The organism is Kitasatospora sp. Xyl93, from assembly GCF_055383135.1.
Window position 1 is genome coordinate 3,464,021 of record NZ_AP029185.1, and the last position, 57,141, is coordinate 3,521,161.

The following is a 57,141-nucleotide window of genomic DNA, read 5'->3' on the forward strand; positions in this document are numbered from 1 at the left end:
GGGCCGGCCGCTGCTCACATCGGCGCCCCGGAGGGACCCGCTGCACATACGGCCGTACCACATCGGCTTCGTTACTTGGCCTTCTCGAGGATCTCGACGACGCGCCAGCGCTTCGTCGCGGACAGCGGGCGGGTCTCCGCGAGGAGGACCCGGTCGCCGATGCCGCAGGCGTTCGCCTCGTCGTGCGCCTTCAGCTTGTTCGTACGGCGGATGACCTTGCCGTACAGAGCGTGCTTGACGCGGTCCTCGACGGCGACGACGACGGTCTTGTCCATCTTGTCGCTGACGACGAGACCCTCACGGGTCTTGCGGAAACCGCGCGTCTCGTTGGTGTTCTCAGTCATCAGGCGTTCTCCACCGTCTCGATGCCCAGCTCGCGCTCGCGCATCAGGGTGTAGATCCGCGCGATGTCCTTACGGACCAGCTTGAGCCGGCCGTGGTTGTCGAGCTGCCCGGTCGCCGCCTGGAAGCGGAGGTTGAACAGCTCCTCCTTGGCCTCGCGGAGCTTGGCAACGAGACCCTCGTTGTCCAGCTGACGAAGCTCAGCAGCCTTGGTAGCGGCCGACATCAGCTCTCACCGTCCTCGCGCCGGACGATCCGGCACTTCATCGGCAGCTTGTGCGCGGCGCGGGTGAGCGCCTCGCGAGCAACCTTCTCGTTCGGGTACGACAGCTCGAACATGACCCGACCCGGGTGCACGTTCGCGATCCACCACTCCGGCGAACCCTTACCGGAACCCATGCGGGTCTCGGCCGGCTTCTTGGTGAGCGGACGGTCCGGGTAGATGTTGATCCAGACCTTGCCGCCACGGCGGATGTGACGGGTGATCGCGATACGAGCGGACTCGATCTGACGGTTCGTCACGTAGGCCGGGGTGACGGCCTGGATGCCGAACTGGCCGAACGCCAGCTCGGTGCCACCCTTGGCAGCGCCACGGCGCTTCGGGTGGTGCTGCTTGCGGTGCTTGACCCGACGGGGGATCAGCATTTGGGTCAGGCCTCCGTTCCGGTGTTCTCGGCAGCCGGAGCCTCGACGGCCGGGGCCGCGGGGGCCTCGGCAGCGGCGGGACGACGGCCACGGCCACCGCGCTCGCCACCGCGACGGTCGCCACCGCGGGCGGGACGACCACCCTCGGGACGGGCCGGGCGGTTGCCGGAGCGGGCAGCGGCGTTCTCAGCGCGGACCTCGGCGATGTTCTTGACGTCGCCCTTGTAGATCCAGACCTTCACGCCGATGCGGCCGAAGGTGGTCTTGGCCTCGAAGAAGCCGTAGTCGACGTTCGCACGCAGGGTGTGCAGCGGCACGCGACCCTCGCGGTAGAACTCCGAACGGCTCATCTCGGCGCCGCCGAGACGACCGGAGCACTGGACCTTGATGCCCTTGGCGCCGGACTTCATGGTGCCCTGCATCGACTTGCGCATGGCACGGCGGAAGGAGACGCGGGAGGACAGCTGCTCCGCGACGCCCTGAGCCACGAGCTGGGCGTCCAGCTCGGGGTTCTTGACCTCGAGGATGTTCAGCTGGACCTGCTTGCCGGTCAGCTTCTCGAGGTCGCCGCGGATGCGGTCGGCCTCGGTGCCACGGCGACCGATGACGATGCCGGGGCGGGCGGTGTGGATGTCGACGCGGACGCGGTCGCGGGTGCGCTCGATCTCGACCTTGGAGATGCCGGCGCGCTCCATGCCCTTCGTCATCATGCGACGAATGGCGACGTCTTCCTTGACGTAGTCCTTGTACAGCTTGTCGGCGTACCAGCGGGACTTGAAGTCCGTGCTGATGCCGAGGCGGAACCCGTGCGGGTTAACCTTCTGGCCCATTACCGGGTCCCTTCCTTGCTGCTGACGACCACGGTGATGTGGCTGGTCCGCTTGCGGATCCGGTAGGCGCGGCCCTGGGCACGCGGACGGAACCGCTTCAGGGTCGGGCCCTCGTCAACGTACGCCTCGGAGATGTAGAGGTCGTCCACGTTGGAGTGGTTGTAGTTGTGCGCGGCGTTGGCGATGGCGCTGTCGAGCACCTTGCCAACCGGCACGGTGGCGGCCTGCGGAGCGAAACGCAGGACGGCCTGGGCCTCCGTGGCATTCATGCCACGGATGAGGTCCACCACGCGGCGGGCCTTCATGGGCGTCACGCGGATGTACCGCGCCTGTGCCCTGGCTTCCATGGTTGTCCCCTTAATGGAGTAAGTCATTGAGTCTTTTTGGCGCGCAAGCTCAGCCCGTGGCCAGTGGCCACAGATGGGCCTTCTAGCGACGCTTCGACTTCCGGTCTTCCTTCACGTGGCCACGGAAGGTGCGGGTCGGAGCGAACTCGCCGAGCTTGTGGCCGACCATCGACTCGGTGACGAACACCGGGACGTGCTTACGGCCATCGTGAACCGCGATCGTGTGGCCGAGCATGCTCGGGGAGATCACGGAACGACGGGACCAGGTCTTGATGACGTTCTGGGTACCCGCCTCGTTCTGAGCGTCCACCTTCTTGATGAGGTGGCCGTCGATGAAGGGGCCCTTCTTAAGACTGCGCGGCATCTGACCTGCTCCTAGCGCTTCTTGTTGGTCTTGCGGCGGCGCACGATGAGCTTGTCCGACGCCTTGTTCGGGCGACGGGTACGGCCCTCGGGCTTACCCCACGGCGAGACCGGGTGGCGACCACCGGAGGTCTTACCCTCACCACCACCGTGCGGGTGGTCGATCGGGTTCATGGCGACACCACGCACGGTCGGGCGGACGCCCTTCCAGCGCATGCGGCCGGCCTTGCCCCAGTTGATGTTCGACTGCTCGGCGTTGCCGACCTCGCCGACGGTGGCGCGGCAGCGCGCGTCGACCAGGCGGATCTCACCGGAGGGCATGCGCAGGTGCGCCATCTTGCCCTCACGCGCCAGCAGCTGGATGCCGGAACCGGCCGAGCGGGCCAGCTTGGCACCGCCACCGGGACGCAGCTCCACCGCGTGGATGGTGGTACCGACCGGGATGTTGCGCAGCGGCAGGTTGTTGCCCGGCTTGATGTCGGCGCCAGCGCCGTTCTCGATCCGGTCACCCTGCGCGATGCCGCGCGGCGCGATGATGTAGCGCTTCTCGCCGTCCGCGTAGTGCAGGAGCGCGATGCGCGCGGTGCGGTTCGGGTCGTACTCGATGTGCGCGACCTTGGCCGGCACGCCGTCCTTGTCGTGACGACGGAAGTCGATCACGCGGTAGGCGCGCTTGTGACCGCCACCCTGGTGGCGAGCGGTGACACGACCGGCGTTGTTACGGCCGCCCTTGCTGTGCAGCGGGCGAACCAGCGACTTCTCCGGAGTGGACCGCGTGATTTCTACGAAGTCGGCCACGCTGGAGCCACGACGGCCCGGCGTAGTCGGCTTGTACTTGCGGATGCCCATTTGGCTCTCTCGTCCTCGTCCTAATCGACGATCACGATCTCCCTATTCAGGAGACCGGACCACCGAAGATGTCGATGCGGTTGCCCTCGGCCAGCGTCACGATGGCGCGCTTGGTGTCCTTGCGCTTGCCAAAGCCCGTCTTGGAGCGCTTGCGCTTGCCCTGACGGTTGATCGTGTTGACAGCCTCGACCTTGACCGAGAAGACCGCCTCGACGGCCTGCTTGATCTGGGTCTTGTTGGCGCCCGGCGACACGATGAACGTGTACTTGTTCTCGTCGAGAAGGCTGTAGCTCTTCTCGGAGATGACCGGCTTCACCAGGACGTCACGGGGGTCCGTGAACGTCTTGCTCGTAACGTCGCTCATCAGGCGGCGCTCCCTTCGAGCTCGCCCTCAGCGGCAACGGCCTTGGCGGACGCGGCCGGACCGGCCACGAAACGCTCGAAGGCGGCCTGGGTGAAGACCACATCGTCGGAGACGAGCACGTCGTAGGTGTTCAGCTGACCGGCGTCCAGGATGTGCACGTGCGGCAGGTTGCGAGCGGACTTCAGGCCCAGCTCGTCCTCGCGCTCGACGACCAGGAGGACGTTCTTGCGCTCGGTGATCTTGCCGAACAGGCTCTTGGCGGCCTTGGTCGACGGCGCCTCGGTCGCGGTCACGCCGGTGACGACGTGAATGCGGTTGTGGCGGGCCCGGTCGGTGAGCGCACCGCGCAGGGCGGCGGCGATCATCTTCTTCGGGGTCCGCTGCGAGTAGTCGCGCGGCACGGGACCGTGCACGACGCCACCGCCGGCGAACTGCGGCGCACGGGTCGAGCCCTGACGGGCGCGGCCGGTGCCCTTCTGGCGGTACGGCTTCTTGCCGCCGCCGCGGACCTCGCCACGAGTCTTGGTCTTGTGGGTGCCCTGACGGGCCGCAGCGAGCTGCGCCACGACGACCTGGTGCATCAGCGGAACGCTGACCTTCGCGTCGAAGATCTCGGCCGGCAGCTCGATGCTGCCGGTCTTGTCGCCAGCCGGCGACAGGATGTCAATGGTGCTCATATCCTTCACAGCCCCTTCGCCGCGGTGCGGACGAGGACGAGGCCGCCGTTCGGGCCCGGGACGGCGCCCTTGATGAGCAGCAGACCCTTCTCCGCGTCGACCGCGTGCACGGTCAGGTTCTGGGTGGTCACACGCTCGTGGCCCATCCGACCAGCCATGCGCAGGCCCTTGAACACACGGCCCGGGGTGGCGCAGCCACCGATGGAACCGGGCGAGCGGTGCTTGCGCTGGGTGCCGTGACCGGCGCCGAGACCACGGAAGTTGTGGCGCTTCATGACACCGGCGAAGCCCTTGCCCTTGGAGGTGCCGGTCACGTCGACCTTGACACCCGCCTCGAACAGCTCGGCGGTGATCTCCTGGCCCAGGGTGTACTCGGACGCGTCCGAGGTACGGAGCTCGACCAGGTGACGGCGCGGGGTGACACCGGCCTTGGCGAAGTGGCCCGCGAGGGGCTTGTTCACCTTGCGGGGGTCGATCTCGCCGAAGCCGATCTGGACGGCGTCGTAGCCGGCCGGGCTGTCGGCGGTGTGGACCTGGGTCACGACATTCGGCCCAGCCTTGACGACGGTCACCGGAACGACCCGGTTGTTCTCGTCCCAGACCTGGGTCATGCCGAGCTTCTCGCCCAGGATGCCCTTAATCTGCTTAGCCATCTTCGGTGCGCCTCTCAGAGCTTGATCTCGATGTCGACGCCCGCCGGCAGGTCGAGACGCATCAGCGAGTCAACCGTCTTCGGCGTGGGGTCGAGGATGTCGATCAGACGCTTGTGAGTACGCATCTCGAAGTGCTCGCGCGAGTCCTTGTACTTGTGCGGCGAGCGGATGACGCAGTACACGTTCTTCTCAGTGGGCAGCGGCACCGGGCCTGCGACCTGCGCACCAGTACGGATCACCGTCTCGACGATCTTCTTCGCCGAGGAGTCGATGACCTCGTGGTCGTAGGCCTTGAGCCGGATGCGGATCTTCTGTCCCGCCATGGCTACTCAGTAGTCCTTTGTCCTTAGTTACTTCACGACTGCCCCTCCGACCCCCGCGCTCGGGCGTGTCGCACTCGCGCTTGCAAAAAACCGGCGAAGTACTTCGTCGGTTTCAAACTTTCGGGGTGGGGGGTGCCGGGTCGAGACCCCGCACACGCTTCCCGGAAGATTCCCGTACTTTCGCCCCGCAGCTGCCGTGGCGTAGAACTCACGCTTGACGGCCATCACGGGAACGACGAGTACATGGGACTCGCTTCCGGTCCTCCCGGCGGGAGGCGCGCAGCATCGGCACTCAACCGAGCAACTTGGACATACTGCCACATGGAGCAGCCCGGATGCCAATCGGGGCCGGTGAGGTGTTCCCCACCGGCCCCGATCGGGTGAAGCCCTGGTCAGCCCTTGCGCCAGAGCACCCAGCCGCGCTCCTTGTTGTGCTTCGCGATGTGCCAGCCCGGCTTCGGCTCCGGCCAGCTGGCCTCCGGCGGGGCGTCCTTGCGGGAGGACGTCGCCGCCAGGTACGCGGTGGCCTTCTCCGGCGGGGTGGAGCCGTCCTTCAGGTCGTCCGACCAGACCCGGCCCCAGTAGACCTCGTAGGCCATCGCCATCCGGGTGTCCCAGTCGAGGTCCAGGTCCAGGACGACGTTGTCGCCCTTGCGCAGCCCGGCCTCCTTGGCCACGCCGACCGCCTGGTACTTGCGCTCCTTGGCGTGCGGCTCGGAGACGTTGTCGGTGACGGCGATGGTCGCGTAGGCGGCGAACAGCGTCACGCAGGCCACCACCGCGGCGACCACCCGGCGCCCGCCGGCCACCCGCAGCAGCAGGCACGCGCCCAGCACCGCCAGCGCGCCGAAGCTCGTCCGGGCCATGTGCAGGCCGTCCCAGGTCGACGCCAGGAACATCGCGTCCGGCACGGTCCACGGGCTGACCCAGAGCTTGAGCACGGCGCCCGCGTACGCGCCCACGGACAGCTGGATGATCCCGATCACCACCGTGCCGGCCAGCGCCAGCCACAGCAGCGCACGCACCCCGGCCCGCCACAGCGCGGCCAGGCCGACCACCAGGAACATCGGCACCAGCACCGCGCAGTACCGGGCGTACACCCAGTTGTCGGTCCGACCGCTGTCCGCCAGGGCGGCCGCGGAGGCCAGCGCGGTGCCGAACAGCAGGGCCAGCATGGTGAAGGCCACCACCCGCTCGGGCACCGAGTACCGGCGGCGGAACACCACCACCACGCACAGCACGAAGGCGACCGCCCCGAAGCCGTACGTGGAGACCATGAAGTACCACAGCTGCCCGAAGGTGCGGGCGACGATCGTGCCGAGGTAGTCGCTGTTCTCGAGGTTCTCGAAGACCTTGTTGCCGACGGTGCTCGGCGGCACGTCCTTGAACCGGCTCTCGACGAAGCCCGCCAGCAGCTTGGCGCCCAGGTACGACGCCCCAAGCGTGCCGACGCCGGCCAGCGAGGCGAGCCGCGGCGCCCAGCCGACGGCCAGCGCCACCACCAGCGCCAGCGCGGTCAGCGCCACGACCACGCCGCCGCGGTCGTGGGTGGCCATGGTGTAGCCGGCCGCCAGGCCCATCCCCGCCGCGTACAGCGCCCGGCGGCGCGCCGACCCGGGCGACAGCCAGCCGTGCATCGCGAGCAGCCAGGCCAGCAGCAGCACCGGGAGCACGGTGTCCGACATGACGAACTGGGAATAGAAGACCACCGGCGGCACCAGCGCCACGGCGGTGCCCACCAGGTACGCCTGCGGCCGGGACAGGCCCACCCGGCGCGCCGCCGCCACGGCGAGCGGGAACACCAGCGCGTTGAGCAGCGCGTTGATGCCCATCACCAGGTGGTACGCGGTGGCCGGGTTGTCGGCGATCCGCAGCGCCGGCGCGATCAGCAGCGGGTACCCGCCGGGGATCACCACGCCGACCGGCATCTCGGTGGGCGGCCGGCCGGCCAGCACCCGCGCGATCACCAGGTAGGAGTCCTCGTCGGCGTGCACCGACGGGAAGTAGTTGTGGACGGACAGCAGCAGGCGGAACGCCACCTGCCCGCCGTACCCGAGCAGCAGCGCCACCGGCCAGAACCAGCGGTGGGCGGCCAGCGCCCGCAGCCGGGGCGGCAGGGCCGGGGCCCAGGTGTCCGGCGCGCTCCTGCCGCCGTCCTCACCCCGGCCCGGCCCGTCGGACGTGTGGGCAGAGTCGATCAGCGGCTGCACCGAGACACTTCCCTACTTGTGTGAGTGGACGATCCCGCCATGGGGCTCCGGACGGGCGCGCCACGGTTCCTGTCCACCGCTCGTCGAAGCGCATCGGCAGTGTGCCACGCGGTGATCGGCCGGAGCCAACGCGCTCCTTTCCCTGCGGACGACAACGACCGGCTCGGGAACGGCGGTTCAGCCCCTGCGGATCCGCCGACCGGGGTGCTGGCAGAATCGCAGTGTCCGGCCACCGAAACACACACCGCCTCCGCACCGGATCGCTGCGGAAGAGCAGAAGGACCGAACAGTGACGACGAGCGTGCAGCCCGCCTCCACCCCGGGCATGCAGCAGGACATACCGTCCAGCCGAAAGAGACGGGCAGCCGCTCTGCGCCTCTCCGCCGTCCTCTGGACGGCGGAGATCCTGACCGCGGTCGCGGCGGCCCTGCTGATGACGGGCCTGGCGACGTCCATCGAGCTGAACCCGATGTCAAGGATCGGCCAGGTCAGCGGCCTCGCGGCGCTCCAGCTCCGGCTCCTGCTGCTGCTCGGCGTCGTCGTCCTGGTCCTGGTGCCGGCGATGCGCCGCTGGGCGGACACCCCGGTCCGGTTCGCCGCCGCGGCGGTCGCGGGCCTGTCCTCCGGCGTCCTGGCGGCCGGCGTCTCGCTCGCCCTGCGCGACACCAACTGGCCGCTGTACGCCCAGTCGGGTGACTCCGGCAGCCTCCAGGCCTGGGTCAACGCCCTGATGGAGGGCAAGCCCCTCGACGGCGCCTACCCGCCCATGTTCCCGCACATCGTCGCCTTCGTCGCCGAGCACGTCACCCACGGGGACATCGGCTATGCGCTCAAGCTCGCCGACCTGCTGTTCGTCGCGCTGCTCGGCCCGCTCGCCTACCTGTCCTGGCGGCTGCTGCTGCCGCCGCTGTGGGCGCTCGGCATCGGCGTCACCGCCGCGCTGCCGATGGCACAGCCGTACAAGCCGTACACCACCTTCGTGCTCGTCGCCTTCCTCCCCGTGCTGGCGAAGCTGATGCAGCTCCTCCAGCGCGCCCCGGAGCTCCCGCGCCGCACCGCCGCCGTCCGCGGGGCCGTGCTCGGCCTCGGGATCGGGCTGCTGTTCCTCCTCTACTCCGGCTGGTTCGTGTGGTCCGCGGCCGGCGTGGTGGTGCTCACCGTGGTACTGCTGCTGCGTGCGCGCCGCGCCGGCGGGACGTCCGGCCTGCTCAACGCCCTGTCCGCGATCGGCGCCGCCGCCGGGGTCTTCCTGGCCGTCTCCTCCCTCTACCTGGTCCGACTGCTCGGGTCCGCGGGTAGCACGGTCGACCGCTACTGCTACTTCGACACCTACACCGAGCCGACCTACTTCACGATGTGGCGCGACGACCTCCCCGGCACCGACGGCCAGAGCACCTGGCCGGTCCCCGGCGAGCTCGGCGGGGTCGGCCTCTTCACGATCCTGCTGCTGGTGGGTCTGGGCGTGGCGCTGGCCCTCGGGATCGGCCGGGCCGTCGTCCTGACCGCCGCCGCCTGCACCGCGAGCGCCCTGCTGATGCGCTACTGGTACGCCTCCCACATGGAGCGCGACCAGGCGGTCATGCTCTATCCGCGCACCAGCGCGCAACTGTTCTACTGCCTGCTGGTGCTGGTCGGCCTGGCGTGCTACCTGATCGCCCGCCGCCGGAACGCCGTCCCGGCCCCCGCCGCCGAGCCGGCCGAGGAGTCCGGCCGCCGCCTCCCGCTGCGCCTCAACCCGCGCGCAGTGGCCATCGGCGCCGTCTGCGCCCTGGGCCTGCTCTTCGGCATGGCCGGCTCCGCCACCGCCAGCAAGTACATGCCCGACCCGCACGAGGGCACCGGCATGCTGGCCTGGATCTCGCAGACCACCGCCGACACCAAGGGGCACTGCTCCCGCTACGCGCCCAAGTGCGTCGACGCCCCGGGACTTCTGAACCCTTCGGACCCGAAGGTCGACCTCGGGAAACTGATCTGCCCGAAGGTCAACCCCTACCCGCGCAAGAACGGACTGCTCCCCGGGTTCTCCGCGGACCTGCCCGAGTGATCCTCGCCGAACCACGAACGGCACTGGGCCGGTAGTCCGAGTTCGGACTACCGGCCCAGTGCCGTATCAGGACTTCCGAGCGGTCAGTGCCGCTCTCCCCCGGTCAGCGCGTGGCGGACCAGGACCTTGGCGCCGGCCCGCTGGCCGCGCTTCAGCGCGCCCGGCAGCATGGTCAGCGCGTGCAGGCGGGAGGCGCTGCGGAACCGGGCCGCACGGGCGGCCTTCGGCCAGCCGCGGGCGTCCATCCGCTCGGCCACCGCGTTGAAGTACCGCTCCGCCTCGGTGAACCGGGTACCGGAGAAGGCCTGCACCGAGGACTCGCTGACGGCGTGCCGGCGGTACTGGAAGACGACGGTGGTGTTGTCCACCATCATCTGCTCGCCGCGCTCCAGCAGGTCGACCACCAGGGCCAGGTCCTGGATCACCGAGTACTCGTCGCGGAAGTTGACCGCGCGCAGCGCCTCGCCCCGCCAGCAGATCGACGGGAAGTAGAGCCAGTTGCCGCGCAGCACGCTCGCGGCCAGCTCCTCGCCGCCCATCAGCCGCCGGCCCTTGACGGTCGGCGCGTAGATCTTCTCCTTGACGTTGTCCGCCAGGCCGGACCGGCTGACCTCGCCGTTGCCGTCGATGACCTCGACGCCCGGCTGCACCATGCCCAGGTCCGGGTTGTCCTTGACGATCGCCCGGACGGTCTCCAGGTAGTGCGGGTGCAGCAGGTCGTCGCAGCCCATGATGACCACGTGGTCGGCCGTCGACAGCTCCACGCACTTCTGGAAGTTCTTGGTGATGCCGAGGTTCCGCTCGTTGCGCAGGTAGCTCACCCGGTCGTCGCCGAGCTCGGCGAACCAGCCCGGGACGTCCGGCTCCTTGCCGTCGTCGATGACGGTCAGCCGGAAGTCCCGGTCGGTCTGCGCGAGGATGCTCCGCACCGCGGCCTGCATCAGTGCCACGTCGCCGTAGTACGGCAGCATGAACTCGAAGGTCGCCACGGGATCAGGCCTTGCTGCGGTCGACCGGCGCCGAGACCGGCAGGTCCAGGTCGAAGCGCTCCTCGTTCAGGCGGGCGCCCTCGTTGATCGCCACGGTGCGCGCCAGGTCGGTGAGCTTCTTCTCCAGCGAGCGGAAGCGCAGGAAGGTGTTCAGGGTCAGGAAGCCCATCGCCAGCACCATCACGTACAGCACCAGGTCGGTGCCGCGGCCGACGCCGAGCTGGTGGGCCAGCCAGGTCACGTCGGTGGGACGCAGCACCGCGTAGATGTTCACGAGCACGAAGACCGAGAACGCGATGCGCTTCCAGGCGCGGGTGTTGGCACGGTCCCAACGCCGGATGAACATGAAGGCGAGAGTGACCGAGCCGAGAATGAGAACCAGCTGGATCCAGAAGAATTTCATCGGCGGCTACGCTCCCGCAGCGAGATGTCGAAGATGATGTTGACGCCGTTGATCAGGGACTGACCCTTGGCGCGTGAGTAGTCGGTGTACAGGATGTCCACCGGGAGTTCGGCGACCCGGAGGTCCGAGCCGGCGAGGTAGCTGACGATCTCCGACGCGTGCGCCATGCCGTTCATGGTGATCCGCAGCCGGGCCGCGGCCTCGCGGTTCAGCACCCGCAGGCCGTTGTGGGCGTCGGTCAGCTTGAGCTTGCGAGCGGTCGGGCTGACGGTCGCCGCGGTGCGCAGGACGACCCGCTTGATCCACGGCACCTGCCCGTTCTGCTCGATGAAGCGCGAGCCCAGGACCACGTCCACGTCGCCCTCCCGCAGCAGGGCGACCATCTTCTCGACGTCGGCGGTCTGGTGCTGACCGTCCGCGTCGAAGGTGGCGAAGTACTTGGCGCCCGGCTGGGCCAGGGCGTAGGCGAGGCCGGTCTGGAGGGCGGCACCCTGGCCGAGGTTGACCGGGTGGCGCACCAGGTGCGCGCCCGTCTCCATGATGTGCTTGGCCGAGTCGTCGCCGCTGCCGTCATCGACCACCACGATGTTCGGGAACGTCTTTCGCGCCCCCTCCACAACGTCGGCGATCACCTGGCCCTCGTTGTAGGCCGGGATCACCAGCCAAACATCGTCGTACTGGGACACGGAGGCTCCATGAATGGGGTCTGGCCCGCGCTGCTGCGCGGCGATCTGAAGATGAGGGGCGGACACGGTCAGTCACCGGCCGTCCGGCTGCTCAACACCGCGGCGTCCGGGTCCCCCGACTGCTGGAGGGGGCCCGCGGAAATCGTCGCCGAACGGGCGAAACTCTGCCTCAGGACCGCCAGCATACCGAGGACGGTGGCCACGGAACCCGCCGTGTACGCAAGGATCACGCGGGTGGACACCTCGCCGGGCAGGAAGGTCACCCCGGCGAGGACCGCGGTGCCGACCGCCCAGCAGAGCAGCTGCAGGTTGTGCCGCTTGAATACCATCAGCGCCTGGCCGAGCACCATCGCGAACATGTACGCCACGGTTCCGGCGGACAGCCAGAAGAAGTCGAGGCAGCCGAGCACCGGCTTGGCGCCGAACAGTACCTGGATCAGCCACGGGCCGAGGGCGACCGCCGGGATCCCGCCGAGCAGGCCCAGCGCGCCCACCACGGCGCCGATCTTCTTGAGCATCCCGGTGAAGGCGGCCCGGTCCCCGACCGCGATCGCGGCGGAGAGGCCGTTGAGCAGCGAGGCCTGGAGCGAACCGAAGACGAACAGCGGCACCCGGGCCAGGACCAGCGCGTTGAGCAGGGCGGCGATCAGCGCGGAGTCGGAGGGCGCGAGCAGCTTGGTGCTCACCACGGCCGCGTTCACCACGACCTGCGAGAGCAGCGTCGAGCAGATCAACAGGCCCAGCCCGGAGCAGAGTTCGGACCAGCCGACCTGCTCGCCGGGCTTCACCGCGCGCAGCAGCGGCGGCAGGGTGACGATCGTGGCGAGGATCGGCGAGACGGCCAGGATCAGGCTGAACGCGAGCGCCGAGTGCACCCCGGCCACGCCGAAGGCGAAGGCCAGGCCGATCCGCAGGCCGCCGTCCAGGCCGAGCTGGGTACCGTACGCGCCGAAGCGGCCGAGGCCGGCCAGCACGCCGCGGGTGAGGTAGCAGACGGCCATGCCGGTGAAGGCCCCGCCGAGGGCCAGCACCAGCGAGCGGTCGCCGTGGAACATCGACCGGGCGATCGGGCCGGAGGCGGCGCCGAGGACGGCCAGGGTCGCCGCGAGGATCCCGCCGGTGAGCAGGGTCGCCCGGCGCAGCACCGGCGCGGCGCCGTGGCCGAGCGCGGCGCGGGCGGCGACGATCCGGGTGAGCTCCTGCTCGATCGGGAAGAAGACGCCGATGCCGACGGACATCACGATCGTCCACAGCAGGGAGACGTTCGCCATGTCGTCGACGGACAGGCTGTGGCCCGCCACCCCGAGGTGGATGTAGGAGGCGGCGCCCAGGACGACGGTGCCGCCGGCCACCGCCAGGGTTCCCGGCGGTAGCGCGGCAGCCACCTTCGTCAGTGCTTTCTTCACTGAGGTCTGTCGCTCTCGGTGCTCCGGGCCGTGGCGGCCAGTTCGGCGAAGACGGGCCGGGCGAGGGCCTCGGCCAGCATGGCCCGCCACTCGGGCAGCGGCGCCAGTCCGGCGGCGGCCCAGCGGTCGTGGGCCAGCACGCTGAAGGCCGGACGGGCGGCCGGGCGGACGAAGGCCTCCGACGTGGTCGGGCGGATCCGCTCCGGGTCCAGCCCGCTCAGCGCGTAGCTCTCGCGGGCCAGTCCGCACCAGGTGGTGCGGCCGCTCGCGGTGCCGTGGTAGACCCCGGCCGGGGCCCGCCCGGCGAGCGCGGCCCGGCCGAGCTCGACCAGGCGGCCGGCCAGCGCGTACGACCAGGTCGGCTGGCCGTGCTGGTCGTCCACCACGTCCAGGGTGTCCCGCTGGGCGGCGAGCTTGAGCATGGTGGCCACGAAGTTCGGGCCGTGCTCGCCGTACAGCCAGGCGGTGCGCACGACGTAGCCGTGCTCGGGGAGCAGTTCGGCGACCGCCCGCTCCCCCACCAGCTTGCCGCGGCCGTACGCGTTCACCGGCGCGGTCGGGGCGTCCTCCGGGCAGGGCTCGGTGGCGTCGCCCGGCAGGACGTAGTCGGTGGAGACGTGCAGCAGCCGTGCGCCGCTCTTGGCGCAGGCCGCGGCCAGGTGGCGCACACCGGTGCCGTTGACGGCGGTGGCGGCGTCCTCCTCGGTCTCCGCCGCGTCGACGTTCGTCCACGCGGCGCAGTTGACCACGATGTCGTGGCCCTCGACGGCGGCCTGGACGGCCGCCGCGTCGGTGATGTCGAGGTCCGCCCGGCGCAGCGCGGTGACCTCGGCGGTCGCGTCGGCGCCCAGCACCGACAGCAGGTCCCGACCGAGCATCCCGGCCGCGCCGGTGACCAGCCAGCGCACGGGCGCGGCGGCGTTCGCGGTCACTTGGCCAGGGCCGCCTTCTGCTTCAGCGGCTCCCACCAGGCGCGGTTCTCGCGGTACCACGCGATGGTCGCGGCGAGGCCGTCCTCGAAGCGGACCTGCGGCTCGTAGCCGAGCTCCTCACGGATCTTGCTGATGTCGATCGAGTAGCGGAGGTCGTGGCCCTTGCGGTCCTCGACGTGCTCGACCATGTCCCAGCCGGCGCCGGCGGCCTCGAGCAGCAGGCCGGTCAGCTCCTTGTTGGTGGCCTCGGTGCCGCCGCCGATGTTGTAGACCTCGCCGGCCCGGCCGCCGCGCATGACCAGCTCGATGCCCCGGCAGTGGTCCGAGACGTGCAGCCAGTCGCGGATGTTGCCACCGTCGCCGTACAGCGGCACCTTCTTGCCGTCGATCAGGTTGGTGGTGAACAGCGGGATGACCTTCTCCGGGAACTGGTAGTGCCCGTAGTTGTTGGAGCAGCGGGTCACCACGACGTCCATGCCGTGGGTGCGGTGGTAGGCCAGCGCCAGCAGGTCGGAGGAGGCCTTGGAGGCCGAGTACGGGGAGTTCGGCTCCAGCGGCCAGGTCTCGGTCCAGGAGCCCTCGTTGATCGAGCCGTACACCTCGTCGGTGGAGATGTGCACGAAGCGGCCGACGCCGTGCTTGCGGGCCGCGTCGAGCAGCACCTGGGTGCCCACGACGTTGGTCAGCACGAACGGGCCCGCACCGGCGATCGACCGGTCCACGTGGGACTCGGCGGCGAAGTGCACCACCACGTCGTGGCCGGGCATGACCTGGTCGACGGCGTCCGCGTCGCAGATGTCGCCCTGGACGAAGGCGTAGCCCTTGTGGTCTGCCACCGGGGCCAGGTTCTCCAGGACACCCGAGTAGGTGAGCTTGTCAAAGACCGTGATCCGGGCGTTCTCGTCAGCTCCCAGGAGCTGACGGACGAACTCCGAACCGATGAATCCGGCGCCGCCGGTCACGAGGATGCGCATAATGCGCGTAGTCTACCGCCGCCCGAACGCCCTCCCGACCCGGCCCCTCCCGCGTTCACGGTTCTCGAATAAGGTGCACCCATGCGTGGAATCCTCCTGGCCGGCGGCACCGGCTCGCGGCTGTGGCCCCTGACCCGTGCGGTGTCGAAGCAGCTCCTCCCGGTCTTCGACAAGCCGATGATCTACTACCCCCTCTCGACCCTGGTGATGGCCGGGATAAGCGAAATCCTGATCATCACCACCCCGAACGACCGGGACCAGTTCGAACGGCTGCTGGGCGACGGTTCCCAGTTCGGCCTGAAGCTCCAGTACGCCGTCCAGGAGAAGCCCGAGGGCATCGCCCAGGCCTTCGTGCTCGGCGCGGACTTCATCGGCGACGAGCCGGTGGCCCTGATCCTCGGCGACAACATCTTCCACGGCACCGGCCTGGGCACCGCGCTCACCGAGCACTCCGACATCAAGGGCGGCCGGGTCTTCGCGTACCCGGTGGCCGACCCGACCGCGTACGGCGTGGTCGAGTTCGACGGGAACGGCCAGGTCCTCTCCATCGAGGAGAAGCCGGCCGAGCCCAAGTCCCGTTACGCCGTCCCCGGCCTGTACTTCTACGACAACCGGGTCGTCGAGATCGCCCGCAACCTGCAGCCGAGCGCCCGCGGCGAGCTGGAGATCACCGCCGTCAACGACGCCTACCTGCAGACCGGCGACCTGCACGTGACGATCCTCGACCGCGGCACCGCCTGGCTGGACACCGGCACGTTCGTGTCGATGGTCCAGGCCTCGGAGTTCGTCCGGGTCATCGAGGAGCGCCAGGGCTTCAAGATCGGCTGCATCGAGGAGGCCGTCTGGCGGGCCGGGCTGATCGACGACGTCCAGCTGCGCGAGCTCGCCGAGCCGCTGCTGAAGAGCGGCTACGGCCAGTACCTGCTGGGCCTGCTCGAAGAGGAGGCCGCCCGGTGAAGTTCCGCGAGCTCTCCATCGAGGGCGCCTTCGAGATCACCCCGCAGGTGCACGGCGACGCCCGGGGCCACTTCACCGAGTGGTACCGCTTCGACCGCCTCGCCGAGGTCGTCGGCCACCCGCTGAACCTGGCCCAGGCGAACCTGTCGCTCTCCGCCAAGGACGTCGTCCGCGGCATCCACTTCGCCGACGTCCCGCCCGGCCAGGCCAAGTACGTGGCCTGCACCCGCGGCGCGGTGCTGGACGTCATCGTCGACCTGCGGGTCGGCTCGCCGAACTTCGGCAAGTGGGAGTTCGTCCGGCTGGACGACACCGAGCGCAAGGCCGTCTACATCCCCGAGGGCCTCGGCCACGGCTTCTGCGCCCTGACCGACGACGCCACGCTGACCTACCTCTGCTCGGCGACGTACAACCCGACCGGCGAGCACGGCGTGCACCCGCTGGACCCGGAGCTCGGGATCGAGTGGCCGACCGACGCCCCGCAGCTGTCGGCCCGCGACGCGGTCGCGCCCTCCCTCGCGGAGGCGCTCGCCGACGGCCTGCTGCCGGACTACCAGGCCTGCAAGGCCTACACGGACTCGCTCAAGCAGTAGCAGCGCGGCCCGGTCGGCCGAGGGGGCGAGCGCAGGCGAATCCGTCCCCTCGGCCGTTCTCCCTGCCCCCATCACAGGCCCATTCCCAGGCCGCTCCCCAGCCGGCCGGAACGGACGGACCATGACCCACCATGCGGGACGCTCACACGGCATACGCGAGGGCGTCGACATCCGACGCCCTGCGTGGCTGAGGGGAGGCAGTCTGTCCGGCCGGGTGAACAGCTTCGGCGCGATCCGGACGACCCTCGCGGTAGCCGTCGTCTACTCGCACGCCTACCCGCTCGGATTCGGCCGGCCCGCTCCGCTCTCCCACTTCAGCGGTGGCCAGATCGACCTCGGGCGGCTCGCGGTGGTCGGCTTCTTCGCGCTGTCCGGGTTCATGATCACCGGAAGTGCCCTGCGCAGCACGGCCGGCCGGTACTCCTGGCACCGCGCCCTGCGCATCCTGCCCGGGCTCTGGGCCTCCCTCCTGGTCTGCGTCCTGCTGGTGGCGCCCGCCCTGTACTACCGGACCCACGACTCGCTCACCGGCTACTGGTCGCACCCGCACGGGCCGCTGAACTACCTGGCGGGCGCCTGGAACGCCTCGCTCTCGACCGGGTTCGACATCTCGAACGTCATCGACGACGGCATGCGGGCCGGCACCAACCACGACCCCGGGATCAACGGCTCCCTCTGGTCGCTCGACTACGAGATGCTCTGCTACGTCATGATGGGCCTGCTGGCCGCCGGCGGTGTGCTGCTGCGCGCGAGGAAGACGGTGCCGCTGCTGGCCCTGGTCGGCTGGATCCTGATCTTCGAGGACTGGCGGACGACCCCCGGCTTCGTCAACAACCCGCACAGCATGGGCTTCTACCTCCACGTGCCGGTCTTCGGCCAGGTCTACACGCAGTACTTCGTCTACTTGTCGTTCGTCTTCCTGCTCGGCGCCACGGTGCAGCTGTACAAGGAGCGGATCCCGATCAACGCCGGGCTCGCGCTGCTGTCGGTCGTCGTGCTGGTCGCCAGCATGCGCTACGGCGGTCTGTTCGCGTTCGGCTACCCGGCCTTCGCGTACCTGCTCTTCTGGCTGGCGGTCCGGCTGCCCGGGCCGTTCCAACGGATCGGCGTCAAGCGGGACTTCTCCTACGGCATCTACGTGTACGGCTTCACCGTGGAGCAGGCCGTCGCCGCACTCGGCGGCAACGCGTACGGCATGAAGGTCTACCTCCTGCTGTCCCTCGCCGGGACGGTCGTCCTCGCCGCGCTCTCCTGGTACCTGGTCGAGAAGCCCGCGCTGAAGGCGAAGGACTGGACGCCGCGGCCGGTGCGCGCGCTGGCCGCACGCCGGGCCTCCAAGGTCGTCGTCCCGACCTCGGCCGAGCAGGCCGCGGAATCCGTCCGGGCCGCGGTCCCCGCGCCCTGACCCCGCACGGACGTCAGGCCCAGGTGGCCCGGTTCGCCCTCAAGGGGTCCTGAAGACCCACACCTTGAGGAGGACGAACCGGGCCACCGTCGCGAGGCCGTTCGCCACGACCAGGCCGGCGACCTCGACCATCCGCGAGGCGTGCGGCGCGAAGTGGGCCAGCAGCGCGAGCGCGCCGCTGCTCAGGCCCAGGCCGATCATGAACGCGACGGCGCCCTGGAGCTGCTGGCGCACCGCGCCCTGCGAGCCGGTGATGCCGAAGGTGAAGCGCCGGTTGGCCGTGGTGTTGGCGACCGCGCTCACCGCCATGGCGATCAGGTTGGCCGCCTGCGGGTCGACGACATGGCGGGCCACCACGTACAGGCCGAGGCAGAAGAGCGTGCTGAGCACGCCGATGACCATGAACGACGGCAGCTGCCGCTTGGTGGTGCCGGCCGTCGCGGCCTTCGGGCCGTCGGGTGCCGGCGCCGGCGCGTTGTCGGTGGAGATCATGGTCCGCTGCTTCGTTCGTCGGGTCAGGAGAGCTCGTACACAGCCACCCGGTCATTGTCGAACACCGGCTTGGCGAGGTTCTTCAGCTGTGGCGACTCGGCGCCCGCCATCCGCTGGACCACGAGGTAGCGGACCTTGTGCTCACGGTGCAGCCGGTTCAGGACGTCCGGCGTCGGCGCGTAGAACGCGGCTTCGTTGAGCTGGAACAACTCAGTGTCCCAGAACGGCGAACCGGAGGCCGACGACCCGTTCGAGCTGGACATCAGTCTCGGTGCGTACGCCCAGCCCTCGATGAGGACCGAGCGCTCCGAGTAGGCGCCGAGCCAGTGCGAACGGTAGTTGGCGCACGGCAGACCGTCCGCGTAGTCCTCGTACTGCCAGCAGTGGCTGTTCGTCGCCAGGATGTCCGAGGGCGCGCTGTGCGAGCGAATCCAGCGCGCGGCGTTCACCTGGCTCGCGGGCATCACCCAACTGCCGTCCCACGGGGACTCGTGGGCCTGGATGGCGTCGAGGGCGAGGCCCGGGGTGCCGAGCGTCAGTCCGGCGGTGAGCAGGACGATCCCGCCCCGGCGCCGCAGGCCGCGCGCCGCCCTGGAGAACAGGCGCCAGAGCAGCCCCAGGAGCACCGCCAGTACCGCGAACGCGGCCGCCACGCTCAGCGCCGGCAGCAGCGGCGTGTACGACTCGGTGCCGGTGCCGTCCCCGGTGTGCTCGCGCAGGAAGGCCTCCCAGTCCGCCGAGTACCGGTACGAGAGCCACGTGAACAGCCCGGTCAGGGCCACCGCGCCGACGGCCAGGGCGGACTTGGCGGCCCTGGGCAGCGTGGCCCGTTCGAAGGCCTCACAGTACCCCCAGGCGGACAGCACCGCCCCGAAGGGCATCGCGGAGATGGTGAAGTAGCTGGCGTTGTAGCCGTTGACCATCAGGTAGGCCGCCGGACCGGCGACCACCGCGCCGATCAGGAACCACTGCTCCGCGTTCAGCCGGAGCCTGCGCCGCCACAGCAGCGGCACCGCGCCCAGCAGCTTGATCTGGTGGTTCAGGAAGAAGGCGATCAGGACGAGCGCGACCAGACCGCTCTGAAGCAGCACCGGCCGCCCTTCCAGGGGTTCGGTCCAGTACTTCTGGATGTTGCCGAAGGGGAGGACCTCGAGGCCGTAACTCTCGAAGTCGAAGATCACCGCCGTCGCGAACAGCTGGGCCCCCGCGATGACCGCACCCAGCCCGACGACCGTCCAGGGGATGCGCCGGGTCCTGATCAGGACCGCCAGGCCGGCGACGGCCAGGCCCGCGAGTGCCACCGGGAGGGTGCTCGCCTTGGCCGCGCTGGAGGCGGTCGCGAACATCGCCGTCAGGACGAAGGCTCCCCGCCCGAACTCCGGGGCGCTGGACGGCCCGTCCGCGTCGCCCGGACCGACCCTGCGGAGCCTGTCGGCGACCACGCCGACCAGCGCGATCAGCAGTGGCTGGCTGTACGTCAGCGACATGCTCGACCAGGACATCAACCGGATGGCCGGCGCGCCGAAGGTCCAGCTCATCACGGTGTTCGGGTAGACCGCGGTGAACTCCCCGACCGCGAAGAGCAGCAGCGCGGCGAGCGGACCGGCCCACGCCCGACCGGTGATCCGCTGGGCCACCACGGCCGTCATCAGCGCGCCGAGCGCGACGAACGCGGGGACGAGCAGCCTGGTCTCGACCACCGGCAGGTCGATGTGGCCGACCATGTCGGTCATCGCCATGTGCGCGAACGTGAACCAGTGGTAGTGGAGCGGTTCCCCCGCCACCTGCGGCAAGGTCAGCGGCACGTGCTGCTTTGCGTTGGCCGCCAGCGACAGCATGTACGGCATGTCACCGAACAGCCGTGACTTCTCGTCCGTCGCCAGGACCGGGAACTTCGACAGGAAGACCAGGTAGTAGTACAGGCTGGTGAGGCCCACCAGCCCGGCCATCGACCAGGAGAGGCCGAGGGACTGCCGCCGGTAACCGCCGACGCGCCAGTGCCGGCGCAGGGCCGGGACGAGCGCGAACGGGACGACCACGGCGAGCGGCCACCCGACCGCCACCGACTGGAGGCCCGCGCCGACGAGGACCGCCCACGCCGCCAGCTCCAGCACCAGCCCGGTCACCGCGCCGAAGACGAGGTCCTCCAGCAGGGTGTGCGGACGCCTGCGCAGGGCCCGGAAGACCAGGGTGCCCGGAAGCACCACGCCCCAGCCCGCGTAGAAGGTGTACCGGGCGACGTCGCCGATCCTGGTGTCCGCGGCCAGCAGCAGTCCCACCAGGAACAGGTACGCGCAGACTGCGGGGAGGAACCGCCAGAAGGCGCGGGCCCCGGGTCCCCCGTCCGCCGCGCCGCCGGACGGCGCCGGGACACCCGGACGTTCTCCGGTGGCCGGCGCTCCAGTCGCAGTGCTGTTCGTATGCATGGTGTCCGTTCTCTCGTCCAAGCTCACAGCCCGCGGCACGGCCCGGAGGCCGGCGGCGGTCTGTCGACCGGCGGCGGAACGACTCCGGTCAGCCCGTGCAGGACGCGCTGCGACGAGCCGTCGCGGGGTCGGGCCCCTCCGCCGAGTCGTAGCCGACGAAGTAGGCCGGCCTGGCCTGGGCCGCCGAGTAGATGCGGCCGACGTACTCGCCCAGGAGGCCCATGCAGACGAGCTGCACCGCGCCGAGGAACAGCATGCCCATGAACAGTGAAGACCAGCCGGGGACGGTCTTGTCCAATGCGTACATGACCACGGTGTAGACGCCGAGGGCGAAGCAGAGCAGGAAGCTCAGCAGCCCGAGCCAGGTGGCGAGCCGCAGCGGACTCGCGGAGAAGTTGGTGACGCTGTCGACGGCGAGGCGGACCATCTTGGACAGCGGGTAGTGGGTCGCGCCCGCGACCCGCTCCTCGCGCACGTAGACGACCTCGCCGCTCGGGAAGCCGAGCCACGGTACCAGCAACCGGTAGACCGGCTGGTGCTCGGGCATCGCCTTGAGGGCGTTCACCGCCGCACGGCTGAGCAACCGGAAGTCGCCGGCCTGGTTGGGCATCTTCTTGCCGACGAGCTTGCGCATCAGCCAGTAGTAGGCGCCGGCGGTGCGGCGCTTGAAGATCGTGTCGGTGCCGCGGTCGCCGCGCACGCCGTAGACGATGTCGAGGTCCCGCTCCCGCGCGAGCGAGAGCATCTCGGGGATCTTCTCCGGCGGGTCCTGGAGGTCGGCGTCGATGGAGACGACGTAGTCGCCGAAGGCGCGGTGGATGCCGGCGGTGAGGGCGGCCTGGTGCCCGGAGTTGCGGGCGAACCGGACGATCCGGAACTCCGGCCAGTCCTGGTGGATCTTCTGCATCAGCACCGGGGTGGCGTCCGTGCTGCCGTCGTCGATGCCGACCACTTCGTACGTGATCCCGAGGCCGTCGAGGATCGGGCGCAGGCGCCGCACGGTCAGCGGCAGCGCCTCCTGCTCGTTGTAGATCGGCATGACGACCGACAACAGCGGCGCCGGCTCCCCGGTCCGCCCGACTCCCTGCTCCACTGCGTTGAGCATCCTTTTCGCCTGTCCCCATGTAATCCGAAAGCGGTTGGGAGGCATGGACCGCCGGGTCGTCCCACCGGCCGGAATCCTTCCCCCTCCGTACCCTGAGCATCGCGGACGGCGGCGGGGGAGAGCCAATGAGCGGCAGGATAGCAGCCCATTCTAAGGGCACTCTCAACGGACCTAGTACCTGATCTCCGTCGATTCGATACCCTGACACGCCGCAGGGCCTCGCGCACCAGGAGTGCGCGGGGCCCTGCGGACTGAGCCTGTACGAGGCAGGCAGGTCAGAACGTCAGATTACTTGACGATCTTGGTGACCTGGCCGGCGCCGACGGTGCGGCCACCCTCACGGATGGCGAACTTGAGGCCCTCCTCCATGGCGACGGGCTGGATCAGCGCGACGGTCATGGCGGTGTTGTCGCCCGGCATGACCATCTCGGTGCCCTCGGGGAGGGTCACGACGCCGGTCACGTCCGTGGTACGGAAGTAGAACTGCGGGCGGTAGTTGTTGAAGAACGGGGTGTGGCGGCCACCCTCGTCCTTCGACAGGATGTAGGCCTGGGCCTCGAAGTCGGTGTGCGGGGTAACCGAACCCGGCTTGATGATGACCTGGCCGCGCTCGACGTCCTCGCGCTTGATGCCGCGGAGCAGCAGACCGACGTTCTCACCGGCCTGGCCCTCGTCGAGCAGCTTGCGGAACATCTCGATGCCGGTGACCGTGGTGGTGGTCTTGGTCTCCTTGATGCCGATGATGTCGACAGTCTCGTTGACCTTGAGGATGCCACGCTCGATACGACCGGTGACGACGGTGCCACGACCGGTGATCGTGAAGACGTCCTCGATCGGCATCAGGAACGGCTGGTCGACGGCGCGGGCCGGGGTCGGGATGGCCTCGTCGACGGCGTGCATCAGGCCGAGGAGCTTCTCGCCCCACTCCTTGTCGCCCTCCAGCGCCTTCAGCGCGGAGACGCGGACGACCGGCAGGTCGTCGCCCGGGAACTCGTACTCGGAGAGCAGCTCGCGGACCTCGAGCTCGACGAGCTCCAGGATCTCCTCGTCGTCCACCATGTCGGCCTTGTTCAGGGCGACGACGATGTAGGGGACGCCGACCTGGCGGGCCAGGAGGACGTGCTCCTTGGTCTGCGGCATCGGGCCGTCGGTGGCGGCGACCACCAGGATGGCGCCGTCCATCTGGGCGGCACCGGTGATCATGTTCTTGATGTAGTCGGCGTGACCCGGGCAGTCGACGTGGGCGTAGTGGCGCGCCTCGGTCTGGTACTCGACGTGCGCGATGGAGATGGTGATACCGCGCTGCCGCTCCTCCGGCGCCTTGTCGATCTGGTCGAACGGCGTGAAGGGGTTGATCTCCGGGTACGCGTCGTGCAGCACCTTGGTGATGGCCGCGGTCAGCGTGGTCTTACCGTGGTCGATGTGACCGATGGTGCCGATGTTGACGTGGGGCTTCGTCCGCTCGAACTTCGCCTTCGCCACTGAGTCCTCCTGAGGACAGTTCCTGTACGCCGTGCTGACGTCAGTTGGTCTGAAATCGGTTTTGGTGCGGGTTGTCCGGAGGACATCCCGTGCCGTCCCGCTGGTGGGGGGGCCGGAGGCCCCGGGAGGATCCGACCGGATCCTCCCGGGTTGCCTCCTAATAGCCTAAGGCTTCGTTATCGTCCCGATTATCGGGACGTCACTCGCCCTTGGCCTTGGCGATGATGTCGTCCGCCACGTTCTTCGGAACCTCGGCGTACGAGTCGAACTGCATCGAGTAGCTCGCGCGACCAGAGGTCTTGCTGCGCAGGTCACCGACGTAGCCGAACATCTCGGAGAGGGGCACCAGCGCCGAGACGACGCGGGCACCGTGACGCTCGTCCATGGACCGGATCTGGCCACGGCGAGAGTTGATGTCGCCGATCACGTCGCCCATGTAGTCCTCGGGCGTGGTGACCTCGACGGCCATCATCGGCTCGAGGAGGACCGGCTTGGCCTTCTTCGCGCCTTCCTTGAAGGCCATCGAACCGGCGATCTTGAACGCGAGCTCGGAGGAGTCGACGTCGTGCGCCTGGCCGTCCAGCAGCTTCACGCGGACACCCTGCAGCGGGTAGCCGGCGAGGATGCCGAACTCCATGGCCTCCTGGCAACCGGCGTCGACCGACGGGATGTACTCGCGCGGAACGCGGCCACCGGTGACCTGGTTGACGAACTCGTAGCCCTCGGCCTGCTCGAGCGGCTCGATCGCGATCTGCACCTTGGCGAACTGACCGGAACCACCGGTCTGCTTCTTGTGGGTGTAGTCGATGCGCTCGACCGCCTGGCGGATGGTCTCGCGGTACGCGACCTGCGGCTTGCCGACGTTGGCCTCGACCTTGAACTCACGGCGCATACGGTCGACCAGCACCTCGAGGTGCAGCTCGCCCATACCCGCGATGATGGTCTGGCCGGTCTCCTCGTCCGTGTTGACCTGGAAGGACGGGTCCTCCTCGGCGAGACGCTGGATGGCGACACCCAGCTTCTCCTGGTCACCCTTGGACTTGGGCTCGATCGCGACGCGGATGACCGGGGCCGGGAAGTCCATGGACTCCAGGATGACCGGGTTCTTCTCGTCGGACAGCGTCTCACCGGTGGTGGTCTGCTTCAGGCCCATGACGGCGATGATGTCGCCGGCGCCCACCGAGTCGATCTCCTCACGCTTGTTCGCGTGCATGCGGTAGATCTTGCCGATGCGCTCCTTCTTGCCCTTCACGGCGTTCAGCACCGAGGTGCCGGACTCCAGGCGGCCCGAGTAGACCCGGACGAAGGTGAGCTTGCCGAGGTGCGGGTCCGACATGATCTTGAACGCGAGCGCGGCGAGCGGCTCGTCGTCCGAGGCCTTGCGGGAGATCTTGACGGTGTCGTCGCCCGGCTTGGTGCCCTCGATGGACTCGATGTCCAGCGGGGACGGCAGGTACTTGACGACCGCGTCGAGCAGGGGCTGGACGCCCTTGTTCTTGAAGGCGGTACCGCAGAAGATCGGGGTGAAGTCCGAGTTCAGGGTGCCCTTGCGGATCGCGTCCTGCAGCAGCTCGACCGGGATCTCCTCGCCCTCGAGGGCGAGCTCCATGATCTCGTCGCTGACGTTCGAGACCGTGTCGATGAGCGCCTCGCGGTACTCGTCGGCCTGCTCCTGCAGGTCGGCCGGGATGTCGACGACGTCGTACATCTCGCCCTTGGCGGCCTCGGCGGACCAGACCAGAGCCTTCATGCGGACCAGGTCGACAACGCCCTGGAAGTCCGACTCGGCACCGATCGGGAGCTGCATGACCAGCGGGGTGGCGCCGAGGCGGTCCACGATGGTCTGGACGCAGAAGAAGAAGTTCGCGCCCGTGCGGTCCAGCTTGTTGATGAAGCAGATGCGCGGGACGCCGTAGCGGTCAGCCTGCCGCCACACGGTCTCGGACTGGGGCTCGACACCGGCGACACCGTCGAACACCGTCACGGCACCGTCGAGGACGCGCAGCGAACGCTCCACCTCGACGGTGAAGTCGACGTGACCCGGGGTGTCGATGATGTTGATGGTGTTGTCGACGCCGTCGACGGTCCAGTGACAGGTCGTCGCGGCCGACGTGATCGTGATGCCGCGCTCCTGCTCCTGCTCCATCCAGTCCATGGTGGCAGCGCCATCGTGGACCTCACCGATCTTGTACGAGACACCGGTGTAGAACAGGATCCGCTCGGTGGTGGTGGTCTTGCCCGCGTCGATGTGCGCCATGATCCCGATGTTGCGGACCCTGGCGAGGTCAAGGGAGGTTGCAGCCATGGTGGCTCGTTCTCTCTCTGTCTAGTGACGGGGTACGGACTACCAGCGGTAGTGCGCGAAGGCCTTGTTGGACTCGGCCATCTTGTGGGTGTCCTCGCGACGCTTCACGGAAGCGCCCAGACCGTTGCTGGCGTCGAGGATCTCGTTCATCAGGCGCTCGGTCATGGTCTTCTCGCGACGGGCGCGGGAGTAACCGACCATCCAGCGCAGCGCCAGGGTGCTGGCGCGGCCCGGACGGACCTCGACCGGAACCTGGTAGGTCGCGCCACCGACACGGCGGGACTTGACCTCGAGGGCCGGCTTGACGTTCTCCAGCGCGCGCTTCAGCGTCACGACCGGGTCAGAGCCGGTCTTCTCACGGACGCCCTCGAGGGCGCCGTAGACGATCCGCTCGGCGGTGGAGCGCTTGCCGTGCAGCAGGATCTTGTTGACCAGCTGGGTGACGACCGGGGAGCCGTAAACCGGGTCGATGATGACCGGGCGCTTCGGGGCGGGGCCCTTACGAGGCATTCTTACTTCTCCTTCTTGGCGCCGTAGCGGCTGCGGGCCTGCTTGCGGTTCTTGACACCCTGGGTGTCGAGCGAACCGCGGATGATCTTGTAGCGGACACCAGGAAGGTCCTTCACACGACCACCGCGCACCAGCACGATGGAGTGCTCCTGCAGGTTGTGGCCCTCGCCCGGGATGTAAGCGGTGACCTCGATCCCGCTGGTGAGGCGCACACGGGCGACCTTGCGGAGAGCCGAGTTCGGCTTCTTCGGGGTGGTCGTGTACACACGCGTGCAGACCCCACGGCGCTGCGGGGAACCCTTCAGCGCGGGAGTCTTGTTCTTCTCGACCTTGTCCTGCCGGCCCTTTCGGACCAGCTGCTGGATCGTAGGCACCGTTTCTCCGTTTTCTGTGTGCCAAGGCTTGGTGGAACTAACCTGCGGTGTCTCCCTCGCACACGGCCCCGTGGTCGACCCACGCGGTCGGGTGTGTTGGGCTTGTTACGACACGGAATCCCATGAGCTGATGTACAGCGACGGCGCTCTACGCGCGGCGCGCTGGGAAGCGCTCCGGCTCGGCGCGGCGACCGGTGTGCATGCACGCACAAGGACCCGGGGACACCCCAGGCACAAGGTCAGAGCGTACCTAGCGCATCGGGCGCGGTCAAAACAAATGCAACGCCGCAGGTCGCGGGGCCAGGCCTCGAAACGGAACGGGAAACGGCGCGGGCGGCCCCCATACCACGACCGAGACCCCCCGCACGGCGAAACCCTACGCCTCTGCGCGGACGGCGGCGAGCGGGGTGTTCCCGTCGCCGGCGCCGTCCCCGGACGTCCCGGCGGACGACGACTCGTCCTGCTCCTGGTCGGTCCCCTTCCGGTCCGACAGGACGACGAGCAGCCCCAGTGCCACCGCGGCCATCCCGTACACCAGCACGCAGGGCTGCCAGCCCACGAACGGCGGCGCCCAGTGGGCCGGGCTGATGAAGAACGACCCGCCGGTACCGACCGCCATGCGGCGCAGCGCCCAGACGAACGCCGCGAAGTCGGCCAGGGCCAGCGCGCCGGAGCAGAGCACCATCAGCCGGCGCCAGGAGAAACCGCCTCCCGGCAGCCGCTCATGGCAGATCGCGACGCACACGATCGGCAGCCCGACGGCGAACGGCAGCAGGTAGCGGCCCTGCCAGATCATGCCGACCTCCCGCGCCTGCATGGCCTGGGCCACCAGCGGTATGGCCACGATCCCGGCCAGGATGCCCAGGACGGCCAGGGCGTCCCTGAGCCGCGCGTAGCAGAGCGCGAGCAGCACCAGGGCGATCGCCACGCCGCACCACAGCAGCAGCGTCGCCGCCGGGGGTTCGGCGTCCAGCCAGCCGAAGTAGCCGATCATCTGCTTCATGTACAGCAGACCGTTGTCGAAGGTCTGACGGGCCGCGGACAACGGAGTGAAACCGCTCGGGGCGTTGATGACCGAGTGGTCGGGGTGGGCCGAGGACCAGACGAGGGCCACGCCGGCCGAGACCGCGGTCAGAGCGCTCCAGGCCCAGGTCGCCCTGTGCCGCAGGATCGAAGCCAGTGCGTCCTTGCGCCCGAGCAGCAGAGCGAAGAAGACCGCGCCACTGAACCAGATCAGGCCGAGCGGCCGGATGCTGATCAGCACTATCGCGCCGATGCCGAGCCGGGCGACACGGCGGCTCAGGAGCTGTGGGTCCGGGTTCATCAGCAGCGCGACGGCGGCGCTCCAGACCAGGATGCCCGCGGCGATCTCCGGACCGCTCGGGTTGACCACGCCGAACATGAACAGCGACATCGGGGTGGCGGCCGCCACCACTCCGAGGAGGCCGAGGGAACGTCGCCGCCACTCCGCCGCGGAGACCACCGCGCTCGCCACCAGGGCGGAGCAGATCACGGCCGAGATCAGGCGCATCAGGTAGAAGGCCGTCTTGCCCGGGAGCAGCAGGCTGGGCCAGCCGACGGCGAAGTAGTACGCCGGGTGGTAGCGGCCCGCCGACGTGGTCACCTCGGTCGTCCCGGAGCGCTGCTTGAGCGAGGGTGCGCAGTCGGCCGACTGCCAGGGCTTGAAGGCGTAGCACGAGTGGGTGTCCGCCACGTCCTCGTAGATCCGCGGGAGCTCCACCCCGCTCTCGGCCCAGTAGCCTTTGATCCCGCCGACCGTGTGCGGGATCATGATTTCCTCACCGTTGACCTGTCCTCGGGCGACGGCGCCCGCCCGGATGAGGTGCGCGGGTTCGTCCGGCGAGCCGCCGATCGGAGTCGCCAGCGACCAGGACGCGCTCAGCGCGAACAGGATCGCGAACGCGACCGCCCACAGCCGCCGGGGCGTGGACGCAAGCCGCTCGGCGATGCTCTTGACGGCAGTGATCATCATCTGGAAATGGGCCTTCGGGGTCGGTCCGAACTCGGCGTGCGGCGCCCACGGCCGGGGGCGGTGGGTGCTCGCATCGACGAGATGTAACAGGCAACGGTCAGCCATGGACGAGAAGACCGTACCGAACCGAGCCCTGAGGGACTAACGGCACCCTCCCGATGGCGGCCCGTGGACCCGGTCGGCCGGTGTGCTCCGCCGCCTACGGAGGCGGTGCCCAGCAGGATCAGACGGTACCCAGCAGGATCATCAAGGTCCAGAACGCGGTGCCGAGGTATCCGATGACCAGGCCGAGGACGGCCGCCCAGTCGCCGTCCATGCCGCGCTGCCGGATCTGTGACCGCGCGATGTGGCCGGTGACCACGGCGGGCAGGGAGAAGCCGATCAGGCTGAGCGCCAACGACGTGACCGCCAGCGCGCTGGTGGTACGGAGCGGAGGCGGAGGCGGAGGCGCCAGGAGGAAGGTCGCCGGGATCGGCTGCGGCGCGGTGACCGGCGGCGCCGTCATCGGCCCGGAGGGCAGGTCGGCCACCAGCGCGGCCAGCTGGCCGTAGGTCTGTGCCGCGGCCACGGCCTCGTGGCGCTGCTCGTACTCCTGGACGGAGAGCCGGCCCTCGGCGAACGCGGCCTTGAGCACGTCGATCGTCCGGTCCCGGTCGGCGTGGCCTGCCCGCATCGCGGCCTGCGACGAGACCGCGGGCGCTGGTTGCCAGCCCCCCGCCGGCCGCTTGCCGGGCGGGTAGCCGGAACCCGGCTCGCCCCATGGCTGTACGGACATCCGCCACCTCCCGGTAGCGCGGCACCCCCGCGCACGTCACTGCTCCCTCATAGTGCAGGACGAACGAACGAACTGAGTAGTTGCCGAATCGGCCCAGTAGTCACCCGGAGGCGCTGCCGGCCGGCCTTACCCGGTCGGCGGATGTACTCAGAGGATGCTCAACTCGGGCGACAGCCCGTTCGAGGAGTGCCAGGCTGAGCCGCGGGGGCCTCGCACCACGGTCTCCTCCCGTCCACCTCCACGAGCAGAGAAGGCCGCCATGCAGGCGTCAGCGCCGCCGTCCTCCGACCTCCCCGGGCCGGGAACCCCGTCCGCCGTCAGCATCCAGGGGCTCTGGAAGCACTTCGGCACCCAGGCCGCCGTGGCCGGGCTGAGCCTGGAGCTGCCGGCCGGGGCGTTCATCGGCCTGGTCGGGCCGAACGGCGCCGGCAAGACCACCACGCTGTCGATGGTCACCGGGCTGCTCCGGCCCGACCAGGGCACCGTTCTGGTGCACGGCACCGACGTGTGGGCCGACCCGGTCACGGTCAAGGCCCGGATCGGGATCCTGCCCGAGGGCCTGCGGATGTTCGAGCGGCTCAGCGGGCGCGAGCTGCTCCAGTACACCGGGCGGCTGCGCGGCCTGCCCGGCGCCGAGGTGGACCGGCGGGCCGAGGAGCTGCTGGCCGTCCTGGACCTCGGCCGGGACGCCGACAAGCTGGTCGCCGACTACTCCACCGGCATGCGCAAGAAGATCGGCCTGGCCGCCGCGCTGCTGCACAACCCGGACGTGCTCTTCCTGGACGAGCCCTTCGAGGGCGTCGACCCGGTGTCCGCCCAGACCATCCGCGGGGTGCTCAAGCGGTACGCGGCGGCCGGGTCCACGGTGGTCTTCTCCAGCCATGTGATGGAGCTGGTCGAGCAGCTGTGCGACTGGGTCGCGGTGGTCAACGCCGGCCGGGTGATCGCCCAGGGCCCACTGGACTCCGTCCGCGGCGGGCGCAGCCTGCACGAGGCCTTCCTGGAGCTGATCGGCGTGCGCGAGGACGACGGGCAGGCGCTCGGCTGGCTCGGCGGCGGAGCGGCCGGGGGCGACCGGTGAACGAGCGGAGCGAGGTCGCCGTCGAGCGCAGCGAGGCGGGCGCATGAGCGAGCGGAGCGAGCGAACCGTCGAGAGGTACGCGTGGGCGAATGCCCCTGCCGAGCGCAGCGAGGCGGGCGCATGAGCGGCGCGACGACACCCGCCGTGCCCGACGGCCGGACGGTGGTCCGCGCCCTGGTGGCGCTCAAGCTGCGGCTGCTGCGCAACGGGCTGCGGCGCAGCCCCGGCCGGACCACCGTCTACGTGATCGGCGGTGTCGTGGGCCTGGCCTTCGCGACCGGCATCGCCGTCGCCATGGCCGCCCTGAACGGCCGCTACCCGGGCTCCGGGGACGCCGGGACGATGCTGCTCGGCGTGCTGACGCTGAGCTGGGCCGCACTGCCGCTGTTCCTCTTCTCCAGCGACGAGAGCGCCGACCCGACCCGGCTGACCATGCTGCCGCTGCGGCCCGGCCCGCTGCTGCGCGGCTCGCTGCTGGCCGCGCTGATCGGGCCGGGGCCGCTGATCAGCCTGGTGCTGGTGACCGGCGCGGTGCTGGCCGGCGCGGCCGGCGGCGCCTCGGCCGCGGTCGCGGTGGCCGGTGTGCCGCTCGCGGTGCTCTGCCTGGTCACGCTCTCCCGGGCGGTCGCGGCGGGCAACGCCCGGATGCTCTCCAGCCGGCGCGGCAAGGACTTCGCGATCTTCGGCGGGCTGGCCTTCGCGCTGCTGGTGCAGGTCGCCAACGTGGGCTCGCAGAGCATCCTCGGCCGCCGGGGCGGGCCGATCGACCTCTCCCCGCTGAAGCCGATCGCCTCGGTGCTGCGCTGGATCCCGCCGATCAGCGCCGCCGACGCGCCGCGCACCGCCGGCGAGGGCCGGTACGGGCTGGCACTGCTCCAGCTCGCCGCGGCGGCCGCGCTGCTGGCGCTGCTGCTGCGCTGGTGGCGGCGGAGCCTGCAGGAGCTGATGGTGACCGCCGACTCCTCCACTCTGGAGGTGGCGCGCGGCGTAGAGGGCTCGCGCGGCTGGGGCTTCCTGCCCCAGGGCCGGACCGGGGCGGTGATGCAGCGGCACCTGCGGTACGCCTGGCGCGAGCCGCGGGCCAAGGCGGCGCTGTTCACCAGCATCGGGATGACGCTGGTGATCTGCGTGCTGTCGATGGTCCAGGGCTGGGCGAGCGTCTACCTGCTGGCGATGACCGGGGTGTTCCTCGGGCTGCAGATGCTCAACCTGTTCGGCATGGACGGCTCGGCGTTCTGGATGGTCGCCGCCACCCTGCGCACCCCCGCCGACGCCCGGTCGGAGCTGCGCGGACGGGCGTACGCGGTGCTCTCGTACGCCGTTCCGGTGACGGTGGTGCTCGGGCTGGTGCTGGCGGCCGTCACCGGCCGGTGGAGCGAGCTGCCGCCCGCGCTCGGCCTGGCGCTGACGCTGCTCGGCTGCGGGATCGCGCTGGGATCGGTGTTCAGCGTGCTGGCGCCGTACACCATGCCGGCCGACAGCAATCCGATGCGCAACGCCGCCCCGGGGCAGGGCGGGCTGATCCTGCTCAACCAGTTCGGCTCGATGGTCGGCGTCACGGTGCTGGCGCTGCCGGTCGGCGGCTACCTCGCCTGGGCGCTGGTCGCGGACGGGCCGAGCTGGCCGGTGCTGCTGGTCGGCCCGCTGTACGGCGCGCTGGTCGCGACGCTGGGCGTGCGGCTGGCGGCCGGCCGGCTGCTGGAGCGCACGCCGGAGATCCTGGCCAAGGCCATCGAGCGCTGATCCCGCCGGGCGAGGCCCGAACCGTCTCGCCAGGCGTCGGGGCGGCTCCCGCCCACCCGCCCGGAGAAACGGTTCACCGGCCCGCTCTCCGGACGGTTCGCGCCACCGCTCCGGCATCATGGGCAGGAGGCCGGACCGTCGAGGAGAGCAGGGACACACCGTGGGCGAGCGCGCGCAGCAGGCCGGGACCGCCGGGCCGCTGCTGGAGCAGGCGGTGCGGTCGGTGCTGACGGCCCCCGACGACGCACTGGACCTCGCCCTGGACACCGGGGCCTCGCTGCTGGCCGCCTCGGCCGGGCAGTGGCCCGACGTCGGCCGGGCGCTGCTCGGCCACGCGGACACCGCCGTCGGCCGCTGCTGGTCCGCCGGATGGCGCCCGGCCGACCTGGTCCGGGTGGTGCGGCGCGAGCTGAAGCCCGTCCACCTGGCCCTCGCGGTGGACCTGATCGCCGCCGAGGGCCGCCGCCACCCCGCGGCCGCCCTGGACCGGCGCTGGCGGGAGCAGCTGCGCGAGCTGGAGGCCGAGGTGTGGTGGTCCGGCGACGAGGAGTACCTGGGGGCCTTCGCCCACCGGCACCGGCTGGACCGCTTCGCGCTCGCCACCGCGGCCCTGGAACTGCTGCGCACCTGGGGCCGGCTGCCGCCGATCGCCCCGGTGGGGCCCGCCCCCGGGCAGGCCGTGCGGCAGCGGCACCCGGCGCCGGCGGCCGGCGAGCCGCGGATGCTGGCGCGGATCCGGGCGCTGCTGGCCAAGGCCGAGTCCACCGAGTACCCGGAGGAGGCCGAGGCGCTGACCGCCAAGGCCCAGCAGCTGATGGCCCAGCACAGCATCGACGACGCGCTGCTGGCCGCGGCCGGCGCCGACCGCGACACCCCGGCGGCGCTGCGGATCGGGGTGGACAACCCGTACGAGGGCCCCAAGACGATGCTGCTGGACGCGGTCGCGGCGGCCAACCGGTGCCGGGTGGTGTGGGCGAAGGAGTTCGGCTTCTGCACCGTGGTCGGCTTCGACGGCGACCTGGACGGCGTCGAACTGCTCTACACCTCGCTGCTGGTGCAGGCCACCCACGCGCTCAACAAGGCGGGCTCCCGCAAGGACTCGCGCAGCAAGGCGTTCCGGCAGTCCTTCCTGGTCGCGTACGCGGCGCGGATCCGGGAGCGGCTGACGGCCGCGACCGAGCGCGCCACCAGCGCCGCCGCGGCCGGGCGGCACCTGCGCGAGGACGGCACCGAGGAGCAGCTGCTGCCCGACGAGCGGCTGCTGCCCGCGCTGGCCGCCCGCTCCGAGGCGGTGGACGAGGAGGTCGGCCGGCTCTTCCCGAAGCTGGTCTCGCAGCGGGTGCGGGTCAGCGACGGCGTGGGCTGGGCGGCCGGCCGCGCCGCCGCCGACCGGGCCGCGCTGCACGGACGCGCCGGGGCGATCCGCCGCTGAGGGCGGGTCGGACGGCGCCCGGGGCCGTCCGCACCGATCCCCCGCCCGACCCGCGCAAGATCCACATGAGCCGCCCGGCTCCCTGGGGGACCTGATAGAACGTAGTCCGCCACGAACGAAGGGGGACTCGACGTGACGGAGCCGGCGGCGGAGTCGGGATACCGGGACCGGGTGCGCGGAGCGCTGCTCGGCGGAGCGATCGGCGATGCGCTGGGCTGGCCGGTGGAGTTCCAGCAGCTCCACCAGATCCAGGACCGGTACGGGCCGCAGGGCGTCACCTCGCTGCCGGCCGGGCCCGGGCCGGTCGAGGTGACCGACGACACCCAGATGACGCTGTTCACCGCCGAGGGCCTGATCCGCGGCTTCGTCCGCGGCTGGACGGGCGGCGGCGGCTCGGTGCCGGAGGCCGTCCACGGTGCCTACCGGCGCTGGCTGCGGACCCAGTACCAGGGCGCGCCGGACGCCGGGCCGCAGCCCCGCCCGTACGACGGCTGGCTGCTGAGCCGGCCCTTCCTGTACGCGCGGCGCGCGCCCGGCAACGCCTGCCTGAGCGGGGTGTCCGAGCACCCGGTGTTCGAGGCGCCGTCCGCGATCGGGCTGAACGGGCCGATCAACCCGGGTTCCAAGGGCTGCGGCACGGTGATGCGCTCGGCGCCGTTCGGGCTGGCCCGGCTGGGCGTCGAGCAGTCCTTCGGGCTGGCGGTGCAGTGCGCCCAGCTCACCCACGGCCACCCGACCGGCTACCTCGCGGCGGGCGCCTTCGCGGCGCTGGTCGAACGGCTCGTGGACGGCACCGAGCCGTGGGCGGCGGTCGGCGAGACGGTGGAGCAGATCCGCGAGCTGCCGAGCTCCAAGGAGACCGTCCAGGCACTGGCCCGGGCGGTGCGGCTCGCCCAGGAGGCCGAGCCGGCGGCCGAGACTGTGGAGCGAGTCGGGCTCGGCTGGATCGCCGAGGAGTGCCTGGCCATCGCGGTGTACTCGCTGCTGGCGGCCACCCTGGACCCCGACCCGGTCCGCACCGCGCTGCTGCTGTCGGTGAACCACTCCGGGGACAGCGACTCGACCGGCGCGGTCTGCGGCAACCTGGTCGGGGCCGCGTACGGCGCCGCGGCGCTGCCCGCCGAGTGGGCCGGGGCGGTCGAGGGCCGGACGGAGCTGCGGCAGGTCGCGGACGACCTGCTGGTGCTCTTCGGCAGCCGCGACCCGCTGCACCCGGGGCTCGGCGGGCGCTACCCGGCCTGGTGAGCCGGGGCGGCCCGGTCTGGCGAGCCGGCGCTACCCGGCCTGCGGGTCGGTGACCTGGCCGAGGAACAGCGGCGCTCCGCCCCGGGTGTCCCGGATCAGGAACAGGAACGGCCGGTCCAGGTGCACCTGGACCGGCCGTTCGGCGTTCGGCGCCGCCGCCACGTCCATTCCGACACCGCTGCCGGCCGCCGCGACCGTGCCGTCCTCGCCGACCTCGATGGTGGCCTTCTGCACCACCGTGCCGACGGCCAGCGGGTCCTTGGCGATGCCGCTGAAGTCGGCCGCGCCGAAGGCCGCCCGCACGCCGAGCGAGCGCAGCGCGGAGCCGAGCTCCTTCGAGGTGTCGAAGCGGAAGCGCGGCAGCTGGAGGTCGACCGGCCGCTCGGCGAGGGCGCCGAGGATGAAGTCCAGCTGCGCCTGGTCCAGGCCCTTGGCGAAGGCCGCGAAGCCGCCCTGCGCGGGGACGATCAGGTCCATCACCAACCCGCCGTCCGCGTACGGCAGTTCGACGGCCTGCCAGGGCTCGCCGACGATCCCGCCGGAGCCGTCGGCGTACTTGAAGTCCCCGGTCTGCCCCATCGTGGGGACGGCCGGGGCGGAGCCGTCGAGCTTGTGGAACGGGCGGTCGGCGGTGTGCGAGGGCTTGAAGGCGGAGGCCCACCTGGCCTTGAGGTAGAGCGCGTCGGTGAGCACCAGCCGGGTGCTCGGGTTGATCGCCTCCCGGCCGAACAGGTCCTTGATCCGGCCGTCGGTGGCCTTCTCCACGGCCGCGTTGACGGACTTGCGGGCCCCGTCCGGGTCCTTGGCGAAGTCGGCCTGGTGCACCCCGGTGCCGAAGGCGCCGGCCAGGGTGGCCAGGTAGTCCGGCTCGACGGCCAGGCCCCGCTGCGTCCAGACGTCGTCGCTGCGGCGCAGGGTGAGCTTGTCGGTGGCCGGGACCGGCCGGTTCAGCGCGCCGGTGGCGAACGCGTACTGCTGCGGGTCGAGCCCGGTGTGCAGGGCCTTGGCCAGCTCCTCGGCGGTGGCGCCGCGGGCGCCGGGCAGCAGCATGGCGAGCACGGTGGCCAGGCCGGACGGGGAGACCACGAGGTTGCTCCCGGCGGCGTCCGGCTCGGCGGTGAGGACGTGCAGGAGGTCCAGGCCGAAGGCGTCGGTGGCGGCCGCGGTGGCGGCCACCTGGGCCGGGTCGACGGTCGGCCGGCCGGTGGGCGGGGAGGCCCGGAGCTCCACGGGCGCGGGGGCGGTGCTGCCGCAGCCGGCCAGCAGCGGCGTGGCGAGCGCGGCCGCGAGCAGGAGCGCCGCCGGCCGGCGGAGGGTACGACGGGTTGCGGTGCTGCGGTTCGTCATGGCCCTTCGACGCACCGCCCCGCCACCCGGTTCCGCCCGCCCCCGGCGCCGGCTCAGTCCCAGAGCGCCCCGAACTCCAGCAGTTCGTCGCGGTGCTCGATCCGCTCCACCCAGTCGGCCGGCCAGGCCGCCTCGCCGTGGTGGGCACCCGCGAAGGCACCGGTCAGGCAGGCCAGCGAGTCGGAGTCGCCGCTGGAGTACGCGGCCCGGCGGACGGCCGCCACCGGGTCGTCCGGGAGCAGCAGGAAGCAGAGCAGGCCGGTGCCGAGGGCCTCCTCGGCGACCCAGCCCTCACCGGTGGCCAGGCAGGGGTCCGCCTCGACATCGGGTGCGGCGAGCGCCGCGTCCAGGCGGTCGAGCACCTTGAGGCAGTCGTCCCAGCCGCGGGCGAGGACCGCCTGCGGCGAGGCGCCGTACCAGTGGTCGGCGAGGTCGCCGAGCCAGAACTCGTCGTACCGCTCCCGGCTCGCCAGGGCGTGGGCCCGGAGCACCGCGGGCACTCCGGCCGGCGGCAGGCCCTCGGCGAGCCTGCGGACGGCGTACGCAGTGAGGTCGGCGGCGGCGAGCGCGGTGGGGTGGCCGTGGGTGAGCCCGGACTGCAGCTGGGCGGCGCCCGAGAGCTGCCGGGCGTCCAGTTCGCGGACCAGCCCGACCGGGGCGACCCGCATGTTGGCGCCGCAGCCCTTGGAGCCGACGTCGGAGGCCTGCTGCCAGCGGTACTCCTGCCGGCTGAGCCGCTCGCAGGAGCGCAGGCACGTCATGCCGGGGGCGCGGTTGTTCTCCGGGGAGCGCCACCAGTCGACGAACTCCTCCCGGACCGGCCGCTCCAGCCGCAGCGGCGTGAGCGGGCCGCGAGCCAGGGCGGTGCGCAGACCGCGGGCCAGGGCGAGCGTCATCTGGGTGTCGTCGGTGACCAGCGCCCTGCCGGGCAGCGGGAGCCGCCGCCAGTCCGGATGGTCGGCCGCGATCGCCTCGACGGTCCTGAACTCCGTCAGCCGGCCGAGCGCGTCCCCGATCGCCAGCCCCAGCAGTGTCCCCGTCGCCTTGCCCACGGCCGTTCCCCCCTCTGCTCCGTCAGACCTCGACCACCAGTTCCTTGAGCCCGCGGATCACGTAGCCCGGGTTCCACTCGGGCTCGCGGACCAGCCGCAGGCCCGGGGCCCGGCGCAGCAGGGTGCCGTAGGACTCGGTGAGCTCCAGTCTGGCAAGCGGGGCGCCGAGGCAGAAGTGGATTCCGGCGCCGAAGGTGATGTGCGGGTTGTCGGTGCGGCCGAGGTCGAGGCGGTCCGGGTCGGCGAAGCGCTCGGGGTCGCGGTTGGCGGAGCCGAAGAGCAGGGCGATCTCGGCGCCGCGCGGGATGGTGACGCCGCGGACCTCGATGTCCTCCAGTACCCAGCGCTCGAACATCTGCAGCGGGGTGTCCCAGCGCATCAGCTCCTCGACGGCGGTGGGCAGCAGTTCGTCCACCGAGCCGCGCAGCCGGGCGAGTTCCCCGGGGTTGCGGAACAGCGCCCACCAGCCGTTGCCGGTGGTGTTGACGGTCGCCTCGTGGCCGGCGTTGAGCAGCAGCACGCAGGTGGAGACCATCTCCTGCTCGCTGAGCGCGTCGGCGCCCTCCTGGGCCTGGACGAGCGCGCTGATCAGGTCGTCGCCCGGATTCGCCCGGCGCTCGCGGATCAGGGCGCGCAGGTAGTCGGAGAACTCGGTGCTCGCGGTGACGGCCCGGCGGGCGGCCTCGTCGGTCGGGTTGAGCTCGAACATCCCGGTGATGTCGGAGGACCACGGCCGCAGCAGGTGCCGGTCGCCCTCCGGCACGCCGAGCATCTCCGCGATCACGGCGACCGGCAGCGGCTCGGCGACGGTGGCGACCAGGTCGCCGCCGCCGGCCGCGAGCAGCTCGTCGACCAGGTCGCCGGCCAGCCGCCGCACGGTGGGGCGCAGTCCCTCGACCATGCGCGGGGTGAAGGCCTTGGAGACCAGCCGGCGCAGCCGGGTGTGGTCCGGCCCTTCGAGGTCCAGCAGCCCGTGGTCGTTCAGGGTGTGGAAGGGCTCGTGCGCCGGGTCGGGCTCGGGGCGGCCGAACTCCGCGTGGCTGAAGCGGTGGGTGTAGGTGCGGCCCAGCCGCCGGTCCCGCAGCAGGGCGCTGACGTCGTCGTGGCGCGAGACCAGCCACTGGTTCGTCGGCTCGAAGTACGTCACCGGCGCGTGTTCGCGCAGTTCGGCGTACGCGTCGTACGGGTGGGCCACGAACGCCGCCGACCAGGGGTCGAACTTCGCCGTCGTCGTCATCGGTCGATCACTCCAGGCCATGAGGGGGAAAGCCGGAAGGATCATCGTACGCATGCGGTGCGTACGGGAAGCCGATCCTTCCGGCCCTGCTCAGGCCCGCTCCAGCACCAGCCGCCGGACCAGCTCCGGCAGCGCCCGCGAGATCGGCTCCCGGATCACCTCGGCCGCGGCCTCGTCGTACGGCGTCGGCTCGGCGTTCACGATGATCAGCTCCGCCCCCGTCCTCACCGCGTCGTACGGCAGCGCCGCCACCGGGAACACCTGGAGGCTGGTGCCGACCGCGATGAAGACGTCGCAGGCCCGGACGATCGAGTCGGCCTGCCCGAGCACCTCCGGGTCCAGGTTCTCGCCGAACATCACGATGCGGGGCTTGAGGATCCCCCCGCACTCCCGGCACGCCGGGTCCGGCTCCCCCGCCCCGACCCGCGCCAGCGCGTCCGCCATCGACCCGACCACCCGGCAGCGCAGGCACTGCGTCTCCCGCGTGTTGCCGTGCAGTTCGAGCACCTTGCGGGCGGTCAGCCCGGACCTCTGGTGCAGCCCGTCGATGTTCTGGGTGAGCACCCGCAGCGGCAGCCCGGAGCGCTCCAGGTCGACCAGCGCCCGGTGCCCGGCGTTCGGCTCGGCGGCCACCGCGTCCGTCTCCAACCGCATCCGCCAGGCGCGCCGCCGGACCTCCGGATCCTCCAGGTACGGCCCGATGGTGACCAGCTCCTGCGCCGACGGGTCCTTCTGCCACACCCCGTTCGGGCCGCGGTAGTCGGGGATGCCGGAGTCCGTCGAGATGCCCGCACCGGTGAGGACGGCGATCAGGGGCCGCTTCGCGTTCATAGCCCGGACGGTACGGCCGCCGGCCCGGCCGCGGCCACCGAAAATCCGACCGCGCGGGCCGGGCCCTCCGGAACACCGAAGGGCCCGGGAACGCCGAAGGGCCCGGAGGCTAGATGCCTCCGGGCCCTTCGAACTAGTAGCGGGGACAGGATTTGAACCTGCGACCTCTGGGTTATGAGCCCAGCGAGCTACCGAGCTGCTCCACCCCGCGTCGGTGAACACGACTCTACGCGACTTCGGCCGAATGTCCTAACCGGGTTCTGCCGACCGGCCCGCGGCCGCGCCCCGGCGCCCCCGGAGGAGGCCCGGGAACGCCGCAGGGCGGCCACCCCGTGAGGGTGACCGCCCTGCGGTCGGTGACGCGCGACTCAGCCGGTGTACGGGCCGTAGTCGTAGTCGTCCAGCGGGACCGCCTGGCCGGAGCCGGCGCCGAAGGGCGACAGGTCGTAGTCGTCGTAGCCGACGGCCGAGTACATCGCGGCCTTGGCCTCCTCGGTCGGCTCGACCCGGATGTTGCGGTAGCGGGGCAGACCCGTACCGGCCGGGATGAGCTTACCGAGGATGACGTTCTCCTTGAGGCCCAGCAGCGGGTCCGACTTGGCGTGGATCGCCGCGTCGGTGAGGACCCGGGTCGTCTCCTGGAAGGAGGCGGCCGACAGCCAGGACTCGGTGGCCAGCGAGGCCTTGGTGATACCCATCAGCTGCGGACGGCCGGAGGCGGGGTGGCCGCCCTCGGCGACGACGCGGCGGTTCTCCTGCTCGAAGCGGCCGCGCTCGACCAGCTCGCCGGGCAGCAGCTCGGCGTCGCCCGACTCGATGATCGTCACGCGGCGGAGCATCTGCCGGATGATGATCTCGATGTGCTTGTCGTGGATCGACACACCCTGCGAGTTGTAGACCTTCTGGACCTCGGCGACCAGGTGGACCTGGACGGCACGCTGGCCCATGATGCGCAGGACGTCGTGCGGGTTGGTGGCACCCATGGTCAGCTTCTGGCCGACCTCGACCGCCTCGCCCTCGCTGACCAGCAGCTTCACACGCTTCGAGACCGGGTAGGCGATCTCGTCGGTGCCGTCGTCGGGGGTGACGACCAGCTTGCGGGTCTTCTCGGTGTCCTCGATGCGGACCCGGCCCTGGGCCTCCGAGATCGGGGCCACACCCTTGGGGGTACGGGCCTCGAAGAGCTCGACGACACGCGGCAGACCCTGGGTGATGTCGTCACCGGCCACACCACCGGTGTGGAAGGTACGCATGGTCAGCTGGGTACCGGGCTCACCGATGGACTGGGCGGCGATGATGCCGACCGCCTCACCGATGTCGACCAGCTTGCCGGTGGCCAGCGAGCGCCCGTAGCACATGGCGCAGGTGCCGACGGCCGACTCACAGGTCAGGATCGAGCGGGTCTTGACCTCGCCGATGCCGTGGCGGATCAGCTCGTCGATCAGGACGTCGCCGAGGTCCGTGTTGGCGGTGGCCAGCAGCTTGCCGTCGACGGTGATGTCCTCGGCGAGCATGCGGGCGTAGACGCTGGTCTCGACGTCGTCGGCCTTGCGCAGCACGCCGTCCGCGCCCACGGAGCCGATCGACAGCTTCAGGCCGCGCTCGGTGCCGCAGTCCTCCTCGCGGATGATGACGTCCTGGGAGACGTCGACCAGACGACGGGTGAGGTAACCGGAGTCGGCGGTACGCAGGGCGGTGTCGGCCAGACCCTTACGGGCACCGTGGGTGGAGATGAAGTACTCCAGCACGGACAGACCCTCACGGAACGACGCCTTGATGGGTCGCGGGATGGTCTCGTTCTTGGCGTTCGACACCAGACCACGCATACCGGCGATCTGGCGCATCTGCATCATGTTTCCACGAGCACCCGAGTCGACCATCATGAAGATGGGGTTCGTCTTCGGGAAGTTCGCGGCCATGGCGTCCGCGACCTCGTTGGTCGCCTGGGTCCAGATGCCGACGAGCTCCTGCTTGCGCTCGTCGTTGGTGATCAGACCGCGCTCGTACTGCTTCTGGACCTTCTCCGCCTTGGCCTCGAAGCCCTCCAGGATCTGGGGCTTGCTCGGCGGGACGATGACGTCCGAGATCGAGACGGTGACACCCGAGCGGGTCGACCAGTGGAAGCCGGCCGCCTTCAGGTTGTCCAGGGTCGCCGCGACGACGACCTTGGGGTAGCGCTCCGCCAGGTCGTTGACGATCGCGGAGAGCTGCTTCTTGCCCACCTCGTAGTCGACGAACGGGTAGTCCTCGGGCAGCAGCTCGTTGAAGAGCGCGCGGCCCAGGGTGGTGGTCAGGCGGAAGGGCTCGCCGTCGAACCAGGTCGACTGGCCCTCCTCGTCCACCGGCGGGGTCCAGCCGCGCGGCGGGACGGTGCCGGCCGGCAGGCGCAGCTCGATCGGGGCCTGGACGTCCAGGTCGCGGGCGTCGAAGGCCATGATCGCCTCGGCGGTCGACGAGAAGGTGCGGCCGGCGCCCTTCACGTTGTCGCGGTCCGAGGTCAGGAAGAACAGACCGAGCACCATGTCCTGGGTCGGCATGGTGACGGGACGACCGTCGGCCGGCTTCAGGATGTTGTTCGAGGACAGCATCAGGATGCGGGCCTCGGCCTGCGCCTCCGCGGAGAGCGGCAGGTGGACGGCCATCTGGTCACCGTCGAAGTCCGCGTTGAACGCGGTGCAGACGAGCGGGTGGATCTGGATGGCCTTGCCCTCGACCAGCTGCGGCTCGAAGGCCTGGATGCCGAGGCGGTGCAGGGTGGGCGCACGGTTCAGCAGGACCGGGTGCTCGGCGATGACCTCTTCGAGGACGTCCCACACGACCGGACGGGCGCGCTCGACCATGCGCTTGGCCGACTTGATGTTCTGCGCGTGGTTCAGGTCGACCAGGCGCTTCATCACGAACGGCTTGAAGAGCTCCAGCGCCATGGCCTTCGGCAGACCGCACTGGTGCAGCTTGAGCTGCGGGCCGACGACGATGACCGAACGGGCCGAGTAGTCGACTCGCTTGCCGAGCAGGTTCTGACGGAAACGACCCTGCTTGCCCTTCAGCATGTCGCTGAGGGACTTCAGCGGGCGGTTGCCCGGGCCGGTGACCGGACGGCCGCGGCGGCCGTTGTCGAACAGCGCGTCGACGGCCTCCTGGAGCATGCGCTTCTCGTTGTTCACGATGATCTCGGGGGCACCGAGGTCGAGCAGGCGCTTCAGGCGGTTGTTGCGGTTGATGACGCGGCGGTACAGGTCGTTCAGGTCGGAGGTCGCGAAGCGGCCACCGTCCAGCTGCACCATCGGACGCAGGTCCGGCGGGATGACCGGGACGCAGTCCAGCACCATGCCGTTGGGCTTGTTGGTGGTCTGCAGGAACGCGGAGACGACCTTGAGGCGCTTGAGCGCACGGGTCTTCTTCTGGCCCTTGCCGGTGCGGATGATCTCGCGCAGGCGCTCGGACTCCTCCGCCAGGTCGAAGGTCTCGAGGCGGTCCTTGAGGGCCGCCGCGCCCATCGAGCCGGAGAAGTAGGTGCCGAAGCGGTCGCGCAGCTCGCGGTAGAGCAGCTCGTCGCCCTCGAGGTCCTGGACCTTGAGGTTCTTGAAGCGGGCCCACACCTCGTCGAGGCGGTCGAGCTCGCGCTGCGCGCGGTCGCGCAGCTGCTTCATCTCGCGCTCGGCGCCCTCGCGCACCTTGCGGCGCACGTCGGCCTTGGCGCCCTCGGCCTCCAGCTCGGCCAGGTCGGTCTCGGCCTTCTTGGCGCGGGCCTCGAGGTCGGAGTCGCGGCGGTTCTCGATCTGCTGGCGCTCGACCGAGACGTGCGCCTCCAGGGACGGCAGGTCGCGCTGGCGGCGCTCGTCGTCGACCCAGGTGATCATGTAGGCGGCGAAGTAGATGACCTTCTCGAGGTCCTTCGGCGCCAGGTCGAGCAGGTAGCCCAGACGGGACGGCACGCCCTTGAAGTACCAGATGTGGGTGACCGGGGCGGCCAGCTCGATGTGGCCCATCCGCTCGCGGCGCACCTTGGCACGGGTCACCTCGACGCCGCAGCGCTCGCAGATGATGCCCTTGAAGCGGACGCGCTTGTACTTACCGCAGTAGCACTCCCAGTCCCGGGTGGGGCCGAAGATCTTCTCGCAGAAGAGTCCGTCCTTTTCGGGCTTCAGGGTGCGGTAGTTGATGGTCTCCGGCTTCTTGACCTCGCCGTGCGACCACTGGCGGATGTCGTCGGCGGTGGCCAGGCCGATGCGGAGCTCGTCGAAGAAGTTGACGTCAAGCACTGGTCGTCAAGCCCTCTTTCGTAAGTCGAGAGTCGTTCATGTGGTCTGAGGGGGGCCTGGGGGCGGGCCGGCCGCGGGTGCGGCCGGCCCAACCTCCGTCAGACCTCTTCGACGCTGCTCGGCTCGCGCCGGGACAGGTCGATGCCGAGCTCCTCGGCGGCGCGGAACACGTCCTCGTCGGAGTCCCGCATCTCGATGGACTGGCCGTCCGAGGACAGCACCTCCACGTTGAGGCAGAGCGACTGCATTTCCTTGATGAGGACCTTGAAGGACTCGGGAATGCCGGGCTCGGGGATGTTCTCGCCCTTGACGATGGCCTCGTAGACCTTGACCCGGCCGAGGACGTCGTCGGACTTGATGGTGAGCAGCTCCTGGAGCGCGTAGGCAGCGCCGTACGCCTCGAGGGCCCACACCTCCATCTCACCGAAGCGCTGACCACCGAACTGCGCCTTACCACCGAGCGGCTGCTGGGTGATCATCGAGTACGGACCGGTCGAACGGGCGTGCAGCTTGTCGTCGACCAGGTGGTGCAGCTTGAGGATGTACATGTAGCCGACCGAGACCGGCATCGGGAACGGCTCGCCGGAGCGGCCGTCGAACAGTCGGGCCTTGCCCGTGGAGTTCACCAGGCGCTCACCGTCACGGGTGAGGGTGGTGTTGTCCAGCAGACCGGTGATCTCGTCCTCGCGGGCGCCGTCGAAGACCGGGGTGGCGAGGTTGGTGCCGCCCTGGACCGTGTCGGCGCCGATCGCCTGCAGGCGCTGGGCCCACTCGTCGGCGAGGCCGGAGACGTCCCAGCCCTGCTTGGCGAGCCACCCGAGGTGGATCTCCAGGACCTGTCCCGGGTTCATTCGGGACGGGACACCCAGCGGGTTGAGGATGATGTCGACCGGGGTGCCGTCCTCGAGGAACGGCATGTCCTCGACCGGGAGGATCTTGGAGATGACACCCTTGTTGCCGTGGCGGCCGGCGAGCTTGTCACCGTTGGTGATCTTGCGCTTCTGGGCCACGTAGACGCGGACCAGCTGGTTCACGCCCGGGGGCAGCTCGTCGCCCTCTTCGCGGTCGAAGACGCGGACGCCGATGACCTTGCCGGACTCACCGTGCGGCACCTTCAGCGAGGTGTCGCGGACCTCACGGGCCTTCTCGCCGAAGATCGCGCGGAGCAGGCGCTCCTCCGGGGTCAGCTCGGTCTCGCCCTTGGGCGTGACCTTGCCGACCAGGATGTCGCCGGTGACGACGTCGGCGCCGATGCGGATGATGCCGCGCTCGTCGAGGTCGGCGAGGACCTCCTCGGAGACGTTCGGGATGTCCCGGGTGATCTCCTCGGGGCCGAGCTTGGTGTCACGGGCGTCGACCTCGTGCTCCTCGATGTGGATCGAGGAGAGGACGTCGTCCTGGACGAGGCGCTGCGACAGGATGATCGCGTCCTCGTAGTTGTGACCCTCCCACGACATGAACGCCACGAGCAGGTTCTTGCCGAGGGCCATCTCGCCCTCGTCGGTGCACGGGCCGTCGGCCAGCACCTGGCCGGCCTCGACCCGGGCGCCCTCGTCCACGAGCACCTTCTGGTTGAAGGCGGTGCCCTGGTTGGAGCGGGTGAACTTGGCGGCGCGGTACGTGGTGTACGTGCCGTCGTCGTTGGCCACGGTGACGTAGTCGGCCGAGACCTCCTGGACGACACCGGCCTTCTCGGCGGTGATGACGTCCGCGGCGTCGACGGCGCAGCGGTACTCCATGCCGGTGCCGACCAGCGGAGCCTCGCTCTTCAGCAGCGGCACCGCCTGGCGCATCATGTTCGAGCCCATGAGCGCGCGGTTGGCGTCGTCGTGCTCGAGGAACGGGATCATGGCGGTCGCGACCGACACCATCTGGCGCGGCGAGACGTCCATGTAGTCGATCTCGGTGCCGGGGATGTAGTCGATCTCGCCACCACGGCGGCGGACCAGGACGCGCGGCTCGGCGAAGTGCAGGTCCGCGGTCAGCGGCGCGTTCGCCTGGGCGATGACGTAGCGGTCCTCCTCGTCGGCGGTGAGGTAGTCCACCTTCTCGGTGACCACACCGTCGACGACCTTGCGGTACGGCGTCTCGATGAAGCCGAACGCGTTGACCCGGCCGTACGAGGCCAGCGAGCCGATCAGACCGATGTTCGGGCCTTCGGGGGTCTCGATCGGACACATGCGGCCGTAGTGCGAGGGGTGCACGTCACGGACCTCGAAGCCGGCCCGCTCACGGGACAGACCACCGGGGCCCAGCGCGGACAGACGGCGCTTGTGGGTCAGGCCCGACAGCGGGTTCGTCTGGTCCATGAACTGCGACAGCTGGCTGGTGCCGAAGAACTCCTTGATGGAGGCGACGACCGGCCGGATGTTGATCAGGGTCTGCGGCGTGATCGCCTCGACGTCCTGGGTGGTCATGCGCTCGCGCACGACGCGCTCCATGCGGGCCAGACCCGTACGGACCTGGTTCTGGATGAGCTCGCCGACGTTGCGCAGGCGGCGGTTGCCGAAGTGGTCGATGTCGTCGACCTCGACCACGATGTCGCGGCCCTCGTCGTCACGCCACTCGGTCTCGCCCGCGTGCAGCTTCACCAGGTACTTGATCGCACCGATGATGTCGGGCTCGGTGAGCACGCCGGAGTCCAGCGACTCGGCGTTGCCCAGCTTGCGGTTGACCTTGTAACGGCCGACCTTCGCGAGGTCGTAGCGCTTCGGGTTGAAGTAGAGGTTCTCCAGAAGCGTCTGTGCGGCCTCGCGCGTGGGCGGCTCGCCCGGGCGCAGCTTGCGGTAGATGTCCAGCAGCGCGTCGTCCTGGCCCTGGGTGTGGTCCTTCTCCAGGGTGGCGCGCATCGACTCGTACTCGCCGAACTCCTCGAGAATCATCTCGTTGGTCCAGCCGAGCGCCTTGAGCAGCACGGTGACGGACTGCTTGCGCTTGCGGTCGATGCGGACGCCGACCATGTCGCGCTTGTCGATCTCCATCTCCAGCCAGGCACCACGCGAGGGGATGACCTTGCAGGAGTAGATGTCCTTGTCGGACACCTTGTCCAGGGTGGAGTCGAAGTACACACCCGGGGAGCGGACGAGCTGCGACACGACGACACGCTCGGTGCCGTTGATCACGAACGTGCCCTTGTGGGTCATGAGCGGGAAGTCGCCCATGAAGACCGTCTGAGACTTGATCTCACCGGTCTCGTTGTTGGTGAACTCGGCCGTGACGAAGAGCGGGGCCGCGAACGTGAAGTCGCGGTCCTTGCACTCGTCAATGGAGTTCTTCGGCGGCTCGAAACGGTGGTCGCGGAAGGTCAGCGACATCGACCCACTGAAGTCCTCGATCGGGGAGATCTCCTCGAAGATCTCCTCCAGACCGGACTTGGTGGGGACGTCCTGACCAGACTCCAGCGCCTGCTCGACCCGGGTCTTCCAGGCCGCGTTGCCGAGCAGCCAGTCAAAGCTCTCGGTCTGCAGGGCCAGGAGGTTGGGGACCTCGAGGGGCTCCTTGATCTTCGCGAAGGAGACGCGGAGCGGGGCGGTGGATGCGGCGGAATTGTTCGAGGCGTTGCGCGGCGCGGCCAAGAGGGGGGTCCTTCCGAGGGCTCGGAGCTCACTACGCGCGTACCAGCCGGGCCTGCTTGGGCTTGGTGCCGCCTCCCTCGCCACTGGCCTCCGCCGGGGTCGGAACCCCAGGTCAGAGCCGCTTTGCGGAGGCGGTGCCAGACCCCTTCAGGGCAACGCAAACTCCGGGCGACGAGTCACGGAGCAGCTAACAGGCAGCGCAAAGGGACAGTGTAGCCAATGGCGACACTGCTGTCCAGCTCTGATTCGGAGACCGAATCGGAGACTCCTCCCGGTAGCCGGCGGGCGCGGGCGCCCACCGGGTACTGCTCTAACTCACGTGGAGTCATTTCCCGCCGGGCCACTGGTTATGCATCCAGCGGCGAACCAACCGGGCGGACTCGCGCCTCGAGAATCGCGCGCCGCGCCAGGTTCGTCAAGGGCCCGCCGGCGGCGCGGACCTCGACCCGTCTATCGGCCCGGACCCGCTCGGCGTTACAGAAGCCGTGGTCGGGCCGCCCTCGACGACGGTGATCACCATACCCCCCGGCACCGACGGTGCCGAGTGCACCGTCGGCCACACCGGGGGCCGTACCGGCCGGTCGGCGCAACGGCCCCGCGGGCCGCCCCGGGCCGGGAACGCGAAAAGGCCGGGCCGACCACCCGCAAGGGTGATCGGCCCGGCCGTACGCCCCCTCAGAGGGGGCGCGGGATCACTTGACGGTGACCTTGGCGCCGGCACCCTCGAGGGCGGCCTTGGCCTTCTCGGCAACGTCCTTGGCAACCTTCTCCAGGACCTTGGCACCAGCGGTGTCAACGAGGTCCTTGGCCTCCTTCAGGCCGAGGGAGGTCAGGGTGCGCACCTCCTTGATGACCTGGATCTTCTTGTCGCCAGCGGCCTCGAGGATGACGTCGAACTCGTCCTGCTCCTCGGCAGCGGCCTCGGCGCCACCGGTGCCACCGGCAACGACGACGGCGGCGGCCGGGGCGGCAGCGGTGACGTCGAACTTCTCCTCGAAGGCCTTCACGAAGGCAGCGAGCTCGATGAGGGTGAGCTCCTCGAACTGCGCGAGCAGCTCGTCCTGGGTCAGCTTCGCCATGATGGCGTCCTTCCACTAAATCGGCAGGTGGTGCCGTATGTACGGGTTGGGCGGGCACGGGCCCGCAGCGAGGCGTTAGCCTGCCGACTACTCGGCGGCGGCGTCCTCGGCGGCGGGAGCCGGCGTACCGGCACCGCCCTGCTCGACCTTGTCGCGCAGCGCGTCCACAGTGCGGACGAGCTTCGACGGCAGGGCCTGGAAGAGCGCGGCAGCCTGGGACTGCTTGGCCTTCAGGGCACCCGCCAGCTTGGCGAGCAGCACCTCGCGGGACTCGAGGTCCGCGAGCTTCTTGATCTCATCGGCGGACAGCGCCTTGCCGTCAAGGACACCGCCCTTGATGATGAGAGCGGGGTTCTCCTTGGCGAAGTCACGCAGAGCCTTCGCCGACTCCACCGGGTCACCGGTGACGAAGGCGACAGCCGTCGGACCGTTGAACAGGTCGTCGAGCTCCGTGATCCCGACCTCATTGGCCGCGATCTTGGTCAGCGTGTTCTTCACCACGGCGTACTCGGCGTTGTCGCCGAGCGAGCGACGCAGGGTCTTGACCTGCTTCACCGAGAGACCGCGGTACTCGGTCAGCAGCGCCGCGGAGGAGCCACGGAACTTGTCCGTGATCTCGGCAACGGCAGCAGCCTTGTCGGGCCTGGCCATAGGCTTACGCCTCCTTCCGTGATGTCGAAGTCGGGCCGACCGCGAAAGTCGACCTAGGTCGCCGTGGACCGACCGGACGGAAGGAAAGCTCCTGCGAAATGCAACGAGCCCCGGTGCGCAGGGGCACGGGGCTCGGAACGACCTCGACGGGCAGCCGCGCGAACGCGGACCCGGAAGTCGAAGCTCCAGACACACCTGCGCGGGCTGCCTGCGACGAAGCGCAGATCCTTCGGCCATCTGCTCCCTGACGGGCGCGTGATGACAACCAGCGGTCTTTGGCTTCGGCAACAGTAACCGGAGCCGTCGGCCGGGAGCAAATCGCCCTCCGGTTCGGCCCGGCGGCCCGACGGGGGCGGGACGGCGGGGTGGGGTCCGCCGGGGTGGGTCCGGCGGGCCGCGGTTCAGCGGGCCAGCGGGGAGACCGTCCGGACGCCGGTGTCCACGGTGTCCGTCTCGGCCGGCGCCTGCGCCGAGAGCAGCGCCCCGGCGAGGTCGGTGTAGAGCACCGCGTCGTCCGCCCGGCCGCTGTCCCCGTTGCCGGTGCGCTGGAGCCGGACCAGCTGGTCCTTGTCGTTGAGCCAGAGGTCCAGGGTGAGCGAGAGCGAGCCGCCGGGCGCGAGCGCGGCCCGCAGGCCGTCCCGGCGGGACTGGGTCAGCTGGGTCTGGGCGGCCGCGTACCTCTCGGCGGTGGTGGTGACCCGGTAGTGCCCCACGGTCGAGTCGTCGAACTTCTCCTCGCCGACGAAGACCGGCTCCGTCCCCTCGGCGGTGGCCGCGGTCAGCGCCTCGACCGGGTTCAGCAGGTCGATCAGCCCGGCGTACGGGATCTCCTTGCGGCCGTCCGCGGCCGGCGGGACGGTGAAGCGCTCCCAGTGCTTCCCGCCCTGCCGGGCCGCGGTGGCGGCGTCGCCGCCCTGGTAGGCGACGGTGTCCACGACGATCAGCTGCTCCGCCTCGGCCGGCGTGGAGCGCTTGATCTGGAGCGCGGTCTTGGGCTGCCAGAACAGCGGGCCGGAGCCGGCGTCCGCGCCGAGCCGGTAGCTGACCTTGGCCCGGCGGGCGGTCTGCGCGGCCAGCTGGGCGGAGAGCAGCACCCCGTGCGGGGAGCGGTCGGTCGGCTTGGCCTGGGCGCTCGGCGAGGCGGTGGACGGCGTGGCGCTGGCCGTGCTCGGGCCGTCGGACGGCGTGGCGGTCGTGTCGCCGCCCCCGCCGCACCCGCTCAGCCCGCTCGCCAGCAGGACGACGACGGCCCCTGCCGCCAACCGCTGCCGTCCCGCCATGGTCCGTTCCCCTCTCGCCGGCCCCCGCCCGACGGCGGCTTCGCTCCGGCCACCTTGCCACCCGTCCCCCGCCCGCCCGGTCGCGGCCCCCTCCGGACCCGCCCGCGGCCGGGCGGATCCACCGGGTCGGCCGAGCCGGGCCGGGCCGGGACACCGGTCGGGGGCGGTGGGGAGCCGGTCGGCACCCCACCGCCCCCGACCGCGCGGATCAGCTGCCGGCCGCGGCCTTCTGCAGGTCGGCGAGGTCGACGGCCTCCGAGGCCGACGGGGTGGCGGCGATCACCGGGGTGCCGTAGTCCGAGTAGCTGACGGTGACGTTCATCGCGCCGGCCTTGGTCTCGGCCTGCTCGGTCCGCTTGACGACCAGCTTGTCGGCGTCGACCCAGACGTCGATCCGGTCGCTGGTGACGCCGGCCGCGTCCAGGTTCTGCTTCAGCCGGTCGGCCTGCTCCTGGGTCATGCCCTGGCTGGTGGCCTTGGCCACGTCGGCCGCGCTGAGCACGCCGGAGTAGTGGGTGGTGGCCTTGCCGTTCACCGTCTCCGGGCCGACCTCGGTGACCTTGCCGCTGGCGATCAGCGTCCGGACGCCCTGCACCGGGTCCGCGCTCTGGAGCTGGTCGGTCGTGCCGCCGGAGGCCTTGGCCATGTCGGCCTTGCTGTAGCGCACCCACTTCGGGCCGCCGCTCTCCAGCAGCTTCCCGCCCAGGCCCATGTACATGGCGTCCTTGGTGTACAGGTAGTGCACGTTCGGGCCGCCGGTCAGCGGCTCCAGGAGCTTGGCCATCGGGGAGCCCGACAGGTCCATCGTGAGGTCGGCCTCCAGGCCGTCGGCCCAGGACACCGCCCCCTTGCCCTTCATGGTGATCTCGCCGACCTGGATCAGCTCGTCGACCTTCGCCGACTTGGCCGCGCCGGTCTTCTGGGTGACCTGCTCCAGGTAGACCGCCGGGCTGACCTTCTCCGGCTTCGCGCCGGTGGCCGGGGCGGCGGACGACGGGGCGGCCGAGGTGGCGGCGGCCGTGGTCGGCGCGGCCGGGGCGGCGCTCTTGTCGTCGTTGTCGTTGCACGCGGTCGCGGTCAGCGCCAGGGCGGCGAGGACGACAGCGACGGCGGTGTTGCGGGTTCCAGCCATGGTTCCCCCCTTGAGGATCCCCGGGCGCGGGATGCGCCCGGGGCGGTAGCCGGTTGTAGCCGGAGGGCTCGGAGTCCGGACGGCCGGATCAGCCGAGCAGCTTGAGCAGGTCGGTCTCGGCGCCGAGGTCGTCGGCGGCCGGCACCGTGATCGGGGCGGCCTTGCCGAGGTCCGAGTACTTGACGGTGACGGCTTCCTTGCTGCCCTTCTTCTCGCCGTACTCCTGGTACTGGACGAGTTCCTGCTTGGCGTTCAGCCAGAAGTCGATGGTGAGGGACTTGCCGTCCTCCTCCAGCACCTTCTGGACGGCGGGCCGCCGCTCCGCCGGGAGCCCCGTCATTCCGGCCACCAGCGCGGCGGTGTCCTGCTCCGCCCGCAGGTGGACGGTCTGGGCGCCGTCCACGGCCTCCTGGCCGACCTTGGTGAGCTTGCCGCTCTGGGCCGCCATGGTGAGCAGGGTGACCGGGTTCATCATCTGGCCCGCCGCCCGGAAGGTGGCGCCGGTCTCGTCCGTGGACAACCTGACCCAGTGCTTGCCCCCGAGGGCCGGGGCCGCCTCGTCGCCGCCGAGGTAGGCGTCCACGCCGACCACCCGGATCTTGAGCTTCTTGCCGCCCATGTCGCCGAGCAGGTCCACGGAGGTCTTGGCCGGCTCCTTCCAGTCCGCGTCGCCGGTGCCGCCGGGGCTGTCGGGCTCGGCCGGGATCATGGTGACCTTGCCGTTGCCGGCCTTCTGCATCACCAGCGCGGACGCGGCCAGCGCGGCCTTCGGGTCCCCGGCCAGCACCGCCGCGAGCGGGTCCGCGGCCTTGGCGTCGGCGGCCTTGGTCTCGCCGCCCTTGGCCTCGGCGGTCTTGGTGTCGCCGGCCTTGGCGTCATTGCTCTTGGTGTCACCGCCACAGGCCGTAGCCGCACCGAGCAGGACGGCCGTCGTCGCGACGGCCGAGGCGAGGCGCAGAGCGCGCATGAAGCTACCCCCGTGGGATCTGGTCAATCCATGGAAGATCCGATCGTCGGCTCTTCTCATGTTCTTTTCACGCGGACTCTAACCGATCGCCGAAACCCCCACGCACTGGATATCCCCCTCCCCGTCACCCGCCCGCGGCGGGCGTCGCGTCCACGCCCCCGGGAGCCGAGACATCGGTCGTGGTGACCGTGGTTCCCGCACTCCCCCGGATCGTCTCGCGCAGCCGCAGCAACTGCATGCCGGGCCCGACCCAGACCTCGTAGCCGATCGACGTCACCCCGTGCACCCGGTACCAGTCCAGCGTGGCGGCGCGCCGCTTCGGGGTCAACTCGTCGTCCTTGCCGAACAGTTCGGCCACCGACGCGGAGCCCTGGTAGTGCGCCACGGTCACCCCGGCCAGCTGCTCGCCGCCGAGCGAGACGAGCTTGACGCCCTGGGCGACCTCGTACGCCCGGCTGCCCGGGCCGGTGATCAGCGCGGTCGTCCAGCCGCCCGCGAAGCCCTCCGGATCGGGGCCCGCCCCGGGGTCGACCGCCTCGGCGGTGCTCCGCTCCGCGTGCTTGGCCGCACCGCCCTGGTACACGAGGTCGAGCGCGCCGTCCTTCAGGGTCAGCCGCCCGCTGCCCAGTTCGTCGGTGACGGTGAGGGCCGCCTCGTCCGAGGCGCCCCAGACCAGCGAGCCGCTCGCGGTGCGCCGGCCGGCCGCGCCCTCCTGGACCACGTCGATCCGGGCGCCGCCGGCGTCGTCCAGCGCCTGCGCGGCCGCCAGCACCACCTGCTTGGGCGGCACCGGCGCGGGGCCCCCCGGGGTGGCGGTGGTCGGGGCGGCCAGCAGGCTGCACCCGGTGGTGGCGAGCAGCAGCAGGGCCGCCGCGAGAACGGTGGGGCGAGGGGCGGGCGGCACGGCACACTCCGGCGGTCACAGGTTCTCCACATGGTCTGACCGGCAGAGCGTACGACGGTTCGGCCCGCCGTTCCCATCCGCCGGTGTCCCGATCCGGCAACCGTTGCGGCCCGCCGGCGTGCCCTCCCCCGCCCGGTCGGGTCCCCCGGTCACCGCCCGGGAACGACGGCGGGCCCGCACCCCCGGTGAAGGGGGTACGGGCCCGTCGTACGGACTGCTCTAGAGCACTGGGGCTCAGACCGCGGCCGGGTCCTCCTCGACGAGGAGGTTGCGGGTGCGGTTCGGGTCCACCTGGATGCCGGGGCCCATGGTGGTCGAGAACGCGGTCTTCTTGATGTAGCGGCCCTTGGCGGCGGACGGCTTGGCGCGGAGCACCTCGTCCAGCGCGGCGGCGTAGTTCTCGACCAGCTGCTCGTCGGTGAAGGAGGCCTTACCGATGATGAAGTGCAGGTTCGAGTGCTTGTCGACGCGGAACTCGATCTTGCCGCCCTTGATGTCGTTGACAGCCTTGGCGACGTCCGGGGTCACGGTGCCGGTCTTCGGGTTCGGCATCAGACCACGGGGGCCGAGCACGCGGCCGAGGCGGCCGACCTTGCCCATGAGGTCCGGGGTGGCGACGACGGCGTCGAAGTCCAGCTTGCCCTTCGCGACCTCGTCGATCAGCTCGTCGGCACCGACGATGTCGGCGCCCGCAGCACGCGCGGCCTCGGCACGCTCGCCGGTCGCGAAGACCAGGACCCGAGCGGTCTTACCGGTGCCGTGCGGGAGGATCACGGTGCTGCGGACCATCTGGTCGGCCTTGCGCGGGTCGACGCCCAGACGCATGGCGACCTCGACGGTGCCGTCGAACTTGGTGGTGCTGGTCGCCTTGGCGAGGCGGACGGCCTCGAGGGGGGCGTAAAGGCGCTCGCGGTCGACCTGGGCGTCCGCGGCCTTCAGGGCCTTGCTGCGCTTCATAGCTGCTCCTGAATGGTGAATGGAGTTGTGGTGTCACGGGCCTGCGCGGGCCCTACCACAGAGGACGAGAGGGGTTCTCAGCCCTCGACGGTGATGCCCATCGACCGGGCGGTGCCGGCGATGATCTTCGCCGCGGCGTCCAGGTCGTTGGCGTTCAGGTCGGGCATCTTGGTCGTGGCGATCTCGCGGACCTGGGCGCTGGTGAGCTTGGCGACCTTGGTCTTGTGCGGCTCGCTGGAGCCCTTCTCGACACCGGCGGCCTTCAGGATGAGGCGCGCGGCCGGCGGCGTCTTCGTGATGAAGGTGAAGGAACGGTCCTCGTAGACCGTGATCTCCACCGGCACGATCATGCCGCGCTGCGACTCGGTCGCAGCGTTGTAGGCCTTGCAGAACTCCATGATGTTGACGCCGTGCTGGCCCAGCGCGGGGCCGACCGGCGGCGCCGGGTTGGCCGCGCCGGCGTTGATCTGGAGCTTGATAAGCCCCGTGACCTTCTTCTTCTTGGGAGGCATGTCTCTCCGGGTCCTTCCGAGAGGTGATTGCTGGTGCGTGCGGAACCGGGGCGACACCCGGCCGCCAGCACACACATCGGACCAGGCTAACGCGTTCGCGCCGCTGGACCAAAACGGATCCGGGCGGGCCCGCGGGCCCGCCCGGATCCGAAGACCGTACGACTAGTTCTTCTGGATCTGGTCGAAGGAGAGCTCGACCGGGGTCTCCCGGCCGAAGATCTCGACCAGGCCCTTGACCTTCTTCGAGTCCGGGTTGATCTCGTTGATGGTCGCCTGGAGGGTCGCGAACGGGCCGTCGGTGACGGTGACCGAGTCGCCGACCTCGAAGTCCAGCACCTGGACCTCGACCGGGCGGACCGGCGAAGCCTTGCCGGCCTCCTTGGCGGCCTGGCGCTCGACGTCGGGGGCGAGCATCTTGACGACCTCGTCCAGGGTCAGCGGGTACGGGTCGTAGGCGTTGCCGACGAAGCCGGTGACACCCGGGGTGTTGCGCACGACGCCCCAGGACTCGGGGGTGAGGTCCATGCGCACCAGGACGTAGCCGGGGAGCTTGTTCTGGCGGATGGTCTTGCGGTCGCCGTTCTTGATCTGGACGACCTCCTCCTGCGGCACCTCGGCCTGGAAGATGTACTCCTCGACGTTCAGCGAGACGGCGCGCTGCTCCAGGTTCTGCTTCACCCGGTTCTCGTAGCCGGCGTAGGTGTGGATCACGTACCACTCGCCCGGCATGAAGCGCAGGTCCTCGCGGAACTTGGCGACCGGGTCGACCTCCTCGGCCGGCTCCTCCTCGGCCTCCTCGGCTTCCTCGGCGGCGCCCTCCACGTGCAGCGCGGCCTCCTCGGCGGGCTCGCCGGCCTCGGCCTCGTCGTACGCCTCGACCTCGTCCTCGTCGCTGTCCGCGGCGTCCACGATCTGCTCGGCGGACTCGGTGTCGACAGCCAGCTCGGTCGCGTCCGGCTCGGCGGCGACATCCGCCTCGCGGACGGTCTCGTCGGCGTCGTACAGGGGGGACTCAGACACGGTGGCGGCTTCTTTCCTGGAGATGGTGAAGGTGGCGCGCTCCTCGACCGGCCCGGCGGACGACCGCTCGCGCGGGCGCCAGATGAGGTCTCGGAGACTTCAACAGTACCGAGTCCACGGTAACCGCGCGTACGTCCGGCGCCGACAGCTCGACCCGGGCCGAGGGTTCGGCCCGGGTCGGGAGGCTGTTCGAGAGGTGGGGCGGCCGGTCAGCCGAAGACCAGGAGGCTCAGCTTGGAGAAGCCGTAGTCCAGGCCGGCCACGAAGGCCATCACGACCACGACGAAGGTGACCACGACGGCGGTGTAGTTGGTGAGTTCGCTGCGGGTCGGCCAGACGACCTTGCGCAGTTCCGCGATGATCTGGCGGTAGAACAGCGCCATCCGGGCAAACAGGCCCTTCTTGGCGCGCTTGCCGGACTTCTTCTCGCGGTTGCCGCGCTTGCCCGACTTGTCGTCGGCGGGCGTGGTCTCGGCAGCGCCGTCGGCACCCTCGGGGTTGCCGCTCTCAGGCGTTGCGGTGGAGCCCGTGGTCTCCGTCACTCGTCCTCACCTGAATCCGGGTCCTGCCGACTTCGCCGCGCACCAGGTGGGGCACGACCAGCCGGCTAGCGGTGCTGATCGGTGCCATCTCCGCATCAAGCCCGCTCACTCCTGTGGAGCGAACGGGCTGAAAACGGATCTAGCAGCAGGGCAAGAGGGACTCGAACCCCCAACCGCCGGTTTTGGAGACCGGTGCTCTACCAATTGAGCTATTGCCCTACGGTGCCTCGCGGCTCCGGTGGCGACCAACCTACCGCATCTCCCCCCGCTGTCTGCACAGGCGGTGAAAGCTCCGGTCTTTTCGGCGGGCCGTCGAGCAGCGAGTGTACGTGGTCGAGGGGCGTTTGGTCGAACGTCTTCTTCCGGACCGGCCGGTCCCCCGGCGGATGTCCGGCCCGGCCGGGGCCCCGCCGACGGATCGCCGGGGCCGCGATCCGGACGGGGACGTACGGATGCCGATACCCCGATGCCCGGTAGGTCCGGGTTCTGCGACGATGCAGACATGAGCGCTTCCACCCCGCAGCCCGACCAGTCCATCCGCCCCGCCGACCGCCGGGTCTCCGCCCGGATCGGCGCGATCGCCGAGTCCGCGACCCTCGCCGTGGACGCCAAGGCCAAGGCCCTCAAGGCCGCCGGCCGTCCGGTCATCGGCTTCGGCGCCGGCGAGCCCGACTTCCCCACCCCGGACTACATCGTCGAGGCGGCCGTCGAGGCCTGCCGCGACCCGAAGAACCACCGCTACACCCCGGCGGGTGGCCTGCCCGAGCTGAAGGCCGCGATCGCCGCCAAGACGCTGCGCGACTCGGGCTACCAGGTGGACGCCTCCCAGGTGCTGGTC

52 protein-coding genes and 2 tRNA genes (1 of these 54 running past the window's edge) are annotated in these 57,141 nt (G+C 70.4%); 9 read left to right on the forward strand and 45 right to left on the reverse strand.

The features are described from left to right. Positions 1-71 precede the first annotated feature (71 nt). From rpsQ to ACZ5GH_RS15400, 12 genes are all read right to left on the reverse strand, one after another. A complete protein-coding gene (rpsQ, locus tag ACZ5GH_RS15345) occupies positions 72-344 on the reverse strand; it encodes a 30S ribosomal protein S17 (protein WP_030055826.1) in 273 nt (90 codons plus the stop codon). Continuing rightward, a complete protein-coding gene (gene rpmC / locus ACZ5GH_RS15350) occupies positions 344-568 on the reverse strand; it encodes a 50S ribosomal protein L29 (protein ID WP_030263491.1) in 225 nt (74 codons plus the stop codon). The genes rpsQ and rpmC overlap by 1 nt, the downstream gene beginning before the upstream one ends. Further along, positions 568-987, reverse strand: a complete 420-nt coding sequence (rplP, locus tag ACZ5GH_RS15355) for a 50S ribosomal protein L16 (protein ID WP_030232476.1) — start codon at positions 985-987, stop codon at positions 568-570. Before rplP ends, rpmC begins: the two co-directional genes overlap by 1 nt. Positions 988-992: 5 nt before the next feature. Beyond that, positions 993-1,817, reverse strand: coding sequence for a 30S ribosomal protein S3 (gene rpsC, locus ACZ5GH_RS15360; RefSeq protein WP_355253411.1), 825 nt, complete (start codon positions 1,815-1,817; stop codon positions 993-995). After that, positions 1,817-2,164, reverse strand: a complete 348-nt coding sequence (gene rplV, locus ACZ5GH_RS15365; protein ID WP_030280773.1) for a 50S ribosomal protein L22 — start codon at positions 2,162-2,164, stop codon at positions 1,817-1,819. Before rplV ends, rpsC begins: the two co-directional genes overlap by 1 nt. Positions 2,165-2,246: 82 nt before the next feature. Beyond that, positions 2,247-2,528, reverse strand: coding sequence for a 30S ribosomal protein S19 (gene rpsS / locus ACZ5GH_RS15370; RefSeq protein WP_030280772.1), 282 nt, complete (start codon positions 2,526-2,528; stop codon positions 2,247-2,249). Between the two features lie 11 nt (positions 2,529-2,539). Beyond that, a complete protein-coding gene (gene rplB, locus ACZ5GH_RS15375; protein WP_030232466.1) occupies positions 2,540-3,376 on the reverse strand; it encodes a 50S ribosomal protein L2 in 837 nt (278 codons plus the stop codon). Positions 3,377-3,422: 46 nt separating this feature from the next. Continuing rightward, positions 3,423-3,740, reverse strand: a complete 318-nt coding sequence (rplW, locus tag ACZ5GH_RS15380) for a 50S ribosomal protein L23 (protein WP_030280768.1) — start codon at positions 3,738-3,740, stop codon at positions 3,423-3,425. Next, positions 3,740-4,417, reverse strand: coding sequence for a 50S ribosomal protein L4 (gene rplD, locus ACZ5GH_RS15385; RefSeq protein WP_097237486.1), 678 nt, complete (start codon positions 4,415-4,417; stop codon positions 3,740-3,742). Before rplD ends, rplW begins: the two co-directional genes overlap by 1 nt. Before the next feature lie 5 nt (positions 4,418-4,422). After that, positions 4,423-5,070 carry a 50S ribosomal protein L3 gene (rplC, locus tag ACZ5GH_RS15390; protein WP_153460994.1) on the reverse strand — a complete coding sequence of 216 codons (648 nt, stop codon included), beginning with the start codon at positions 5,068-5,070 and terminating at the stop codon, positions 4,423-4,425. Between the two features lie 14 nt (positions 5,071-5,084). Continuing rightward, positions 5,085-5,393 (reverse strand): 30S ribosomal protein S10, encoded by a 309-nt coding sequence (gene rpsJ, locus ACZ5GH_RS15395; RefSeq protein WP_012785157.1) that lies wholly within the window; start codon positions 5,391-5,393, stop codon positions 5,085-5,087. Between the two features lie 392 nt (positions 5,394-5,785). Next, entirely contained in the window at positions 5,786-7,603 is a 1,818-nt protein-coding gene (locus tag ACZ5GH_RS15400) for a hypothetical protein (RefSeq protein WP_464334497.1), read from the reverse strand. Positions 7,604-7,892: 289 nt separating this feature from the next. On the opposite strand from ACZ5GH_RS15400, the gene ACZ5GH_RS15405 reads away from it, so the two are divergent. After that, positions 7,893-9,647, forward strand: coding sequence for a hypothetical protein (locus ACZ5GH_RS15405; RefSeq protein ID WP_464334498.1), 1,755 nt, complete (start codon positions 7,893-7,895; stop codon positions 9,645-9,647). Positions 9,648-9,730: 83 nt separating this feature from the next. Here the strand turns inward: ACZ5GH_RS15405 and ACZ5GH_RS15410 are convergent, their stop codons facing one another. From ACZ5GH_RS15410 to rfbB, 6 genes are all read right to left on the reverse strand, one after another. After that, the gene (locus tag ACZ5GH_RS15410; RefSeq protein WP_387756327.1) at positions 9,731-10,636 is read right to left on the reverse strand and encodes a glycosyltransferase family 2 protein; all 906 of its coding nucleotides are present in this window, start codon (positions 10,634-10,636) and stop codon (positions 9,731-9,733) included. Positions 10,637-10,640: 4 nt separating this feature from the next. After that, the gene (locus ACZ5GH_RS15415; protein WP_188301641.1) at positions 10,641-11,039 is read right to left on the reverse strand and encodes a DUF2304 domain-containing protein; all 399 of its coding nucleotides are present in this window, start codon (positions 11,037-11,039) and stop codon (positions 10,641-10,643) included. After that, the gene (locus ACZ5GH_RS15420; protein ID WP_387756324.1) at positions 11,036-11,725 is read right to left on the reverse strand and encodes a glycosyltransferase family 2 protein; all 690 of its coding nucleotides are present in this window, start codon (positions 11,723-11,725) and stop codon (positions 11,036-11,038) included. Before ACZ5GH_RS15420 ends, ACZ5GH_RS15415 begins: the two co-directional genes overlap by 4 nt. Positions 11,726-11,793: 68 nt before the next feature. Next, the gene (locus tag ACZ5GH_RS15425) at positions 11,794-13,110 is read right to left on the reverse strand and encodes a lipopolysaccharide biosynthesis protein (RefSeq protein WP_387756322.1); all 1,317 of its coding nucleotides are present in this window, start codon (positions 13,108-13,110) and stop codon (positions 11,794-11,796) included. A 17-nt stretch (positions 13,111-13,127) separates the two neighbouring features. Next, positions 13,128-14,063, reverse strand: coding sequence for a dTDP-4-dehydrorhamnose reductase (gene rfbD, locus ACZ5GH_RS15430; protein WP_464334499.1), 936 nt, complete (start codon positions 14,061-14,063; stop codon positions 13,128-13,130). Beyond that, positions 14,060-15,037: a dTDP-glucose 4,6-dehydratase gene (rfbB, locus tag ACZ5GH_RS15435; protein ID WP_387756318.1), complete on the reverse strand. Its 978-nt coding sequence runs from the start codon at positions 15,035-15,037 to the stop codon at positions 14,060-14,062. Before rfbB ends, rfbD begins: the two co-directional genes overlap by 4 nt. Before the next feature lie 81 nt (positions 15,038-15,118). Between rfbB and rfbA the strand changes: the two genes are divergently transcribed. The 3 genes from rfbA to ACZ5GH_RS15450 all read left to right on the forward strand — a co-directional run bounded on the left by rfbA (position 15,119) and on the right by ACZ5GH_RS15450 (position 17,992). Next, positions 15,119-15,994: a glucose-1-phosphate thymidylyltransferase RfbA gene (gene rfbA / locus ACZ5GH_RS15440; protein ID WP_387756316.1), complete on the forward strand. Its 876-nt coding sequence runs from the start codon at positions 15,119-15,121 to the stop codon at positions 15,992-15,994. Further along, the gene (gene rfbC / locus ACZ5GH_RS15445; protein ID WP_464334500.1) at positions 15,991-16,587 is read left to right on the forward strand and encodes a dTDP-4-dehydrorhamnose 3,5-epimerase; all 597 of its coding nucleotides are present in this window, start codon (positions 15,991-15,993) and stop codon (positions 16,585-16,587) included. The genes rfbA and rfbC overlap by 4 nt, the downstream gene beginning before the upstream one ends. A gap of 214 nt (positions 16,588-16,801) precedes the next feature. Beyond that, positions 16,802-17,992 (forward strand): acyltransferase family protein, encoded by a 1,191-nt coding sequence (locus tag ACZ5GH_RS15450; RefSeq protein WP_464334501.1) that lies wholly within the window; start codon positions 16,802-16,804, stop codon positions 17,990-17,992. Positions 17,993-18,031: 39 nt separating this feature from the next. Here ACZ5GH_RS15450 and ACZ5GH_RS15455 read toward each other — a convergent pair whose 3' ends face one another. The 9 genes from ACZ5GH_RS15455 to ACZ5GH_RS15495 all read right to left on the reverse strand — a co-directional run bounded on the left by ACZ5GH_RS15455 (position 18,032) and on the right by ACZ5GH_RS15495 (position 29,454). Next, a complete protein-coding gene (locus tag ACZ5GH_RS15455; RefSeq protein ID WP_464334502.1) occupies positions 18,032-18,484 on the reverse strand; it encodes a GtrA family protein in 453 nt (150 codons plus the stop codon). Between the two features lie 23 nt (positions 18,485-18,507). Continuing rightward, positions 18,508-20,763, reverse strand: a complete 2,256-nt coding sequence (locus ACZ5GH_RS15460) for a hypothetical protein (protein ID WP_464334503.1) — start codon at positions 20,761-20,763, stop codon at positions 18,508-18,510. Positions 20,764-20,998: 235 nt separating this feature from the next. Continuing rightward, entirely contained in the window at positions 20,999-22,015 is a 1,017-nt protein-coding gene (locus ACZ5GH_RS15465; protein WP_464334504.1) for a glycosyltransferase family 2 protein, read from the reverse strand. 288 nt (positions 22,016-22,303) lie between these two features. After that, positions 22,304-23,497 carry an elongation factor Tu gene (gene tuf, locus ACZ5GH_RS15470; RefSeq protein WP_355253441.1) on the reverse strand — a complete coding sequence of 398 codons (1,194 nt, stop codon included), beginning with the start codon at positions 23,495-23,497 and terminating at the stop codon, positions 22,304-22,306. Between the two features lie 199 nt (positions 23,498-23,696). Then, entirely contained in the window at positions 23,697-25,802 is a 2,106-nt protein-coding gene (fusA, locus tag ACZ5GH_RS15475) for an elongation factor G (RefSeq protein WP_387756307.1), read from the reverse strand. A gap of 39 nt (positions 25,803-25,841) precedes the next feature. Then, positions 25,842-26,312, reverse strand: coding sequence for a 30S ribosomal protein S7 (rpsG, locus tag ACZ5GH_RS15480; protein ID WP_030055803.1), 471 nt, complete (start codon positions 26,310-26,312; stop codon positions 25,842-25,844). A gap of 2 nt (positions 26,313-26,314) precedes the next feature. After that, positions 26,315-26,686 (reverse strand): 30S ribosomal protein S12, encoded by a 372-nt coding sequence (rpsL, locus tag ACZ5GH_RS15485; RefSeq protein WP_014144289.1) that lies wholly within the window; start codon positions 26,684-26,686, stop codon positions 26,315-26,317. Between the two features lie 376 nt (positions 26,687-27,062). Then, complete coding sequence (locus tag ACZ5GH_RS15490; RefSeq protein WP_464334505.1) at positions 27,063-28,679, reverse strand: DUF2142 domain-containing protein; 1,617 nt, start codon at positions 28,677-28,679, stop codon at positions 27,063-27,065. Positions 28,680-28,902: 223 nt separating this feature from the next. Further along, positions 28,903-29,454 (reverse strand): DUF1707 and DUF4190 domain-containing protein, encoded by a 552-nt coding sequence (locus ACZ5GH_RS15495; RefSeq protein WP_464334506.1) that lies wholly within the window; start codon positions 29,452-29,454, stop codon positions 28,903-28,905. A gap of 259 nt (positions 29,455-29,713) precedes the next feature. On the opposite strand from ACZ5GH_RS15495, the gene ACZ5GH_RS15500 reads away from it, so the two are divergent. The 4 genes from ACZ5GH_RS15500 (at position 29,714) to ACZ5GH_RS15515 (ending at position 34,955) form a co-directional block, all read left to right on the forward strand. Continuing rightward, the gene (locus ACZ5GH_RS15500; RefSeq protein ID WP_464334507.1) at positions 29,714-30,535 is read left to right on the forward strand and encodes an ABC transporter ATP-binding protein; all 822 of its coding nucleotides are present in this window, start codon (positions 29,714-29,716) and stop codon (positions 30,533-30,535) included. A 120-nt stretch (positions 30,536-30,655) separates the two neighbouring features. Further along, positions 30,656-32,278: a transporter gene (locus ACZ5GH_RS15505; protein ID WP_464334508.1), complete on the forward strand. Its 1,623-nt coding sequence runs from the start codon at positions 30,656-30,658 to the stop codon at positions 32,276-32,278. 160 nt (positions 32,279-32,438) lie between these two features. Continuing rightward, positions 32,439-33,710, forward strand: a complete 1,272-nt coding sequence (locus ACZ5GH_RS15510; RefSeq protein ID WP_387756295.1) for a DUF2786 domain-containing protein — start codon at positions 32,439-32,441, stop codon at positions 33,708-33,710. Positions 33,711-33,842: 132 nt separating this feature from the next. Next, complete coding sequence (locus ACZ5GH_RS15515; RefSeq protein WP_387756293.1) at positions 33,843-34,955, forward strand: ADP-ribosylglycohydrolase family protein; 1,113 nt, start codon at positions 33,843-33,845, stop codon at positions 34,953-34,955. A 30-nt stretch (positions 34,956-34,985) separates the two neighbouring features. Here the strand turns inward: ACZ5GH_RS15515 and ACZ5GH_RS15520 are convergent, their stop codons facing one another. From ACZ5GH_RS15520 to ACZ5GH_RS15605, 18 genes are all read right to left on the reverse strand, one after another. Beyond that, positions 34,986-36,302 carry a serpin family protein gene (locus ACZ5GH_RS15520; RefSeq protein WP_464334509.1) on the reverse strand — a complete coding sequence of 439 codons (1,317 nt, stop codon included), beginning with the start codon at positions 36,300-36,302 and terminating at the stop codon, positions 34,986-34,988. 53 nt (positions 36,303-36,355) lie between these two features. Next, the gene (locus ACZ5GH_RS15525) at positions 36,356-37,354 is read right to left on the reverse strand and encodes an ADP-ribosylglycohydrolase family protein (RefSeq protein ID WP_464334510.1); all 999 of its coding nucleotides are present in this window, start codon (positions 37,352-37,354) and stop codon (positions 36,356-36,358) included. 22 nt (positions 37,355-37,376) lie between these two features. After that, positions 37,377-38,591, reverse strand: coding sequence for a cytochrome P450 (locus tag ACZ5GH_RS15530; RefSeq protein WP_464334511.1), 1,215 nt, complete (start codon positions 38,589-38,591; stop codon positions 37,377-37,379). Positions 38,592-38,681: 90 nt separating this feature from the next. Then, positions 38,682-39,422 carry an SIR2 family NAD-dependent protein deacylase gene (locus tag ACZ5GH_RS15535; protein WP_387756285.1) on the reverse strand — a complete coding sequence of 247 codons (741 nt, stop codon included), beginning with the start codon at positions 39,420-39,422 and terminating at the stop codon, positions 38,682-38,684. 137 nt (positions 39,423-39,559) lie between these two features. Further along, positions 39,560-39,633, reverse strand: a tRNA-Met gene (locus tag ACZ5GH_RS15540). A 157-nt stretch (positions 39,634-39,790) separates the two neighbouring features. Beyond that, the gene (locus ACZ5GH_RS15545) at positions 39,791-43,684 is read right to left on the reverse strand and encodes a DNA-directed RNA polymerase subunit beta' (protein ID WP_387756283.1); all 3,894 of its coding nucleotides are present in this window, start codon (positions 43,682-43,684) and stop codon (positions 39,791-39,793) included. Positions 43,685-43,782: 98 nt separating this feature from the next. Continuing rightward, entirely contained in the window at positions 43,783-47,259 is a 3,477-nt protein-coding gene (gene rpoB, locus ACZ5GH_RS15550; RefSeq protein ID WP_387756281.1) for a DNA-directed RNA polymerase subunit beta, read from the reverse strand. Between the two features lie 692 nt (positions 47,260-47,951). Then, positions 47,952-48,338, reverse strand: coding sequence for a 50S ribosomal protein L7/L12 (gene rplL / locus ACZ5GH_RS15555; protein ID WP_387756279.1), 387 nt, complete (start codon positions 48,336-48,338; stop codon positions 47,952-47,954). Between the two features lie 87 nt (positions 48,339-48,425). Next, positions 48,426-48,989, reverse strand: coding sequence for a 50S ribosomal protein L10 (gene rplJ / locus ACZ5GH_RS15560; protein WP_045693068.1), 564 nt, complete (start codon positions 48,987-48,989; stop codon positions 48,426-48,428). A gap of 401 nt (positions 48,990-49,390) precedes the next feature. Beyond that, positions 49,391-50,269: an SCO4651 family lipoprotein gene (locus ACZ5GH_RS15565; protein WP_387756277.1), complete on the reverse strand. Its 879-nt coding sequence runs from the start codon at positions 50,267-50,269 to the stop codon at positions 49,391-49,393. Between the two features lie 208 nt (positions 50,270-50,477). After that, a complete protein-coding gene (locus ACZ5GH_RS15570) occupies positions 50,478-51,401 on the reverse strand; it encodes an SCO4651 family lipoprotein (protein ID WP_387760753.1) in 924 nt (307 codons plus the stop codon). A gap of 88 nt (positions 51,402-51,489) precedes the next feature. Beyond that, a complete protein-coding gene (locus ACZ5GH_RS15575; RefSeq protein ID WP_464334512.1) occupies positions 51,490-52,368 on the reverse strand; it encodes an SCO4651 family lipoprotein in 879 nt (292 codons plus the stop codon). A gap of 124 nt (positions 52,369-52,492) precedes the next feature. Then, entirely contained in the window at positions 52,493-53,272 is a 780-nt protein-coding gene (locus ACZ5GH_RS15580; RefSeq protein WP_464334513.1) for a hypothetical protein, read from the reverse strand. A gap of 234 nt (positions 53,273-53,506) precedes the next feature. Further along, positions 53,507-54,229: a 50S ribosomal protein L1 gene (gene rplA / locus ACZ5GH_RS15585; RefSeq protein WP_207809814.1), complete on the reverse strand. Its 723-nt coding sequence runs from the start codon at positions 54,227-54,229 to the stop codon at positions 53,507-53,509. Between the two features lie 77 nt (positions 54,230-54,306). Beyond that, complete coding sequence (rplK, locus tag ACZ5GH_RS15590) at positions 54,307-54,741, reverse strand: 50S ribosomal protein L11 (protein WP_387760756.1); 435 nt, start codon at positions 54,739-54,741, stop codon at positions 54,307-54,309. Between the two features lie 162 nt (positions 54,742-54,903). Further along, positions 54,904-55,761, reverse strand: coding sequence for a transcription termination/antitermination protein NusG (gene nusG / locus ACZ5GH_RS15595; RefSeq protein WP_401113133.1), 858 nt, complete (start codon positions 55,759-55,761; stop codon positions 54,904-54,906). A 209-nt stretch (positions 55,762-55,970) separates the two neighbouring features. Then, positions 55,971-56,303: a preprotein translocase subunit SecE gene (gene secE / locus ACZ5GH_RS15600; RefSeq protein WP_387760758.1), complete on the reverse strand. Its 333-nt coding sequence runs from the start codon at positions 56,301-56,303 to the stop codon at positions 55,971-55,973. A gap of 146 nt (positions 56,304-56,449) precedes the next feature. Next, positions 56,450-56,522 (reverse strand) — tRNA-Trp (locus ACZ5GH_RS15605). Between the two features lie 283 nt (positions 56,523-56,805). On the opposite strand from ACZ5GH_RS15605, the gene ACZ5GH_RS15610 reads away from it, so the two are divergent. After that, positions 56,806-57,141, forward strand: partial view of a pyridoxal phosphate-dependent aminotransferase gene (locus ACZ5GH_RS15610; RefSeq protein ID WP_387760759.1) — the 5' portion only. Its footprint extends 912 nt past the window's final position; only the first 336 of its 1,248 coding nucleotides appear in the window; the start codon lies at positions 56,806-56,808; its stop codon lies off the right edge, out of view.

What these genes read in the sequence shown, in the direction of transcription:
- rpsQ (WP_030055826.1), bottom strand. Translation starts at nt 344, where the DNA reads ATGACTGAGAACACCAACGAGACGCGCGGTTTCCGCAAGACCCGTGAG.
- rpmC (WP_030263491.1), bottom strand. Translation starts at nt 568, where the DNA reads ATGTCGGCCGCTACCAAGGCTGCTGAGCTTCGTCAGCTGGACAACGAG.
- rplP (WP_030232476.1), bottom strand. Translation starts at nt 987, where the DNA reads ATGCTGATCCCCCGTCGGGTCAAGCACCGCAAGCAGCACCACCCGAAG.
- rpsC (WP_355253411.1), bottom strand. Translation starts at nt 1,817, where the DNA reads ATGGGCCAGAAGGTTAACCCGCACGGGTTCCGCCTCGGCATCAGCACG.
- rplV (WP_030280773.1), bottom strand. Translation starts at nt 2,164, where the DNA reads ATGGAAGCCAGGGCACAGGCGCGGTACATCCGCGTGACGCCCATGAAG.
- rpsS (WP_030280772.1), bottom strand. Translation starts at nt 2,528, where the DNA reads ATGCCGCGCAGTCTTAAGAAGGGCCCCTTCATCGACGGCCACCTCATC.
- rplB (WP_030232466.1), bottom strand. Translation starts at nt 3,376, where the DNA reads ATGGGCATCCGCAAGTACAAGCCGACTACGCCGGGCCGTCGTGGCTCC.
- rplW (WP_030280768.1), bottom strand. Translation starts at nt 3,740, where the DNA reads ATGAGCGACGTTACGAGCAAGACGTTCACGGACCCCCGTGACGTCCTG.
- rplD (WP_097237486.1), bottom strand. Translation starts at nt 4,417, where the DNA reads ATGAGCACCATTGACATCCTGTCGCCGGCTGGCGACAAGACCGGCAGC.
- rplC (WP_153460994.1), bottom strand. Translation starts at nt 5,070, where the DNA reads ATGGCTAAGCAGATTAAGGGCATCCTGGGCGAGAAGCTCGGCATGACC.
- rpsJ (WP_012785157.1), bottom strand. Translation starts at nt 5,393, where the DNA reads ATGGCGGGACAGAAGATCCGCATCCGGCTCAAGGCCTACGACCACGAG.
- ACZ5GH_RS15415 (WP_188301641.1), bottom strand. Translation starts at nt 11,039, where the DNA reads ATGAAATTCTTCTGGATCCAGCTGGTTCTCATTCTCGGCTCGGTCACT.
- rfbB (WP_387756318.1), bottom strand. Translation starts at nt 15,037, where the DNA reads ATGCGCATCCTCGTGACCGGCGGCGCCGGATTCATCGGTTCGGAGTTC.
- rfbA (WP_387756316.1), top strand. Translation starts at nt 15,119, where the DNA reads ATGCGTGGAATCCTCCTGGCCGGCGGCACCGGCTCGCGGCTGTGGCCC.
- ACZ5GH_RS15455 (WP_464334502.1), bottom strand. Translation starts at nt 18,484, where the DNA reads ATGATCTCCACCGACAACGCGCCGGCGCCGGCACCCGACGGCCCGAAG.
- ACZ5GH_RS15465 (WP_464334504.1), bottom strand. Translation starts at nt 22,015, where the DNA reads ATGCTCAACGCAGTGGAGCAGGGAGTCGGGCGGACCGGGGAGCCGGCG.
- fusA (WP_387756307.1), bottom strand. Translation starts at nt 25,802, where the DNA reads ATGGCTGCAACCTCCCTTGACCTCGCCAGGGTCCGCAACATCGGGATC.
- rpsG (WP_030055803.1), bottom strand. Translation starts at nt 26,312, where the DNA reads ATGCCTCGTAAGGGCCCCGCCCCGAAGCGCCCGGTCATCATCGACCCG.
- ACZ5GH_RS15490 (WP_464334505.1), bottom strand. Translation starts at nt 28,679, where the DNA reads ATGATGATCACTGCCGTCAAGAGCATCGCCGAGCGGCTTGCGTCCACG.
- ACZ5GH_RS15495 (WP_464334506.1), bottom strand. Translation starts at nt 29,454, where the DNA reads ATGTCCGTACAGCCATGGGGCGAGCCGGGTTCCGGCTACCCGCCCGGC.
- ACZ5GH_RS15500 (WP_464334507.1), top strand. Translation starts at nt 29,714, where the DNA reads ATGCAGGCGTCAGCGCCGCCGTCCTCCGACCTCCCCGGGCCGGGAACC.
- ACZ5GH_RS15505 (WP_464334508.1), top strand. Translation starts at nt 30,656, where the DNA reads ATGAGCGGCGCGACGACACCCGCCGTGCCCGACGGCCGGACGGTGGTC.
- ACZ5GH_RS15520 (WP_464334509.1), bottom strand. Translation starts at nt 36,302, where the DNA reads ATGACGAACCGCAGCACCGCAACCCGTCGTACCCTCCGCCGGCCGGCG.
- ACZ5GH_RS15530 (WP_464334511.1), bottom strand. Translation starts at nt 38,591, where the DNA reads ATGACGACGACGGCGAAGTTCGACCCCTGGTCGGCGGCGTTCGTGGCC.
- ACZ5GH_RS15535 (WP_387756285.1), bottom strand. Translation starts at nt 39,422, where the DNA reads ATGAACGCGAAGCGGCCCCTGATCGCCGTCCTCACCGGTGCGGGCATC.
- rplL (WP_387756279.1), bottom strand. Translation starts at nt 48,338, where the DNA reads ATGGCGAAGCTGACCCAGGACGAGCTGCTCGCGCAGTTCGAGGAGCTC.
- rplJ (WP_045693068.1), bottom strand. Translation starts at nt 48,989, where the DNA reads ATGGCCAGGCCCGACAAGGCTGCTGCCGTTGCCGAGATCACGGACAAG.
- ACZ5GH_RS15565 (WP_387756277.1), bottom strand. Translation starts at nt 50,269, where the DNA reads ATGGCGGGACGGCAGCGGTTGGCGGCAGGGGCCGTCGTCGTCCTGCTG.
- ACZ5GH_RS15570 (WP_387760753.1), bottom strand. Translation starts at nt 51,401, where the DNA reads ATGGCTGGAACCCGCAACACCGCCGTCGCTGTCGTCCTCGCCGCCCTG.
- ACZ5GH_RS15575 (WP_464334512.1), bottom strand. Translation starts at nt 52,368, where the DNA reads ATGCGCGCTCTGCGCCTCGCCTCGGCCGTCGCGACGACGGCCGTCCTG.
- rplA (WP_207809814.1), bottom strand. Translation starts at nt 54,229, where the DNA reads ATGAAGCGCAGCAAGGCCCTGAAGGCCGCGGACGCCCAGGTCGACCGC.
- rplK (WP_387760756.1), bottom strand. Translation starts at nt 54,741, where the DNA reads ATGCCTCCCAAGAAGAAGAAGGTCACGGGGCTTATCAAGCTCCAGATC.